The 57,671-nt window shown below is 60.6% G+C and carries 51 protein-coding genes (2 of these 51 running past the window's edge); 24 read left to right on the forward strand and 27 right to left on the reverse strand.

Annotated features, from left to right (window positions below):
- On the forward strand, nt 1-659 hold the 3' end of the coding sequence (locus HV796_RS12755; protein WP_175226847.1) for a hypothetical protein. 1,249 nt of this gene lie to the left of the window's left edge; only the last 659 of its 1,908 coding nucleotides appear in the window; its start codon lies off the left edge, out of view; its stop codon occupies nt 657-659.
- Nucleotides 660-831: 172 nt separating this feature from the next.
- On the opposite strand, the gene HV796_RS12760 is transcribed toward HV796_RS12755, so the two are convergent.
- On the reverse strand, nt 832-1,728 hold the full coding sequence (locus HV796_RS12760) for a hypothetical protein (protein ID WP_175226848.1): 897 nt from the start codon (nt 1,726-1,728) through the stop codon (nt 832-834).
- 215 nt (nt 1,729-1,943) lie between these two features.
- Here HV796_RS12760 and HV796_RS12765 point away from each other — a divergent pair, with 215 nt between their 5' ends.
- Together HV796_RS12765 and HV796_RS12770 are read left to right on the forward strand one after the other, a co-directional pair.
- Entirely contained in the window at nt 1,944-2,732 is a 789-nt protein-coding gene (locus tag HV796_RS12765; protein WP_175226849.1) for a hypothetical protein, read from the forward strand.
- Between the two features lie 368 nt (nt 2,733-3,100).
- Complete coding sequence (locus tag HV796_RS12770; protein WP_175226850.1) at nt 3,101-3,640, forward strand: H-NS histone family protein; 540 nt, start codon at nt 3,101-3,103, stop codon at nt 3,638-3,640.
- A gap of 710 nt (nt 3,641-4,350) precedes the next feature.
- Here HV796_RS12770 and HV796_RS45815 read toward each other — a convergent pair.
- From HV796_RS45815 to HV796_RS12795, 5 genes are all read right to left on the reverse strand, one after another.
- Nucleotides 4,351-4,587, reverse strand: coding sequence for a BPSL0761 family protein (locus HV796_RS45815; protein WP_377756560.1), 237 nt, complete (start codon nt 4,585-4,587; stop codon nt 4,351-4,353).
- Nucleotides 4,588-5,674: 1,087 nt separating this feature from the next.
- Nucleotides 5,675-6,277, reverse strand: a complete 603-nt coding sequence (locus tag HV796_RS12775) for a hypothetical protein (RefSeq protein ID WP_175226851.1) — start codon at nt 6,275-6,277, stop codon at nt 5,675-5,677.
- A gap of 21 nt (nt 6,278-6,298) precedes the next feature.
- Nucleotides 6,299-6,583, reverse strand: coding sequence for a hypothetical protein (locus tag HV796_RS12780; protein WP_175226852.1), 285 nt, complete (start codon nt 6,581-6,583; stop codon nt 6,299-6,301).
- A gap of 353 nt (nt 6,584-6,936) precedes the next feature.
- A complete protein-coding gene (locus HV796_RS12790; protein ID WP_246355839.1) occupies nt 6,937-7,428 on the reverse strand; it encodes an HAD domain-containing protein in 492 nt (163 codons plus the stop codon).
- A gap of 106 nt (nt 7,429-7,534) precedes the next feature.
- Nucleotides 7,535-8,143, reverse strand: coding sequence for a hypothetical protein (locus tag HV796_RS12795; RefSeq protein ID WP_175226855.1), 609 nt, complete (start codon nt 8,141-8,143; stop codon nt 7,535-7,537).
- Between the two features lie 32 nt (nt 8,144-8,175).
- Here HV796_RS12795 and HV796_RS45390 point away from each other — a divergent pair, with 32 nt between their 5' ends.
- Both HV796_RS45390 and HV796_RS12800 read left to right on the forward strand, forming a co-directional pair.
- Entirely contained in the window at nt 8,176-8,304 is a 129-nt protein-coding gene (locus tag HV796_RS45390) for a hypothetical protein (RefSeq protein WP_281369772.1), read from the forward strand.
- Nucleotides 8,305-8,418: 114 nt separating this feature from the next.
- Nucleotides 8,419-8,901 carry a helix-turn-helix domain-containing protein gene (locus HV796_RS12800; RefSeq protein WP_175226856.1) on the forward strand — a complete coding sequence of 161 codons (483 nt, stop codon included), beginning with the start codon at nt 8,419-8,421 and terminating at the stop codon, nt 8,899-8,901.
- 256 nt (nt 8,902-9,157) lie between these two features.
- Here the strand turns inward: HV796_RS12800 and HV796_RS12805 are convergent, their stop codons facing one another.
- The 10 genes from HV796_RS12805 to HV796_RS12850 form a co-directional block, all read right to left on the reverse strand.
- Nucleotides 9,158-10,759, reverse strand: a complete 1,602-nt coding sequence (locus HV796_RS12805; protein WP_175226857.1) for a peptide chain release factor 3 — start codon at nt 10,757-10,759, stop codon at nt 9,158-9,160.
- 191 nt (nt 10,760-10,950) lie between these two features.
- The gene (locus HV796_RS12810) at nt 10,951-11,682 is read right to left on the reverse strand and encodes a fimbrial protein (RefSeq protein WP_175226858.1); all 732 of its coding nucleotides are present in this window, start codon (nt 11,680-11,682) and stop codon (nt 10,951-10,953) included.
- 253 nt (nt 11,683-11,935) lie between these two features.
- Complete coding sequence (locus tag HV796_RS12815) at nt 11,936-14,485, reverse strand: fimbria/pilus outer membrane usher protein (RefSeq protein WP_246355840.1); 2,550 nt, start codon at nt 14,483-14,485, stop codon at nt 11,936-11,938.
- Between the two features lie 322 nt (nt 14,486-14,807).
- Nucleotides 14,808-15,539: a fimbria/pilus periplasmic chaperone gene (locus tag HV796_RS12820; RefSeq protein ID WP_246355841.1), complete on the reverse strand. Its 732-nt coding sequence runs from the start codon at nt 15,537-15,539 to the stop codon at nt 14,808-14,810.
- A gap of 102 nt (nt 15,540-15,641) precedes the next feature.
- Nucleotides 15,642-16,208: a fimbrial protein gene (locus tag HV796_RS12825; protein WP_175226947.1), complete on the reverse strand. Its 567-nt coding sequence runs from the start codon at nt 16,206-16,208 to the stop codon at nt 15,642-15,644.
- Between the two features lie 110 nt (nt 16,209-16,318).
- The gene (locus tag HV796_RS12830; RefSeq protein WP_175226860.1) at nt 16,319-16,885 is read right to left on the reverse strand and encodes a fimbrial protein; all 567 of its coding nucleotides are present in this window, start codon (nt 16,883-16,885) and stop codon (nt 16,319-16,321) included.
- A 465-nt stretch (nt 16,886-17,350) separates the two neighbouring features.
- The gene (locus HV796_RS12835) at nt 17,351-17,644 is read right to left on the reverse strand and encodes an H-NS histone family protein (protein ID WP_175226861.1); all 294 of its coding nucleotides are present in this window, start codon (nt 17,642-17,644) and stop codon (nt 17,351-17,353) included.
- Nucleotides 17,645-17,741: 97 nt separating this feature from the next.
- Nucleotides 17,742-17,948, reverse strand: a complete 207-nt coding sequence (locus HV796_RS12840; protein WP_175226862.1) for a hypothetical protein — start codon at nt 17,946-17,948, stop codon at nt 17,742-17,744.
- 472 nt (nt 17,949-18,420) lie between these two features.
- The gene (locus tag HV796_RS12845) at nt 18,421-18,714 is read right to left on the reverse strand and encodes a hypothetical protein (RefSeq protein ID WP_377693878.1); all 294 of its coding nucleotides are present in this window, start codon (nt 18,712-18,714) and stop codon (nt 18,421-18,423) included.
- Between the two features lie 66 nt (nt 18,715-18,780).
- Complete coding sequence (locus HV796_RS12850; protein WP_175226863.1) at nt 18,781-19,368, reverse strand: BON domain-containing protein; 588 nt, start codon at nt 19,366-19,368, stop codon at nt 18,781-18,783.
- A 399-nt stretch (nt 19,369-19,767) separates the two neighbouring features.
- On the opposite strand from HV796_RS12850, the gene HV796_RS12855 reads away from it, so the two are divergent.
- On the forward strand, nt 19,768-21,168 hold the full coding sequence (locus tag HV796_RS12855) for a GntP family permease (RefSeq protein ID WP_175226864.1): 1,401 nt from the start codon (nt 19,768-19,770) through the stop codon (nt 21,166-21,168).
- Nucleotides 21,169-22,192: 1,024 nt separating this feature from the next.
- On the opposite strand, the gene HV796_RS12860 is transcribed toward HV796_RS12855, so the two are convergent.
- The 4 genes from HV796_RS12860 to HV796_RS12875 all read right to left on the reverse strand — a co-directional run bounded on the left by HV796_RS12860 (nt 22,193) and on the right by HV796_RS12875 (nt 27,061).
- On the reverse strand, nt 22,193-22,540 hold the full coding sequence (locus HV796_RS12860) for a BON domain-containing protein (protein ID WP_175226865.1): 348 nt from the start codon (nt 22,538-22,540) through the stop codon (nt 22,193-22,195).
- Nucleotides 22,541-22,692: 152 nt separating this feature from the next.
- Nucleotides 22,693-24,318, reverse strand: a complete 1,626-nt coding sequence (locus tag HV796_RS12865; RefSeq protein WP_175226866.1) for a methyl-accepting chemotaxis protein — start codon at nt 24,316-24,318, stop codon at nt 22,693-22,695.
- A 26-nt stretch (nt 24,319-24,344) separates the two neighbouring features.
- The gene (locus HV796_RS12870) at nt 24,345-25,748 is read right to left on the reverse strand and encodes an MFS transporter (RefSeq protein ID WP_175226867.1); all 1,404 of its coding nucleotides are present in this window, start codon (nt 25,746-25,748) and stop codon (nt 24,345-24,347) included.
- A 221-nt stretch (nt 25,749-25,969) separates the two neighbouring features.
- Entirely contained in the window at nt 25,970-27,061 is a 1,092-nt protein-coding gene (locus tag HV796_RS12875; protein WP_175226868.1) for a porin, read from the reverse strand.
- Nucleotides 27,062-27,414: 353 nt separating this feature from the next.
- On the opposite strand from HV796_RS12875, the gene HV796_RS12880 reads away from it, so the two are divergent.
- From HV796_RS12880 to HV796_RS12935, 12 genes are all read left to right on the forward strand, one after another.
- Nucleotides 27,415-27,993 (forward strand): UbiX family flavin prenyltransferase, encoded by a 579-nt coding sequence (locus tag HV796_RS12880; protein WP_175226869.1) that lies wholly within the window; start codon nt 27,415-27,417, stop codon nt 27,991-27,993.
- Nucleotides 27,994-28,201: 208 nt separating this feature from the next.
- Entirely contained in the window at nt 28,202-29,389 is a 1,188-nt protein-coding gene (locus tag HV796_RS12885; protein WP_175226870.1) for an FAD-dependent monooxygenase, read from the forward strand.
- Nucleotides 29,390-29,455: 66 nt separating this feature from the next.
- Nucleotides 29,456-29,986 (forward strand): VOC family protein, encoded by a 531-nt coding sequence (locus HV796_RS12890; protein ID WP_175226871.1) that lies wholly within the window; start codon nt 29,456-29,458, stop codon nt 29,984-29,986.
- Entirely contained in the window at nt 29,983-31,350 is a 1,368-nt protein-coding gene (gene fahA / locus HV796_RS12895) for a fumarylacetoacetase (RefSeq protein ID WP_175226872.1), read from the forward strand. The genes HV796_RS12890 and fahA overlap by 4 nt, the downstream gene beginning before the upstream one ends.
- Nucleotides 31,347-32,123, forward strand: coding sequence for an alpha/beta fold hydrolase (locus HV796_RS12900; protein ID WP_175226873.1), 777 nt, complete (start codon nt 31,347-31,349; stop codon nt 32,121-32,123). The genes fahA and HV796_RS12900 overlap by 4 nt, the downstream gene beginning before the upstream one ends.
- A 48-nt stretch (nt 32,124-32,171) precedes the next feature.
- Complete coding sequence (locus tag HV796_RS12905; RefSeq protein ID WP_175226874.1) at nt 32,172-32,993, forward strand: FAD binding domain-containing protein; 822 nt, start codon at nt 32,172-32,174, stop codon at nt 32,991-32,993.
- Between the two features lie 10 nt (nt 32,994-33,003).
- Entirely contained in the window at nt 33,004-33,474 is a 471-nt protein-coding gene (locus HV796_RS12910) for an SRPBCC family protein (RefSeq protein ID WP_175226875.1), read from the forward strand.
- 42 nt (nt 33,475-33,516) lie between these two features.
- Complete coding sequence (locus tag HV796_RS12915) at nt 33,517-34,029, forward strand: (2Fe-2S)-binding protein (protein WP_175226876.1); 513 nt, start codon at nt 33,517-33,519, stop codon at nt 34,027-34,029.
- A complete protein-coding gene (locus HV796_RS12920; RefSeq protein WP_175226877.1) occupies nt 34,026-36,362 on the forward strand; it encodes a xanthine dehydrogenase family protein molybdopterin-binding subunit in 2,337 nt (778 codons plus the stop codon). Before HV796_RS12915 ends, HV796_RS12920 begins: the two co-directional genes overlap by 4 nt.
- A gap of 61 nt (nt 36,363-36,423) precedes the next feature.
- On the forward strand, nt 36,424-37,149 hold the full coding sequence (locus HV796_RS12925) for an enoyl-CoA hydratase/isomerase family protein (protein ID WP_175226878.1): 726 nt from the start codon (nt 36,424-36,426) through the stop codon (nt 37,147-37,149).
- Nucleotides 37,150-37,234: 85 nt separating this feature from the next.
- Nucleotides 37,235-38,812, forward strand: a complete 1,578-nt coding sequence (locus HV796_RS12930) for a UbiD family decarboxylase (RefSeq protein WP_175226879.1) — start codon at nt 37,235-37,237, stop codon at nt 38,810-38,812.
- Between the two features lie 110 nt (nt 38,813-38,922).
- The gene (locus HV796_RS12935) at nt 38,923-39,894 is read left to right on the forward strand and encodes a LysR family transcriptional regulator (protein ID WP_175226880.1); all 972 of its coding nucleotides are present in this window, start codon (nt 38,923-38,925) and stop codon (nt 39,892-39,894) included.
- Between the two features lie 61 nt (nt 39,895-39,955).
- Here HV796_RS12935 and HV796_RS12940 read toward each other — a convergent pair whose 3' ends face one another.
- Together HV796_RS12940 and HV796_RS12945 are read right to left on the reverse strand one after the other, a co-directional pair.
- The gene (locus tag HV796_RS12940; RefSeq protein ID WP_175226881.1) at nt 39,956-40,537 is read right to left on the reverse strand and encodes a cytochrome b; all 582 of its coding nucleotides are present in this window, start codon (nt 40,535-40,537) and stop codon (nt 39,956-39,958) included.
- The gene (locus tag HV796_RS12945; RefSeq protein WP_217477906.1) at nt 40,534-41,604 is read right to left on the reverse strand and encodes a catalase family peroxidase; all 1,071 of its coding nucleotides are present in this window, start codon (nt 41,602-41,604) and stop codon (nt 40,534-40,536) included. The genes HV796_RS12940 and HV796_RS12945 overlap by 4 nt, the downstream gene beginning before the upstream one ends.
- Before the next feature lie 217 nt (nt 41,605-41,821).
- Between HV796_RS12945 and maiA the strand changes: the two genes are divergently transcribed.
- Entirely contained in the window at nt 41,822-42,499 is a 678-nt protein-coding gene (maiA, locus tag HV796_RS12950) for a maleylacetoacetate isomerase (RefSeq protein WP_175226883.1), read from the forward strand.
- A 144-nt stretch (nt 42,500-42,643) separates the two neighbouring features.
- Here the strand turns inward: maiA and HV796_RS12955 are convergent, their stop codons facing one another.
- Nucleotides 42,644-46,165, reverse strand: a complete 3,522-nt coding sequence (locus HV796_RS12955; protein WP_175226884.1) for an ATP-binding protein — start codon at nt 46,163-46,165, stop codon at nt 42,644-42,646.
- Nucleotides 46,166-46,971: 806 nt separating this feature from the next.
- Between HV796_RS12955 and HV796_RS12960 the strand changes: the two genes are divergently transcribed.
- The 3 genes from HV796_RS12960 to HV796_RS12970 all read left to right on the forward strand — a co-directional run bounded on the left by HV796_RS12960 (nt 46,972) and on the right by HV796_RS12970 (nt 50,460).
- Nucleotides 46,972-47,232, forward strand: a complete 261-nt coding sequence (locus HV796_RS12960; protein WP_175226885.1) for a hypothetical protein — start codon at nt 46,972-46,974, stop codon at nt 47,230-47,232.
- A gap of 407 nt (nt 47,233-47,639) precedes the next feature.
- Entirely contained in the window at nt 47,640-48,632 is a 993-nt protein-coding gene (locus HV796_RS12965) for a DedA family protein/thiosulfate sulfurtransferase GlpE (protein ID WP_175226886.1), read from the forward strand.
- A gap of 103 nt (nt 48,633-48,735) precedes the next feature.
- The gene (locus tag HV796_RS12970) at nt 48,736-50,460 is read left to right on the forward strand and encodes an FAD-dependent oxidoreductase (protein WP_175226887.1); all 1,725 of its coding nucleotides are present in this window, start codon (nt 48,736-48,738) and stop codon (nt 50,458-50,460) included.
- A gap of 58 nt (nt 50,461-50,518) precedes the next feature.
- Here the strand turns inward: HV796_RS12970 and HV796_RS12975 are convergent, their stop codons facing one another.
- The 3 genes from HV796_RS12975 to HV796_RS12985 all read right to left on the reverse strand — a co-directional run bounded on the left by HV796_RS12975 (nt 50,519) and on the right by HV796_RS12985 (nt 54,340).
- Nucleotides 50,519-50,776 carry a hypothetical protein gene (locus HV796_RS12975; protein ID WP_175226888.1) on the reverse strand — a complete coding sequence of 86 codons (258 nt, stop codon included), beginning with the start codon at nt 50,774-50,776 and terminating at the stop codon, nt 50,519-50,521.
- Nucleotides 50,777-50,964: 188 nt separating this feature from the next.
- Nucleotides 50,965-53,157 carry an NHL repeat-containing protein gene (locus tag HV796_RS12980; RefSeq protein ID WP_425497093.1) on the reverse strand — a complete coding sequence of 731 codons (2,193 nt, stop codon included), beginning with the start codon at nt 53,155-53,157 and terminating at the stop codon, nt 50,965-50,967.
- Nucleotides 53,158-53,440: 283 nt separating this feature from the next.
- Nucleotides 53,441-54,340 (reverse strand): DMT family transporter, encoded by a 900-nt coding sequence (locus tag HV796_RS12985; RefSeq protein ID WP_175226890.1) that lies wholly within the window; start codon nt 54,338-54,340, stop codon nt 53,441-53,443.
- Between the two features lie 293 nt (nt 54,341-54,633).
- Between HV796_RS12985 and HV796_RS12990 the strand changes: the two genes are divergently transcribed.
- Both HV796_RS12990 and HV796_RS12995 read left to right on the forward strand, forming a co-directional pair.
- Nucleotides 54,634-55,554 carry an AraC family transcriptional regulator gene (locus HV796_RS12990; protein ID WP_246355843.1) on the forward strand — a complete coding sequence of 307 codons (921 nt, stop codon included), beginning with the start codon at nt 54,634-54,636 and terminating at the stop codon, nt 55,552-55,554.
- Nucleotides 55,555-55,622: 68 nt separating this feature from the next.
- Nucleotides 55,623-56,750, forward strand: a complete 1,128-nt coding sequence (locus HV796_RS12995) for an aminotransferase (RefSeq protein ID WP_175226891.1) — start codon at nt 55,623-55,625, stop codon at nt 56,748-56,750.
- Nucleotides 56,751-56,853: 103 nt separating this feature from the next.
- Here the strand turns inward: HV796_RS12995 and HV796_RS13000 are convergent, their stop codons facing one another.
- Nucleotides 56,854-57,671, reverse strand: the 3' portion of a protein-coding gene (locus HV796_RS13000; RefSeq protein ID WP_175226892.1) for an MFS transporter. Its footprint extends 517 nt past the window's final position; the window shows 818 of its 1,335 coding nt (coding positions 518-1,335); the start codon falls outside the window, past its right edge; the stop codon is at nt 56,854-56,856.

The raw sequence follows: 57,671 nt of genomic DNA on the forward strand, positions 1-57,671 counted from the left end.
TCATGGTAAGTCTGCGTGACGAGCCTTCCGTCCATTACCTTGCAGCAGAGAACGCCAATTTGCTCACGCGTCTAACAGGATGGCCGCTCTTTATCGACCCAAACCGCCGGGAGCAACTGCAAGAGATTTGGCAACAGCTAGCCCTCACCAGAGTTGAGGCGAGATTCCGACGCGACTACAACAGCGCTTCCGCGACAGAAGTCTGTGCCTCCGTGGCCAATATTGCAGTTGAGGCTATGTCATGGGGGGCAACGATGCTTCCCGTTGAGAGCGCGGTCGATAGCTACGCCGTAACCGTAGCAGGGGTGATTGACGAGCTTAGATACTTTGTTCCCAGCGTGGGGCGCAAATCATGGTCTATAAGCACGAGTCGCCTGGTGAGCGTCATGGCGGCCACAGGAAGGCTCAGTTCACAAGATGCTTTGCAGGGAATTTTGAGTCGCTACGTTGGGGACATTGACGCTCTGGCGCTGGCATCAGCCAGCGCCATCGCGAACGGTGTTGCGCCAGAGTTCGTTGCTGCCGCGATGTCGTTCGCCGGCGTGTCTCCGCAAAGTATGACTAGCGACTATTGTGCTTGGCAAATCCGCGCACAACACAACAGGAATCGAACCAGAGTAACTGAGATTCTTCAGGACGCGTACGACAGGGACGAATAAATGTCCAGGCAAAAAACGCAGCGGTACGAAGTCACACGGTGGCAGCATCCAACGGATTTTCGTGCGCAAGCGTCGCGCAATTAAACGGAGAAAAGAAGCGATTGTCGCGTGACGACGAGCACTTCTTCAACATTGTCGTCAATTCGATTCAGGCCGAGACGGCTACCTCGGGTCACAGCGTGGTAAGCAAATCCGTCGCGCTTGCGTGCAAGAGGATAATGTCGACCTCGCGATACGCATTGCCGTTACTGATAGTAAGCGGCTCAATCGATTTCGCCAGCGTCCGCGCCGCGTGAACGACTGTCGCGGGCCCATAGGGCTGCGCAAGATAGTTGCGCGTTTTTTTGCACGCCGTCTCACTCTTCGGCAGTTCGCTAAAGAACGCGAGCGTGCGCGTCACATGGATATCCGGCTTGACCACATCAAATCCCACGTCAACAAGTGCATGGAACACCGTCGTTTGTCCCCACCCAATACCAAGCGCACAGCAGAAGGGGGCGACCGCGCCGTACAATGCTTCAGCACTGGTGCAGTTCTCGAGATTGAGGTCGAATAGGTTGCCCGTGACACCGACTTCGTCGACCCGCTGGCGCAGCCAGAGCGCCGAACTCCTGATGGCGTGTAGCCGCGAAATCGATACGCTGGGCGCCCCCTCCCGTTTCAATCTGCTATGCAGCTCACCTACACGCTTTGCGTTGTACATGTAGCATGAGTTCGACCGCCATCCCTTCTTCGCGACCGGCACATATCGGATTTCCCACTCTGACGACAGAAACTCCTCCATCGAAGGAAATAGGCCATCGTCCCAAGCCTTCGTATATCGGGCGGCCAACGTGAGCTTGGTGTTCGAGAATAACGGCTTTGAGCCAAGCGCATTCCAAACGGCGTTCACGTCTCCGGGAGCCTTTGGCAGGGAGGATACTGCTCGTGCGAGTTCGTGCTGAACCTCCGGACACTCATTCAGAAGCCGGTCACGCAGCATTTTGTACGACTCCATTGTGAGCCTCTGCCCGCTCGGGGTTATCGCTGCAAGCTGCTTCCGACGCACATTCGAATTGCGGTTGGACATCAACGCTTCCTCATCTGCCAACAAAGATATCGAGTTCTCACGACTCCCGCAATTTGCCGAGAATTTTGCTTACGGACCTCGCGGGACAACCGTCAATATGAGTGACGGTGAGTGATTGAGGCAAGCGGAAAATAGCACCGACTTTAAAGTTTATGCTGGTTGTACCGTAAACATGTTGTGCAGTTATGTGGACCTACGGCGTGGAATGATTTATCGTGACTGACATTGAACATCCTGTAGCAGTCTATTTCGACGGACAAGGAAATCGAGTCCATGTGTGGGCATCGAGCCTACGAGACACCGAGCAACTGGCATTGGCGAAAGGCCGAGAACTCTACGACGCAAGCGAGCAAGTTCGGGTAGCCCCACGAGTGTCAAAGAATGGCGTGCCGCACTTCTATGAAATGACGTCGCGTGCTCGGAGCGTCTTTAGCGGCGAGGACGACCCAACACATAACAACCGCGTCAAGGACCTGCATGACAAGCTGCAAGCACTGGATAGCTGGGCGTTAGTATTAACAACAAAGGACAAAGCGACGGGAAACGTCGACCATGACGAAATCCTGAAATTCCCTCAGTATAGCTGGGGTACAGAGACGCACCGAATTCTGGATGAGAAGGCCATCGTCCGTCACGATATCTTTGGACAATCGCCCGACTTAGCCATGTCGATACGGCGGCCTTGGATAGCGATTGAGGTTGTTCACACGCACTTTCCGGAGGAAGAAGCATTTGCCGCATTTCTCGACATAAGTAAAAGGCTTCCGCTAATCGTTCTGTTTGAACACACCGCTCGCAGGAATGTATTCGTGAAAATCGATGACAAGAATGGTTTACTGCAAATTTCTCGATGGACGTACTACATCAAAGACGGATACGTGTGGCAGGGCCACGAAAAAACGAACGTCTCCACATCTGCGCGACTTCAAATTGAGCTCGTGGGGATGCTAAAGCGCTGGGACGACTATGGTAAGTCGAAACACGGCTCCACGAGCGCGAACTGAAGCCAATTTCGTCACAGTCACACTTTCCGTGCTGGATACTGCCGATACCGGTCGGCTTCCGGATGGCAGAATGCGTGCTGCCCACCTGCTTTGCCCACGACGCGCCGGAAGCATTTGCCGCTCAAGAGGAGGGGTCTTGTTCAATGGAACCATACATCGCTTCGGAGAGGGCGTTTCGACGCAACGCCTGAAAGAGATAGCCGTCTCTGACGACGACTATCGTGCAATCGATGCGAGCATGACGAAGAGCTCGAAGTTCGAACATGACGCAGCGATGCGTGTGGGAAGACTACTCCCCCGAGCAGTTGTAGCGCTGGCGGCACCTTTTATGGCAAAGTTCGGCAATCACATCAAGGGAGATAATAACAATGGCAACTTTAGAAGCAATCCAAAGCAAGATTGCAGCACTGCAAGCAAAAGCCGGCGAAATAGCATCGAAAGAATCGGTCAAGGTCATTGCTCGCATTCACGACATAATGCAGCAGCATGGACTCACAATCTCTGACATCGACGTACACCTTGCTGGCAAACGCCGAGGCCGACCACCGGCAAGCGATAAAGCAGCGACCTTTGCCGCCAAGAGCAAAGACAAGCTTCCACCCAAATACATTAATCGGAAAACCGGCGAGACATGGAGCGGTCACGCTCGTCCGCCTAGCTGGATTGCTGGCGTCAAGGACCGGACCAAGTTTCTGATTGATGGCAACGTCGCAAGCAAGAACGGAACAGGCGAGGCGACGGCAAAGACTGCACACAAAGGTGTACGTGGAGCTGCGGCCAAGACGAAGGGGAAAATGCCACCGAAGTACCGTGACCCCAAGACGGGCGCGACCTGGAGCGGTCATGCGCGGCCGCCGGCGTGGATTAAGGATGTTAAGGACCGTTCGCGATTCCTGATTGCAGGCTAGCGCCGAGTTTCGCAAGCCCGGCCAGAGCGAGACGAAAAAGACCCCGCACGCATGCGACGCGCGGGGCATGGACGAGAAGTGCTCTACCGCTCCATTCGGAGCACTTCACTCTATGTCATGATTGGCTGCTAGGAAAGGTTTGATATCAACGGCCCGGGGTGCTATTTGCCCCGGCACAAGCTTCGGTTGGCTGCTCATGAAGGCGAGAAACGATGCCGGCGACGCCTATGCGCGGCAGCGGTTCGCGGTTGATACCATTGGGAACCACCGGAGGACGTTTTTCCAAATATCACGTGCGCGGCAAGCGCGGTTGTCGCTCCCAAAACGGACCTGAAGGCGCGAGCTAAGCATTTGATTTCAAAGAATTGGCCGCGTAAAACCGAGAATTCGATTCTGGACGGCCATTTTGGAAACACGTAGCTCTCATCCAGGCGCAGCATAGGGCGCTTTGCTATGGCGACGCCGGTCGCTATGGTCGGCCCACGGTTCGATTGTCGATGTGGGAATATCTGATTGCTGCGAGCGCTCAACCATACATTAAGTCGACTGTGACAGAATAGATGCTGTTTTTCTCCGGACAGCTATGTTTGAGTGCAGTTTTGGTCCGTCTACAAGTCACGGTGCCTATTTTAGGTGCAGTTTACCGCAGCTCAATGGCGAGCAATTTTATCTGCCCCCGCTCTTCGTGGACTATTCGTGTGTAGTGCGTGCTATAGGTGTCTTGTACCTAGATAACCCTCATCCGAGTCCCCCCAAATTTCTGGAAGACGACTTACCGAGAGTTTCATATGTTGCGCATCAGGATAGTGCTTCAGCAAAGACCTGGCGTATCTCCGCAGCGTCTCCTCATCGCGCCGGTTGTCAGCGTATGCCAGTTCAGTCAGCAGGTTGCGAGCACGCAAAACAGCCATACTTCTTTCATAGGGAATTGTCATCTCAGACCTCATCTTCCGACAAGACGTTCACCTTCCGAATTAAGTTCCGAGAGGAAGGTATCGACGTCTCGATAAGTACTTCAGAATTAGAACTCTTTGCGGGTTAGCGACGCAAACGCTTCCCTAGCGCAGCCAGTATCGCGACCATCAGCGCACGGACAGTTACGTCACAGTATCTGTCCGCACTTGAAGTCTGCTCTTGCTCGCGCGCAGGTAGTCCCCGAAAGACTCTGAACTTTCGGCGCAACCAGGCACGACGCGCTGCACGTGCGAAAGCCTTCTCAGCCTGTTGCGGTGCATCGGCTATGAACTCGAATTCGTGGCCATCGATATATCCCGAAAGCAAATGACCAGAAGGTCTTTGGGTTATTGACGCGACATACCCCCATGCAAAAACTTCGGTCATTTTTTCCTCCTTCCTCGAGCGCGCCCTTAATCGACGCGTCATTTGCTCTGGTCACGGTAGCGTTTCGCGACGGAGCCGGACCACGGCTGCCGGGAATGAGCTGCTCGGTTACCTCTCTCCATGGTCGTCCTCCGCCAAGAGCTTTGACTACTTGATTCCACAAGTTACTTGCATCCTTGTCGTACCCGGCCGGGCCAACAAGTACATATCGACGGCCCTCTTTGTACGGGCACGTCGTGCATCGGCGTCGAACTCGACAATTTCTGTACTGACGCGACCATCCCGGTTTGCCACGCACCACCCGACAAGATATCGTCCGCCTCCTTCAATTTCGCGAATCGACCAGCGCTTAAGAAACGCTATCTCGGGGCCTTCGCCCGGTGGTGGACAAAACGAGATTGACATGCCACAGCCTCCGTGAGTAGTCGCAAGCGCGTTGCATGTGACGGACTCGCGATACCGATAGACAGTTTGAAAACACGTCCCACACCCGGTCCGTGTTCGCGCGTGAAAACGCCTGCGCTCTCGCCTTCGTCCTCTTTACGCCAATCACAATTCACGAACGTGCGGCTTCACATTCGTACTGCGTTGTCAGCGACATAGCTCCGGTAACTTCTCCTGAAGTCGCCTTACCACTGCCTCGTTGCCAAGCACCTCTCTCTCATTGCCCAGCTACGACGCAGATTTTCCAATCTACGCCCCCTTGCCGAGCAGCGATTGCAGTGCAACTTGAAATTTCTCATCCTGAGCTGCGTAGAGTGCGGCGGCATATTGCCGGGCGCGTACAAGATGTCGACTGCTCGACATCGCGTCAAGCATTTCCGCTGACGTCACGCGGCGAAGAGCAAGGTAGCCAATCTCCTGAAGTCGCGAAACAAGCACGGATTGCGCAGCAGCGTCGAAGCCGGTCGAGCCTTCGACGTTGATGCGTTTCGAACCGGTGATTTCGCTAAATTCGAAATCTGACGATGCGACGACTAAATATGGCTCAGGACGCGTAGACATGAAATCGAGAACTGCCTGCTCCTTCGTGTCGCTCAGTACATTCAGTCCATTGACGATGCGACGCCCGAGCGTTGAACAAGTCGCACGCACGGTTTCGATGTCGTACAAAAGCGGCCAATCATTGCCCACTACTAGCACAGCGCCGGGAAAGCGCTCCAGTGCTGCCGCCAACGCCGACATGTCCGCGTCCAGCGAACGCGTGGAGTTGGGAGCACCGTCGCGCGCGGTTATCGATTGATTGTGCTGCAGGTCGCCTGGCACACTGCTCATGCAAAAAAAGACGTAGACCATAGTGCGTTCAGTAGACGGTCGTCAATGACGGCGCAGGTCGCGGCAGGTGGGCGCGTTCTGCCACTGTCTGAGTTGGTCGTTAAGGAAAACGAGGTGGTTGAACACATATTCAACATCACTGTTGTATCCCGTCGGGTTGACCGACTTGTAAATTCGGCCACTTTCCGCGCGTCCGCTACGCGCATTGACGCCGAGTTCAACTATCACTGAACCGATGCGAACATCGCGCGTTTTTCGAGCTATGTTCATGCGCGTGCACTGAGCGGGCGCTATCTTCATTGCGGCCATCTTGGTAATTTCTGACATAGGCATTCGCACACCACGCGATTGGCTGCCCGTCAACATTGCTCACGTCTCTGTTTTCGTCGCACGGGCAGCCCTATCCCGTATTTTGCGGCGCTGTCGTTCGTACAGTTCGTCTCGCAGGGCTTGCTTGAATCGTCGTCCGAGTTCGATTGACGACATTGTCATGAAGGCGACGTAACCGCGCGGCGTTATAGCACTGGGACCAGGTCGCAGGGCTTCGTCGATTGCAGCAATGAGCGCCCGCTCAAGATTGTCGAGTTTTCCGGCTGCCCGGTGCTTGTTGGTCCGCATCCCGACCCTCCAATTTTTACTGCGCCACGGCGAATCGATAGAGTGGCGCCGGTCCCTGTTGCTTAAGAAAAGTACTGATGCAGTCGGCGCCGCAGCAGTTCAACGACCGCGCGGTCTCCTAGCCCACATTCAGACTGACAATGGACGAGGCGCTCGCGGCAGGTCTCAAATCCATCTCGCCGGTCGTCGACCGCTAGCCAACGGTCCAGCGAATGACGCCGCACGTAGTCAAGTACCTGCGCTCCGCGCGATAACATCGGCCAAAGGAATTCGTCAAACTCACAACCTTGGTACGTCGCTGCGGTTGCTCTTTTGCGCAATAATGAGTCTGGCAGCATGGCCAATGTTGGCTCGACGCCGAACCGGTACGCCCAGTCAGACGAAAGGACCACATCGATATCTGGGTAAGAACTCAATAGCTCATCGAGCACAGGCAGATATTCAAACAGTTTGATGCTACTAGGTGCACCACTAACGATGCGTTTTCCCGCGACATAGGAGTTGCCTCTGTGTAATACGCCGTCAATGTCGACGAACAACACTTTACGCGTCACAGCGCCACCATTCCCCATGCGTTTGTGCGTCCCCTGGCTGAAAACAGGCGCCCACCCACGATTTCTCGTGCACGCCACAGCGTGGTCGCCAGCTCAAATAGTTCTGTCATTCGATTCGCGTCCTACTCAGCATTTCGGCAAGCCGATGCTGAAATTTGGAGTCGCTAGCCGCTCGTAGCGTCCCAGCGTATTGCTCAACGCGCCGCAGCAATTGAGGCCCGACAGATGCCCGTAGCAATTCGTCTCTTGATACCGGCCTTTTAGCGTCGTCACCGAGTGAATTCAAGAGACTAAGCAGCCTTGCGGCGGCCTGCTTGTCGAAACCATTCCTTGGACTCACGTCAACGCGTCTGGCCTCGGTCATTTTGCTGAATTCGAAATCCGTCGAGCTGACCACTATGCACGGGTCCGGCCGGGTGGCCATAAAAGCATGGACCGCCTCTTCTTTCGTATCACCGAGCAGTCGCGCGGCATTGACTATACGGCGCCCGAAAGGCGCACATTCTTGCCTCAAGACATCAAGGTCGTAGAAGAACGGCCAGTCGTTGGCAACAACGACGAGCACGCCGGGGAACGGCTCGATTGTCTGGGCGAACAAATGTGTATCGAGCTCCAGCGAGCGCGTAGCTTCCGGCTCATCCTCGCGGGTAGTTATCGACGGATGCCGACCTAGGCCGTCCAATACCCCGCTGACACAAAAAAAGACCAATACCATGTATGCCTCATACGGCAGGAAATGACCGACTCATGCTGAAGTTTTCAATTCCGTGGCTGGAAGGTCGCGCCGAGAACACGAACTTATCAATGGCGCACGCCCGCACCTCGGCGCATTACGCCGATGCAATTGAAATCAAACCGCAGGGAGGGTTGCGATGAAGGCACCCGGTCCTTCCGCCCATGGTCAATTGTAGCTTTTTATGCGTGCTTGTTTAAAGCGTACATATGATGACTGGTAGAATAATTTTCGCCTGCAAGTAATGCTGTGCGGCTATGCCGAAGCTCCACGAAGCGGTCGCCAGCGGGCTGTCCGAACGACTCAAGACAATTCGAAAACGTGCCGGCCTCTCACAAGACGAGCTCGCCGCGAGGGCATCATTGGCTCGTCCAAATCTGGCGAGCGTCGAACAAGGGAGGCGGGCAAACCTGCGACTAGTGACCCTTTCGCGGTTAGCGGAGGTACTAGGGGTCGACGTGCTCGATTTTTTTTGTGACCGGCCGGTTGACGAACAGCGGCCGACGGGCGAAGACGCCACAGTCCGTCTGATAACGAACATCAAGCGCTTGCGCGGCCAGCAGGGGCTCAGTCAGGAAGCCCTCTCGGTCAAGTCACAACGATTCCGCACGTACGTGGGTCGGTTGGAGAACGAGGCCGCGAGCCCGATGGCCGTTGATGTGCAGGACCTCGCTGATGCGCTCGGCGTTTCCATCCCGGCCCTCTTTGAGGCTAACACGACGGGAAACGAGTCGAGATAACGCCGCTTTCGGGCCCAAGGATGCCGTGGGCCGATAATTCAGTAGGTTTTCCGCCCGACAGAGTTTACCCCTTCGCCGCCGCAAAGAAGTCTTCAGCCTTACATGGCAGGCTAGAACTGAAGACTTTTTTGTAACGCCACAGCTGGGAAACACGGCAGCCTCAAGGTGCCGAGGCCGCCGCATGAAAACCCTATTCCAAGAATGAAGATTTTATTTAAAGAATGAGGACTTTATTCCAAGTCCACAATTCAGGCAATCAGATCGCCTTGGTGAAGGGCGCGCCCGAGCGCTCGCGCAACTCGTTGAATACAATCTTCGGCCACGCCTTCTGAGCAACCTCGATTTCAGAAATGTGCGATGCGAGATAGGTCGGCGCATTCGACGCATCCATCGCAATGCGGGCTGAATAAGCGTCCAGAAACCGGCGCAGTTCACCGGCATCGTCACATGTGATCCAGCGCGACATCTTGTAGCGCGCGGACATCATCCGCACGTCAACCTTGTATTCCGTCGAAAGCCGGTGTGCAACCACTTCAAACTGAAGCTGACCGACCGCGCCGAGAATCATCAACCCGCCGACGACAGGCTTGAACACCTGAATCGCACCCTCTTCGCCGAGTTGCTTCAATGCTTCGCCGAGTTGTTTGGCTCGCATCGGGTCGACGACTTCGACGGTCTGGAAGATTTCCGGCGCGAAGAACGGCAACCCGACGAACTGCAGGTCTTCGCCTTCGGTCAACGTATCGCCAAGACTGAGCGTACCGTGGTTCGGAATACCGATGATGTCGCCCGCGTAGGCCTCACTCACCGTCTCCCGTCGTTGCGACAGAAATGTCACCACGTTGTTGGCGCGAAACGTCTTGTTCGAACGCGTGACCTTCAACGCCATCCCACGTTCGAAGCGCCCCGAGCAGACACGGATAAATGCGACGCGGTCGCGGTGCGCGAGGTCCATGTTTGCTTGCACCTTGAACACGACACCGGTGAACTTCGGTTCGTCGGGTTGGACGGGGCGCTGTACGGTCATGCGCATCGATGGCGGCGGAGCAAGATCGACAAGCGCGTCGAGAATTTCTTTCACGCCGAAGTTGTTGATCGCCGAACCGAACAGCACGGGCGATTGTTGGCCCGCCAGAAATTCGTCGCGATCGAAGGTCGGCGTCGCGCCGGTGATCAACTCCACTTCGTCTTTGGCTTTCGTCCATGCGTAGCCGAAGCGGCGCTCGCCATCATCGTGGCCGATTGCCTGTAGCGTTTCGACAGCGCCGCCGAGCGTATCCTGGCCCGCACGGAATACCCGGACCTGATCGCGCTGAATATCGTATACGCCCTGGAAGTCCTTGCCCATGCCGATCGGCCAGGTGAACGGCACGGCCGCGACGCCTAGATGCCGCTCGATTTCGTCGAGCAGGTCGAGCGGTTCGCGGACTTCGCGGTCGAGCTTGTTGATGAACGTGACGATCGGCGTCTTGCGGCTGCGACAGACTTCAAGCAGCTTCAGCGTTTGCGCTTCGACGCCGTTCGCGCCGTCGATCACCATCACCGCGGCATCGACCGCCGTCAGCACGCGATAGGTGTCTTCCGAAAAGTCTTCGTGGCCCGGCGTGTCGAGCAGGTTGATGACCGCGTCGCCGTACTCGAACTGCATCACCGAGCTTGCGACCGAAATGCCGCGCTGCTTTTCGATCTCCATCCAGTCGGAGGTGGCGTAGCGGTTGCTTTTGCGGCCTTTCACCGTGCCGGCGATCTGAATGGCGCCGGAGAAAAGCAGCAGCTTTTCGGTGAGCGTGGTTTTGCCCGCGTCAGGGTGAGAAATGACCGCGAAGGTGCGGCGGCGGCGGAGTTCGGAGATTGACATGGGTGCAATTGTGACAAATACGATCTGAGCGCCAACAACCCGATAGCATCTCCTCCGGGAGGGGGCTGATGTCGACTCTGGAAAAACGCAGACACGAATCATACACGCCGCGCTCCCTCTCGGCGGACGCTTAACGCACTTGCAGGCAGATCGAGCCGTTCAGCACATCAAGCTTGCGCAACGTTTTCCGCTCAGTTGTAACTCAGAACGAATGTTGCGACCGCTCGTATCGTACCTGGCACCACGGTCGCATCTGTCTGCACATAACGCCCCTGAAGTGCGAGGGCCGTGGCTCCCGACCGCGATCCCAGCGAAATCCTGTTCGTGATCGGCGTATTGCTATTCGAATAGGAGTATGGGGCCGGACCGAGTGGCAAGGGTTGCGCATTGTACAAAACCTGCACGCCGATGCCTTTGGCTGTCGACGTTGAAACCGAAGTCAGCGTCACACTTTGATTCGTCGGCATGTTGGAATCGGTTAGCGTGATAGCGGGATTCGCGTTGTCTTCGCAATCCAGACCAATGCTGAAAGAGGTCACCCCAGTCGTCGTGCCAACACCTTTGAAATCCGATGCCGATACGGCAGGCAACGTTACATCGACATTGGGGTTCGATACTGAACAACTCGGCACCTTTGTCGGGGTCAGCGTGTAGCCAAAGTTCAGTCTGCTGGCCGAATCGGAGCCGTTTGCGTATTCCTGATTCTGTACATGAACCATGGCAGGGAATGAGAAGGAGCCCGAGGTGGCGTCGGCTGTCTTAACCGGTTCGAAACTGCCGGCCAATATGTTCGCGCCGGTCTTTGCTCGACCAAAATCGAATGTGTCATTCGATTTTATATTGCTGATGGCGGTAAGCGCTTGCCCAGAAGAATTGCGTAACCGAAAACCTATGCCGGCCCCCATTCCTGCGATTGTATACACATCGGAAAATCCCGGCACCAGCGAATAAGATGACGAAGACGCACTAACGAACCAGTCCCCGTTCGGGTCTATCGAACACGTTATCGGAATTGAGATGCGGCTCGCGCACCGGGGCCGCCAGCCAATACGGCAATCACACATAACCTAAGCAAGCACATGAAAATATTTTGCATTTCGATATCCGCCATGCAGGCGTCGCTACATTCCAGATAAATCACATCCAACCAAAAGGGAAGACGCGCATTGTTCAGGCTTAATTCGCCTCGGACATGCGTTCATTCGCCTGCGTTGAACTCACCCCCATACAATGCCCCTGCACCGACAGATAAGCCGCATCCGTCTTGCCACTCGGCTTCGGCAGCACATAGTCGACCCGGCATTGCTCCGCCGCCCCCTCACCCCACTTCACCGTCAGCGAACCCTGGTCCTCCAGTCCGCGCGCAAAAATCCGGCTATCCTGCGCGACCACGCCGACATTCCGCCCACTCTGATCGACCACTTCCGCACCGAACGGCAGCGCGTCGCCACCGAGCCGCGGCGCCTGAATCAGCGCCGCACGCCCCGTCACCGTCTTGTACTTCAACATCACCACGGATCCGGCACGCGGCACCGCATGTTCGGACGTCGATTCGAATTCAACGTCAGTTGACGTGCCCTTCGTGTCGATATCGACGGTGTTCATCCCATACGGCGTCAGATACGGCACGACGGCGTAACCGTTATGGTTCACCTTCACGCCTTGCGCGCTCGTCACCTGAGCACCTTCCGCGCCCTTCGCTTCCACGATGCCAAACGTATCTCCGACCGTCTGCGAGAACGTCACGCCACCCGGATGTGCAACGATCGAGCCGCTCACGCCCGCCGACACCTGCGACGAATTGGACCCGGCACTCGCCGACGCCGTCACCTGAGCATACGGCGCACGATAGACGCCACTCACGCCTGCATTGCCGTTACCCGATCCACCGTTCTGCCCATACGTGCCGTACGCGTTATATGAGTACTGATTGTTCTCGCCCAACGTACCGCTCACGTTCGCCTGCAGATTCGACGAATCGCCGGTCTTCGACAGGTTGGTCGTCAACAACGGTGCGTGCTGCTTGTGGCCGAGCGGAATCGTCGTGCTCAGCATGATCTCGTTCGACATCGTGCCGTCCGAATTGCGCGTGCGTCCGGCGGTGATGCTGTATGTGCCGTACTTGTAGCTGTTCGAGTATCCGAACTGGAAAAACGTGTCGCTGCCGCTGCGATTCCAGTAGTGCTGCGTCGATGCCGTGAAGAACACGCTGCCGTGCTGCTTCAGATTCTGGTTGACCGTCACCTGGACGCGGCCGCGCTCACGGTCCACCGAGTTCAGATCGCCACCATGCAGCGCTGCATCGCGCAGCGTCGCCGCATCCGAGAAGCCCAGATAGCCGGCCGTCGAATAACGATAGGCCGCGACCGTAATGCTCGTGTCGGTCGGATCGATGAACTTGCTATAGCCGATCCGCAGGCTCGCACCATGCATCGCATTCTGTCCGGGCACCTGCGTCTGAGCCGCGGTTACATCGGCGGAAAATGCGCCATATTTTGTATTGAATGCCGCGCCAGCGTTCACTGCAAGGTATCCGTTCGATACGATGCCGCCGCCGTATGCGGTCAACAAGTTCGTCAATCCGCGCTGCAACGTGAATTGCGCAAAGTTTGGCTTCGTTTGCAACGAGTCATCGCGCAACTGCCCCGCGGTGAATGCGAAGCGCGTCGTGCCCGGACGCAGCGATTGCGCCACCGATGCATACGGCACCGTAAAGCTCTTTGTGCGGCCGTCGGCCTCGGTCACCGTCACGTCGAGATTACCGCCGTAGCCGGTCGCATAAAGGTCGTTGATCTCGAACGGGCCTGGCGACACTGTGGTTTCGTAGATTACCTGACCGTTCTGGCGCACCGTCACGCGAGCGTTAGTCTCCGCCGTGCCTCGCACAACCGGCGCATAGCCGCGCAGCGATTCGGGCAACATGCGATCGTCCGTGGCGATCTGCGCACCGCGAAACGAGACGCTGTCGAACACATCGCCGGTCGTGTAGGCGTCACCGACGGTAACCTGCGAGCGTAGTTTGGTGACATCGTGCTGGACATACGTCGCGACGTTGTCGAACGTCGTCCGCTGACCTGTGGTCGCAGTTATCGATGATTGGTGACGAAAGTGCCATGCGCCGATATTCACGCCGGCATTCAGGCCCAGATACTCCTGCGACGAATGCACGCCTGCGTTGTCGCTACGGTACGCGTTCGCGTTGTAGCTCAGGAAGCCTGCATTGACGCCTTGCTCCCACATCTCGGGCGGGACGTAGCCGCGCGCTGAATTGCGCATGTACTTCTGCGGCACGGTCAATTTGATCTTTTGCTCCGAGAAGTCGAACTCGATGGTTGCATCTGGGACTACCGCAGCGAGGTCGACGCATTCCTCCGCGCTCACTGCCAATGCTCCATCTGCATCACTGCGCGCGCCCGTATCCGCCGCTGCCTTCGCGAAGTCGACGCCGAATCCTTGTAGCGTCTTGCGGCTAAAGCAGGGACGCGCGCTTTCACCCTTTGCGGACGCAACGAAACGGACGTCATCGTGTGCAACACGCGTGTCGTTTATCCAGACGTCCACCGAGTAGACGCCCGGCGAAACCGGGTTGCTACGCGCAAAGCGCGTTACATCGACCGTTTGCGTCGAATCCGTACGCAGGAATGTTGAATCAAAAGTGACCGCGCCATTAGTACCGGCCGTATCGGAATTTTGCGTGTCCGCCGCATGGGCACTACCTATTACCATGAAGGCAGACCATACCAGTGCCGTAATTGGCTTTAAACCGAATGATTTGATTTCGACACTAAAGTGATCGTGAAACTTTATTGGGTGAAGATTCTTCATCATTTAATGGACTTCGACTAGGCAGGCGTTATCTCGAAAAGTTCAAAACGATGTTATTAATTCGAGACCACGAAGTACCTAAGACGAGTCCTATTTTTGAGATGAAGATTTAGGGCAAACGCTGCCTCACGCGTGCCACCGCGGCAGCACACGCGTTACGCGAGGCGGAAAGACTGAGATTGGGCAAAAGCGGTCGACCGACCGCGGAGGGAAATGGCAGAGCTTATTGATGAACCGGCGCGTCGCCCGTTAACGCGCCGCCGTAATCGCTTATGGCGGTATAACGGACCGTCGCCGAACCCGGCACTGCATCCATGTTTGGCACGGTAATAACAGCCGTACCGCGCGGCGGCACCATACCGCCGGCTTCGTTCCGATAGGTTTGCGAACCACTCACCACATCAATTTCACTGAACGACACAAAGTACGGAGTCGGATTCGAGACTGCTAATGCCTGCCCCTTCCCCTGAGGCGCATGCACAAGTTTCCATTCCAACTGATGCGGCGCCTCTTCGGGATTTCCAGGCAGCTTCGGCGGCCGGACGAAGACCTTTATACGCGTGCGGTACGCAAACTGTAACGTGTTCGTGTCGGCCTTCTGCTCGGCTTTCGGCGGAATATCGAGCACATTCAGCCAATAGACTGACTCACGGTCTTGCGGCAAGGTCGCGTCGCCGCTGAAGATCACACGCAACATTTGCGTTTTGCGCGGATCCATCCGGAAGATCGGCGGCGTAATCACAAACGGAACCTTAGCCTCGCCCGGCTTCGAATCCGCGTTGCCATCGTCCATCCAGACCTGGACGAGCGAAGGGTTCTTGCTATCGTTTTCAAGTCTGACCGTCACTTCGCGCTGATCGAGCGGATACACAACACGCGTTCCACCGATCGTCACACTTGCCTGCAAACTGTCCGCCGTTAGCGCGGCAGCAAAAGTCGCGGCAACCACCAGCACCGTTCGAACAAGGGCATTCATCTCTTTCCCCTTTTCTGATTAGCAATTCCAAACCACGCTGATTAAAAGGCGATTGCGTTAGCAAACGCCTTGTCCTGCGCGTCACCTATATTGCATTGTGTATTGCACTGATGTTGCCACTGGCCCTGCCTGTGCCTGGCCTATCGCAATGTATTGCGCGAAATAATTCAGGATAGCCGAACCGCCGGAAATCGGAATGCCATTCTCGGCAATCTGATTGTTGATGCCGTTCCGGATATCGATCGGTTGAAGCCGATTATTTAGCAAGCGGATTTCCACGTTCTTCGCACCGTTATCGACGAATGCATTCTTCAGATAGCCGTTCGCCTGATCGACCGTGGGGCCGTTCTCGAACCTGGCGACGGCCTTGGTCCCCAGTCCCGAGCAGCCGCTCACCACCATTTGAATGTCGCCCATGTTCGACGTGCCAGCAACATCGCCGGTATTCGCAAGTGAGTCCGTCGGAACAGCGGGCAAAACCACGCCGATATCTGCCGGCGTGCCAGACGCAATGCCGTTGATCGAGCATGTCGTATCGGAGACGACTCCGTGAATAACGATGTCGCCGTCAGCCGCCTGGGCATTGATTGATGCCATGCTGACCAGACCGGCGCAAACAAGCGCGAGCCTGTAGAGAGAAGAGTTCATGTCTGTTTTCGAATGAAATCGCGGGAGGATCGCAAACACCACAGCGCGAAAGTTTCGAAGGACGCGGATAAAAATAGGGCGCCGCGCAAGCAACGCCCTCTTCATGCGTCTTACTGGTATTGCATGGTGTATTGCACCGACGTCGACACATTGCCCGCTACTGCCTTGTCGGTCGCGTAATACTGTGCGAAGTACTTCAGGACCGCCGAGCCGCCGGAGATAGCCGTGCCGTTGGTGTTAACGTCGTTGTTTTGCCCATTAAGAATATTGATCGGCTGCAAATTCGCATTGAGCAGACGCACTTCGACATTCTTTGCACCCGCCCCGCCGGCCATGTTGTTCAAATAGCCCGACGACTGGTCGACGGTCGGGCCGTTCTCGAAACGGGCGACCGCTTTGGTTGCTGTGCCAGAACAGCCGCTCAGCGTCATCTGGATATCGCCCGCGTTCGACGTGCCGGCTATCGCACCTGCCGACGCCAGCGACCCTGCCTGAACCGTCGGCAGCGTGACCGAAATATCAGCCGGCGTTCCAGCTGCTGCACCGTTGATCGAGCACGTCGTTTCCGACACCGTACCTTGAATGGTGATGGTGCCGTCCGCGGCATGAGCATTAAGCGACGCGAGGCCGATAAGACCGCCGACAACCGGGGCGAGCGCAGAAAAGCGCAGTTTCATGGTTGACACTCCAATAAGTTAAATACAGCAGATTGAGATCGGCACCACCCATTGGATTTGTCTGGTGCACGTTGCCTGACTCTCGCATCGCGCCTAGCGCGTTGCCGGAGGCTTTCGTTAAAGCGCGCGGGCAGTCATCAGGTTGAAGAGAATCTTAAAAAGGTGTGGCTTAAGAATCCGTAAGACGATTCTTAAATTGAGATGTTTGTCTCGACAAAGGTCCTCCATTGCTGCCGAAGCAGACAGTCAAGGTGAGGATTTTCGGGAGCCCGCGCGCGGAGCCTTCGACCCCGGCCGGGAAGCGATGCTACGCAATAGAAAACGCCGTATCGGTTGCCCGATACGGCGTCATTGCGCGGGAAAGGTGAGGATCTCCGGGATTGGGCTGGCGAAGCCGCCCCTCCGCCGGGCGACGCCGCACCCTGGCCGCGCCACTGGCCAACGCGAGGATTCGCCTGTCGCCGCTTACTGCTCGATCAGAAAGCGGTCACGATTCTTCCCCGCCAGCCAGCCCGGAGCGCGGCCGCGGCCACTCCACGTCTCGCCGGTCTTCGGGTTCTGATACTTGGGCGGAAGAGCCGGTTTGCGCGCCGCCGACCGTTTCTTGCTCGAAAAACCGAGCTCCTCGGCGGTGATGCCATATTCGGCGATCTTCTCCTTGATATCGGCAATGGCCTGCATGACTTCCTTGTCGCGAGCCATTGACATTTCCTTGTGAAGCTTTTCGAGTTGCGCAGTCAGCTGCTTATACGTGGCCATCGAGCATCGTCTCCTTTCAGTGTCGAGTACGGCAGTGTGACCGTACCAGACCCAAAAAGTGCCGGGTAGCCTGTATTGCCCCGAGAAGGAATTGAATTCAGCGCTTGCGCGCCCGCGCCTCGAGTGCTTTCAATGCTTCACTGAGCTTCTTGACGCGGTCTGCTTGCGCCGGAACCAGCACCGCGCCCGACACCGAATTGATGCGATTTCGCCAATAAGACAACGGAATTCCATCATTGGGCGAAATGCGTGAAATTATCCGTTCCAGGTGCTCTATGTCCTTTTCGATCTGATCGTGATTCATCGCCTTCCCCGTATTGTCTGTATTTCGGGTCGCCCGTCAATTCCGCGAGCGGTATCGCCGGAAATCGACTTTAGCGTTTCACGCGCTTTTCTTTTAAAGACTTCCTGTTGGTATCGCGTGAAACCGCACACCGGCGCGACCTTATACGGATCGTCGCCGCAAACGACTGCAAACCACTATAGCGCGTCGCGCAGGTATGCGTCCGTTGCCCGCCGCACGGAAATGTACGGGAAGTTCTACCCTGCAACCTGTAAAAATGCCGGTGTCGAAAGAAATCAGAGCGGGGCGCGCCTGCCTCATTCACCGGCTAATAGAAAAGCACCACGGCGAAATAAGATCGGTTGCCTGCCGACCTATGCGCATCGAATGAGTCTGGCAACGTCATTTTCAGATTCGTCGGCTATCACGCACGCGATAAAAAGCGGGACGACACCCGATTTACCGCTTCCGGGAACCCGGAACCGCTTCGCCATTACTTGCGCTTACACGCATACAGCAGATTGCGGACGCCGCTTTCGACCGTCTGACGGACCACCTCGTACCCGCCGCCACCGCAGTTGGCGGCTGCCTGTTGCTCGCAGGAATCCGAGCCGCTTTGACACTGGACAAGCGTTGTCGGACTCCCGTCGGATGCAAACAACGGCGCGCTGCTGCCGCAGCCAGCCAGGCCGGCGACCGCCGCCAGCGCCACCATCGCGCGCGCCGCGCGGAGCGGACCGAACGCCTGAGCCGCGCGCGCCACTGCAAAGACCTGACTACGTTTCATGGGCAACCCCGATCGGACCTTTTGTTTTTCGACTATGCGATTGTGCCATGTGGCCGCTACATTGCGTCATTGCGCATCGCTCGCGCCAGCCGGCTGGTCCGGCGCGGCAAGCGTCTTGTAGGGAAGCGGCGCACGGGCACTCGAGCCGACCCGGATAAACACCTGCTCGACGTCCGGAATCGCTTCGAGTTGCTGACGCAGTGCCTGCCGATCGAACGACGCCGGCGCGCAACCTTCCGCGTAAACGAAACGGCGCTGGACCGTAATCCACAGGCTGGTGCCGTCGAACGCGCGAGGATTGCTGAAATGCGCGCGAATCGCATCGGCGATGGGTTGGTCGTACATATATGAATTGGGCTTTGTGCATTTGTGCGCAAGCCAGCAGGTCGTGCCTCGCTCGACACGATAGTGCGCGTCGTCTTCCATCTGCGCGCGCGTCATCAATGGGCCTAGCGGAACGGGGCAATCCGTCATTGCGTGCGACAGTTCGAAGAACGGATCGTTGAACCAGTTCTTGCGCTCGGTTGCCACAGAGGCGGTTGAAGCGGGCTGTTGTGCAAACGACGGTTGCACATGCCCGAGCGCAAGTGCCGCAACCAGCAACGCGCCCGCTGTGCTTGCCTTGCCGACCTTTCGGATATCTGACGGTGCCATGACTCCCCCTCCTTCCGGGCGTGCGAGATCAAACTTCGATGGCGTACGCCGCAATCTTCCTGTAAAGGGTCGCCGCCCCCGGGCGGTTCGAACTCGCCCCTCTCTATCGTGTTCATTCGCGTCAGGTCTCGCCAGCAAGCGCGATTGTCTCATTTTTGAGAATCGCGACCCGGCTGCAAATCGGGTATTCTCTTGAGCCCTGCGAACCCATGCAAGCGGTCTGCCTCCGTTCCGAGACGAACATCGGTACGCGTTCGCTCGTGACCTATCGGCAACGGCCACGGGTCATCCGGCATCCGTTGCTGGACGTGTATGGCACAAAACCTGCGGGCGCCGGCCGCGGCTCACTACGCGACTCGCGCGACCGCCGCTTAGAACAACCCCGTTTGGGAGACACCTTTGTCCTTTGTCATCGTCCTTGCCGCTCTGGCGTTTCTGATGTTCGCCGCCTATCGCGGCTACAGCGTGATTCTCGTCGCACCGATCGCCGCACTCGGCGCGGTCCTGTTAACCGACCCCGCCGCTGTCGCGCCGGTCTTTTCCGGCATCTTCATGGAAAAGCTGGTCAGCTTCGTCAAGCTGTACTTCCCGGTCTTTCTGCTAGGCGCGGTATTCGGCAAGGTGATCGAACTATCCGGGTTCTCGGAATCGATCGTCGCGGCGGCGATCCGTTATATCGGCCGTTCGCGCGCGAATGCCGTTATCGTCGCGGTGTGCGCGCTGCTGACTTACGGCGGCGTATCGCTGTTCGTCGTCGTGTTCGCGGTGTATCCGTTCGCGGCGGAGTTGTACCGTCAGAGCAATATTCCGAAGCGGCTGATGCCGGGTGCCATTGCGCTGGGTGCGTTCTCGTTCACGATGGACTCGCTGCCGGGCACGCCGCAGATCCAGAACATCATCCCGACCACGTTCTTCAAAACCACCGCATGGGCCGCGCCGGGGCTTGGCGTGGCAGGGTCGATCTTCATCGTCGTGGTTGGGCTGACGTTCCTCGAATGGCGCCGTCGCTCCGCCATGGCCAAGGGCGAAGGCTACGGCACGTCGCTTGTCAACGAACCCGAGCGCATCGAAACGTCGAAGTTGCCGCATCCGTTGCTCGCAATCGCGCCGCTCGTGCTGGTCGGTATCGCGAACTTCGCGCTGACGCAGCTGCTGCCGCAATGGTATGGCGCGTCATACACGGTCGCGCCTGAGGTGTTGCCTGGCGTCCATGCGCCGGTCAGCGTGGCAGTCAAGTCGATGGTCGCGATCTGGGCTGTCCAGGGTGCGCTGCTGCTTGGCATTCTGCTCGTCGTGCTGACCGCGTTCGGCCGCGTCAGCGAACGCTTTGCGAGTGGGACCAAAGCCGCGGTGGCGGGCGCGCTGCTCGCATCGCTGAATACCGCTTCCGAGTATGGTTTCGGCGGTGTGATTGCCGCGCTGCCCGGGTTTATCGTCGTCAGCGACGCGTTGAAGAGCATTCCGAATCCGCTCGTCAATGCCGCCGTGTCGGTCAGTGCGCTCGCCGGCATTACCGGTTCCGCGTCGGGCGGTATGAGTATCGCGCTGGCGGCGATGTCCGATCTGTTTATCAAGGGCGCGCAGGCTGCGCATATTCCGATGGAAGTGCTGCATCGGGTGGTCGCGATGGCAAGCGGCGGCATGGATACGCTGCCGCACAACGGTGCAGTCATTACGCTGCTTGCGGTAACCGGGCTGACGCACCGCGAGTCGTATCGCGACATCTTCGCGGTGACGGTGATCAAGACATTAGCCGTGTTCTTTGTGATTGCGCTGTATTACACAACCGGCCTGGTTTGATGCGCAGGGGCATCCGGCTGCTTGAAATAAAACCCAAAATTTGATCTCTCGACGACGAATCAAGCGACTGCGAACAAAATGCGGATTCGTTCATGCGTTCTTCTTCAACGTACGCTTTGTGTCGCATGACTAACCGACTTCATCTTCGTCCCGATTTCCATCAAGCGGTCTTTGGTCTCATCATCCGTACCAGGAGAGCACTCACGCGCATCGTGCCTAACAACGATGACGGGTTGATCACTCCGTCACTCCAACCGCCTCATGCCTTCCGCGTATCGAAGCTCCGGATGTATGGTCATGCCCTCACATTACAAAGCTCCGAGCCGCTTCGGGTTTGCGTTGTTTCGTAATAGTTCGCTTCCGCGTTCAGGCGAGCCTTTTAGCGTAAGTCCGATCCCAACATGAGGTGATCATCAGTTCGCCCATGGCCCGCTGACTTCGTGCACGACTCATCTGCCGCTATCGCGCGTCAGTATATTGGAATGGTAGGCAAGCCCGCGTTTGGTCAGTCCGGACGCCGCCCGACTGCCGGCAAGCAGTGCTCGGCCTCGTTTACCTTGACGAACTCGATCAAAGATCCGGCAGCAGCACCAGACTGAATCGCGTAGCCCATAGCGTCCGCTGGAGCATGACGGAACGCCGGTCCAACAACTCAGCAAGCCTAACGGGCACGGATTTCCTTGGGCCTTCGGCCTGGAGCCAGCGCGCGCCAGCGCCGCATACGCTACGACGATAAGCACCATACCGCCGAAAGCTCCCGAATGTTCGCGCAGAAGACGTCTGCGCCCCCTCGCACGCGGTATTCACGCCAGTTCGATCGAAGCGGCGACGGTGAGGAAAGGCGATACGAGCCAACCGAAACGTCCAGTGAGAATGCTCCACAGCACGTGTCAAAAAGCGGAAAAGGGAAATAGCAGGCGTGAGGCAAAGCGCACAACCGGTTAAGCCGCTCGCGCGTCAATCCCCTTGGCACCGCGAGCGCCATTGTGCATTGCCCGTCCTGCGGACACCGCCGCGAGCCGACCTAACCGTTACCGCCGTGGAACAGCGTCAGTTTGTTCGACACCGATGTCACGCCCTGCACCGAGCGTGCGACCTCTTCAGCCTGACCAATCTGCGAGCCGTCCTTAACGCTGCCGCTCAGCGTCACCGCGCCGCCGCGCGCTTTAACGAACACCCCGGACACGTCAAAGCCTGGGGTTTTGCCCAGTGCGCGCCGGACTGCCTTGGCAAGCGCCCGGTCGGCCTGCTTCGTCGACTGCGGACTCGTCGCCTGCGTGGTGGCCGCCGCGTCGTTCTGTGCGAACGCAGATGAAGTTGCGACAGCCATACCGGCCGCCAGCAACAGTGCTTGAATCGTCTTTCGCTTCATGATCGCCTCCTCGCTGCACGTTGTTTCCATACTCCGGCCGTGATTTTTGCAATGTAGGCGATCTGGAAGAAATGCGCAAAGAGACCCCCGGCAGCCTTGCCGTATAAGGAAGCAACGCGGCACGCGGCTGTCTCGCAACGCGCCTGCGAGACTCAGCGAACGCTAAACACCGACACCTGTCGAGCGAGATCATGCGACTGCTGATCAAGCGCCTGTGCAGCCGCACTCGCCTGTTCGACAAGCGCGGCGTTTTGCTGCGTGATCGAATCCATCAGACTGATCGCCGTATCGACCTGTTCGATGCCGGTACGTTGCTCGAGCGCGGCCGCGACGATCTCGTTCATCACAAGCGCGAACCGCTGCACCGTCTCAAGGACGTGCCGCATGGCCAGCTCGGCTTCTTTGACCAGCACCGTGCCGTCCGCTGCGGCGCTCACCGAATCAGCGATCAGTTCTGCGATCTGCCCCGCCGCCGACGACGAGTGCTGGGCAAGCGCGCGCACTTCCGCCGCGACGACCGCAAACCCGCGACCGTGCTCGCCGGCGCGCGCCGCCTCGACGGCCGCGTTCAGCGCGAGAATATTCGTCTGAAATGCGATGCCGTCGATAATGCCGGTGATATCCGCGATCTTGCGCGAGCTCACGTCGATCCGGTTCATCGTACCGGTCATGCGGCCGATCACCGCGCTGCTGCCTTGCGCAGCGGTCGAAGCGTCGTCGGCAAGGCCGCGCGCCTGCTGTGCATGTTCGGCATTCTGTTTGACGGTCGCGGTCAACTCGCTCATGCTAGCCGCCGTCTCTTCGAGTGACGCCGCCTGTTCTTCCGTGCGCGTCGACAGATCCAGCGTGCCCGCCGCGATTTCGCGCGTCGCGGTACCGATCGTTTCGCAGCTGTCGCGCACCGCCGTAACCGTCTTCGATAGCTGCGCTTGCATCGTTTGCAGACCAGCAAGCAATTGACCCATCTCGTCCGCACGGTGACGTTCGATGTGGCGGCTCAGATCGCCCGCGGCAATCGCGCTGAAATGGCCGAGCGCGTCGTCGAGCGGGCGCATGATCGCGCGACGCAGCGTCATCCAGCTAAACACGGCGGCGAGCAAACCGATCGCAATGAGCGCGGCCGATGCAATCAGAAACGTTCTGAAGTAATGCTCTGCCTCTTCGTAGCGGCGTTGCGCATTCGTGTACAGCGTGCGCTTCAGCGCTTCATCGGCCGTGGTCAAGTCGTTGAAGAGCGGGCTCAGTTGCACGGTGCCGATCCGATCCGCCGCCGCGCGCTCGCCTTTCGTCAGCGCATCCATGAACGCCAGCATTGCGTTGCGCAGCGCCTCACGGCGCTGGTTCGCCGCTTCGATCAGCGGCGCTTCGCCAGGCTCGTGCGGCTGTCCGACGAAGCGGCGCCATGCGTCGTCCGATTGTGCGAGATATTCAGTCGCGCGCGCAATCTGGCGCTGCACGACCGACTCGTCGACATTGGCCGTCGCCGCGCCGAGCACGAGGCGCATGCGTGCGATCAACAGTTCCGCCGCGCCGATGTGCATCGTGGCCGCCAGCTTGTTCTGGTACGTATCGCGGTTTGCATGGTTCGCCTGGTAGCCGCCTTGCAGACCGAGTCCGCCGATTGCGAGCATCAATGCCGCAAGCAGCGCGACGGTCAACGCAATGCGCGCCTGCAGCGAAAACGATTGGCTGCGTTTCGCGACGTATCGCGCGTGCGCGTTGTCCGCGCCGTCGAAACGCGGTGCATGGGCCGCGTCAGCGGCCAGAGCTTGCGTCATCGAATCAGATCCCCGTATTGATGTTTTTATGAATCGCCAAGCACCGAGCTTCTCTGCATCGGTTCCACGGCTTTGGCGGCAGCCGCGTTGTGTTCAGCATGCTGCGCGCCGAACCGAACGCGATACAACAACGACAGCACCGCGGAGAACACGGCCGTCACCACGAAAAGCAGTGCAGCCGCATAGAAAAGTTCCGCGATTGGCAGATGCATCGACAGAAGCAAGCCGCCGATCACCGGTCCGGATACCGAACCGATCTTGCCGACCGAGATTGCGCTGCCCACACCCGCCGAGCGGAACGACGTGGGATAAATCATGCCGGCCACCGCATAAAGACCATACTGCGCGCCGACGACACAGAAGCCGGTCGCGAACACGGCGAGCATCAGCCACGCTTGCGATGTCATCAAACCGAGTGCCGCGGCGACCGGTGCGCCTAGTGCGGGCAGCGAGATAATGGCCAGCACGCCGTGGCGGTCGACGAAACGGCACAGAACCAGTCCGCCCAATACGCCGCCGACCGAGAACATCGTCGTGATCAGACCCGCGCCCTGCGGATTGATGCCGATGCCTTCCATCAGGATCGGGAGCCAGTTCTGCAGGAAGTAGAGCGTCATCGAGTTCACGATGAACACGATCCACAGAAGCGGCGTGATGCCGGCGAGCCCATCGGAGAAGATCAGCTTGAGCACGAAACGCCGCTTCTCGTGTACTTCGCCCGCAATGAAACGGGCGTCCGCGGGAATCTGCAATTCCGGACGTAGACGCGCAACGAGCCGGCGCACGGCATCGACGCTGCGCTGTCGGACGACGAGCAGCTTCGCCGATTCGGGTAGCGTGAAAATCAGCAGCACCGCGACGAGCAGCGACCCGCCACCGCCGACGATAAACATCACCGGCCAGCCATAGTGATGAATCAGCGACGATGAAACCAGTCCACCCGAGCCGGCGCCGATCGAAAAGCCGGAGAACATCAGCGTGACCCATGTCGCACGCAAGCGCTTCGGCGCGTATTCGGCAACCAGCGCCACCGAGTTCGGGATCACGCCGCCCATGCCGATGCCCGCGATAAAGCGCAGCAGCATCAATTCGTTTAACGATGTAACCCACACCGACGCGAGCGTCAACGCACCGAAGAACAGGCTGCCCGAAACAATCGCCTTCTTGCGGCCGAAACGGTCGCCGATATAGCCGAAGATAAACGAGCCGATCAATGTACCGAACAGACCCGCGCCGAACACCGGTCCGAACCCGCCGCGCGCGACGTGCCACTCCTTGATAATGGCGGGCGCCGCGAACGACACGGCCGTCTGATCATAGCCATCCATCAGCATGATCATGAAACACCAGAACAACAGCCCGACGGCGAAGCGCCCCGTCTTTTGTTCTTCTACCAGTGTCGCGATATTAAATGTGCGGTCTGCTTGCATGTGCGTTCCATTTGCGTCGTCAGCGCACCACGCCGTCGCGCGGGTGCGTTGCCGTGTTCTCCTCATGCTCTCGTGGCTGCCCGTTGCAGCGCCGCTGCCCGGGGCCCACAATATAAGGCCCACTGCGCAGCGGCAGAATCAAAAAATAGCGATGAAGAAATAGAAAAAAGTGAATAAACCCGCCGCTGCATCACTTCTTGTCACGCCATACCGCCTCCGCTTCAGAACATGTGGTTGATGCCGACCCGCCCAACCGTCTGCGCGTTCGAACTCGACGCGATGTAGCCGAACTGCTCGGCATGCGCGTTGGGCCCGGACGCGCGCTGCAGACCGACACCTGCGTAAACCTGCGTCACCTTCGACAGGTAGTGCGTCAGAAACAGGTTGTACTGATTGAATGTCAGATCTTCAAACGTCGAGCGGTTGTACGACAGGCCGAGCACGTATAACCGCGCCCCTCCGCTCAAATCGATATTCACGCCGGCCTGATAGTTGTGCTCGTGGACGGCACCTTCCGCGTTTTCGAGCTTCACATCGGTATACGTGAGGTGTGGCGTGAACGCGCTAATTGCCACCGAACCGCCCACGGCGATCGTGCTGTAGCGGCTCGCGTTGAACTGAACGCCCGAGCGCAGTTGCTGCCCGAGCAGGGACGTGAGGCTAAACACGCCGAATATGTCAGCCGTGCGGTCGTGCGACATCGTGTACGCCGCCCCGAATTTCACGATGCCGTTCTGATAACGTGCGCCGATGCTGTACTGCCGTCCCGCGCTGAAATCGCCCGCCTGGCCGCCGAAACTGTTCATCACGCCAGCCTGGAAGCCGCGATAGTTGATCGTTTCGTACCTCACCGAGTTGTTCAACGCATGCGTGTTCGCCAGACCATCGAGGTTGCCGACCGTGTAGAACGACGAAATACCCGGCACCGCGTTGTTCAATGCGCCGACGTATTCGTAGATATAGTCGGGGATGTTGCCGAAGCTAAGCGCGCCCCACCGGTCATTGGCAAGACCCACGTACGCATCGCGGTTGAAGAAGCTCGTCGGGTTGATCTGCGCACCGGTGTTGGACAGAAAGCCGGACTCGAGCCGTGCAAACACCGCGTTGCCCCCACCCAGGTCTTCCCTCATCAGAAAGCCCCAGCGGTCCGGCGTCCGTTTGCCTGCCGATTGCTGCACCAGATGGCCTCCATTCGAGTTCGTCACGAAATCGATCCCTGAGTCGATGCTCCCGTATATCGTGGCGTACGACTGCGCGAACGCAGGACAGCTGAGCAGCGCGGCGCATCCGCCCGCGAACAATCTAGTCTTCAACTTGCCTCCAAATATTGTTATCCGATCTTGTTATCGTGGCCGGTCTGGGTCTCGCAGACGGCACGGATGTCTGTTGTACATGAGGAGCCTCGCAACGTCCGATCCTCCTGATCGGCCTGCGTGTCCACAGTCTCCTCACGCTGCGCAAAGTGTAGCGAGGTCATTTACGCTTTTGAATCGTGAAATATTTATCAATCAATAGAACAATGCGAATACTGACCTGGGGTATTTACCAGGAACCCCTGTAAATTACGATTACGCGTCTTTAATCGCCGGTATTTCGCGTGCTACCATCCGCGCGTTCTGAAACGAGTTTAGAAACGATAAAGAGCCGCCCAGCGGAGGAAAATAGAATGCAAGTCAGAGCCGTAGCGCCGCGGCGCATGGTCGTCGGCATCAGCGGTGCGTCGGGCGTCGTATACGGCGTGCGGCTGCTGCAACTGCTAAGGCAGATGGAGATCGAAACGCATCTGGTGATGAGCCGTTCCGCGCAAGTCACGCTCGCGCACGAGTCAGACTACAGTGTCGCGGACGTGCGCGCGCTCGCCACCGTCTGCTATTCGAATACCGACATCGGCGCCGCCATTTCGAGCGGCTCGTTTCCCGTCATGGGCATGATCGTCGCGCCCTGCTCGATCAGGACGCTATCGGAAGTCGCGACAGGTGTGACGAGCGGGCTGCTGTCGCGCGCCGCGGACGTGACGCTCAAGGAACGCCGCCGACTTGTGCTGATGGTGCGCGAAACGCCGTTGCATCTGGGACACCTGCGCAGCATGACGAGCGTCACCGAAGCGGGCGCGATCGTCTATCCACCGGTGCCGGCGTTCTACGCGAGTCCCGAATCGATCGACGACATGGTCGATCACACGCTCGGCCGGGTGCTCGATCTGTTCGGCATCGAGACCTCGGTCGTGCACCGCTGGGGCATGTAGCGCCAGCCGCTGTGATGCACCGTCATTCATAAAATTGCTCGATGATCCGTTCGGATTCTTTTGCTTCTTAAGTGTTCGGCGTTGTTTTAAAGTTCATTCCAGTTTCAGCGGGTGATGCATTTAAAACAGCATTAAAAAGATTTATCGATAGACTGATAAATCAACTCGATAAAACGCGCCCCAACACGAAAAGAGGTTGATTCGACGAATGAAGATAGTCATTGCGGGAGCCGGCATCGGCGGACTGACGGCAGGCGTTGCGTTACTGAAGAAAGGCTTCGATGTCACCATTCTCGAACAGGCGCAGGCGCTCAAGGAGATCGGTGCGGGCGTGCAGCTGAGCCCGAACGCGACGCGCGTGCTATACCAGATCGGCGTCGGCAGCAAGCTCGAAGAACTTGCCTGCGAGCCGCCCGGCAAGCGCGTGCGCCTGTGGAATACCGGCCAGGCGTGGCGCCTGTTCGATCTCGGCGCGGCATCGCGGGACATCTATGGCTATCCGTACTTCACGCTGCACCGTGCGGACCTGCATCAGGGGCTCGCCGACGCCGTGTATGCGCTGGCGCCCAATGCGATCCGTCTCGGCGAGAAAGTCGAGGGCGTGAAGCAACGCGGCGGGAAGGTTGAAGTCACAACGGTTCAGGGCACCGTCTACGAAGCCGACCTGCTGATCGGTGCCGACGGTGTGCATTCGCGCGTGCGGCGTGCGCTATTCGGCCCTGACGAACCGGTGTACTCCGGCGTGATGGCGTGGCGCGGGGTGATCGACGCGGAAAAACTGCCGGACCACCTGCGCACGGCTTACGGCACGAACTGGGTCGGCCCAGGCGCACACGTGATTCACTACCCGTTGCGTGGCCACAAGCTTATCAACTTCGTCGGCGCAGTCGAGCGCGACGGCTGGCAAGTCGAATCGTGGTCGGAACGCGGCACGCTCGAAGAATGTCTGAACGATTTCGCGGGCTGGCACGACGATGTTCAAGCGCTGATCTCGGCGATCGACATCCCGTACAAGTGGGCGCTGATGGTGCGCGAACCGATGACGCGCTGGAGCGCCGACCATGTGACGCTACTCGGCGATGCCTGCCATCCGACGCTGCCCTTTCTCGCGCAAGGCGCCGGCATGGCGATCGAAGACGGTTACCTGATCGCGCGCTGCCTCGCGCGCTATACGGACGACTTGCCGCGCGCGCTGGCCCGCTACGAAGCATTGCGCGTCGATCGCACCGCGCGTGTCGTGCGCGGCTCGGCGGCCAACGCCGCGCGCTTTCATAACCCGCAGCTCGCGCATGCGGAAGGCGCCGCCGACTATGTCGACCGCGAATGGAGCGAAGAGCGCGTGAAAGAGCGCTACAACTGGCTGTTCGAATACAACGTCGACACCGTCGAAGTTTGAGGTCCGAACCGCCCTGCGTTCCGGAAGTACAGACCGTTCAAGCCGGTCATGCAAAGGAGACGATAGATGACCACGATTCCCGCTGTCCTCGGTCTGCACCATTTCGCATGGCGCTGCCGCAATGCCGAGGAAACCCGTCATTTCTACGAGGACATCCTCGGTCTGCCGCTGACGCACGTGATCCGTCTCGATCGCGTACCGAGCACAGGTGAGCATTGCCCTTACGTGCACCTGTTTTTCGAACTGGCGGACGGTTCGAACATCGCATTCTTCGATCTCGGCGACAACACGGCCGCGCTGCCGTCGCCGAACACGCCCCCATGGGTCAATCACATCGCGTTCCGTCTCGCGACGCTCGGCGAGCTCGATTCGATGAAGCAACGGCTCGTCCAGCATGACATTCAGGTGCTCGGCATCACCAATCACGAATTCGTGCGGTCGATCTATTTCTTCGATCCGAACGGCCTGCGCCTCGAGTTCACGGTAGTGGTCGCGAATGCCGAAACGCTCGAAGGCTATAAAATGCGGGCTCGCGGCACACTCGATGCATGGACCGCGGACCAGAAAAAAGCTGCGCCGGAGACACGCCCCGTATGACCGCCCTGAATTCCACTCACGATCCCGCACTGCGCAGTTGGGTCGAAACAGCCAATCTGCCCGGTGCGGACTTTCCGATCCAGAATCTGCCGTTTGGCGCATTCGAACGCGACGGCGAGGTACGTACCGGCGTTGCGATCGGCGATCGTATCGTCGATCTGCAGGCGCTCCACGAAGCAGCGCTTGTCGACGGCGATGCGGCCATTGCCTGTGCCGCCGCTTGCGGTGGCGCGCTTAACCGTTTGATGGCGCTCGAACCGCGCTATTCCGGCGCACTGCGCCGCGCGCTGTCCGCGCTATTGCGCAGCGATTCACCGCTGTTGCCGCAGGTCCAGCCGCGGGCGGCCGCGCTGCTGCCGCGCATCGCCGACGTCACGATGCGCCTGCCCTGCGAAATTGGCGACTACACCGATTTCCTGACATCGCTGCATCACACCGAGCGGCATGGCCGCTATAAGGGTCTGGCCGACCCCCTGCCGGCGGCCTTCAAGTCGCTGCCGATCGCCTATCACGGCCGTGCGTCGTCGCTGCGCGTAAGCGGCGGCGACGTGCGCCGTCCGCATGGACAGTATCGCGACGCGCAAGGCCATGTTCGCTTCGGCCCTGCACCCGCGCTCGATTTCGAACTCGAACTCGCCGCCTTTATCGGCCGTGGGAACACGTTCACGCATCCGATCGCGATCGACGATGCGCACCAGCACATCTTCGGTTACTGCCTGCTGAACGATTGGTCCGCGAAAAGCATCCAGTGGTTCGAACAGGTGCTCGGTCCGTTCCTCGGCAAGAGTTTTCATTCGAGCCTGTCGCCGTGGATCGTTACGGCGGAGGCGTTGGCGCCGTTCCGCAAGCCGGCTCCTGCGCGTGGCGCAGGCGACGCTGCGCCGCTGCCGCATCTGCATGGCGCATTCGATCAGCAGCACGGCGGATTGAATGTCGAACTCGAAGCGTATCTGTCGACTGCGCAAATGCGCGCCGCCAGCACCGCGGCGGTTCGGATCACGCGCACGCATCTGGACAATCTGTATTGGACCTTCGCGCAGATGGTCACGCATCACGCGAGCAACGGCTGCAATCTGCGCACCGGCGATCTGCTCGGCAGCGGCACGATTTCCGGCGCTGACGATCTGTCACGCGCCTGTCTGACCGAATTGACGAATGCAGGCAAAGACCCGTTGTCATTGCCGAACGGCGAAACACGCACCGCGCTCGAAGACGGCGACGAAGTGATTTTCCGCGCCCGCGCGGTGCAGCCGGGCGCTGTGACAATCGGCTTCGGCGAATGCCGTGGCACGATCGCGCCGGCATTCGACGCATCTGTTTCATCAGCGACATCCACGACGGTACGCAGCGAGGCACACGCATGACGGCCGTCAACGGATTCGTGCAAGTCGGTCACGGACCGTGCAAAGTACTCGTATTGTCCGGCTGGTTCGGCAGTTCGGCGGACTGGAAGGCCCTCGAGCCGGCGCTCGATGTCGACAGCTTCACCTACGTATTCTTCGACTATCGCGGCTATGGTCAGTCGCTCGAACGCGACGGCGCGTTCACGTTCGCCGAAGTGGCGAGCGACGTGCTCGCGCTCGCCGATAATCTCGACTGGCAGCGCTTCAGTCTGATCGGCCACTCGATGGGCGGCATGGCGATGCAGCGCGTGCTGCTCGCCGCACCGCATCGTATCGAACGGATGGCTGGCATTTCCGCGGTGCCCGCGTGCGGCTCGCGCATGGACGCGGCGCGCCTCGCCGGGTTCGGTGCGACCGTCAACGACGTGACGAAACGCGCAGGCATCATCGCTTTTTCGACGGGCAATCGCCTTACGCCGCGCTGGAGCGCGCATCTTGCGAACCAATCGGTTCGGCTGTCGACGCGCGAAGCATTCGCCGGCTATCTGCCGGAATGGGCAACGCGCGACTTCTCGGCCGAACTGATCGGCAGCGCGGCCGCGCAGGTGCCGGTCAAACTCTTTATCGGCGAACACGATCCGACGCTCACCGCCGATCTGATGAACCGCACGTGGCTTGCGTGGTATCCGCACGCGACGCTCGAAACACTGGCGAACGCGGGCCACTACCCGATGTTCGAAGTGCCCGTTGCGCTTGCAACAAAGCTGGAAGACTGGCTGAAACAAACGACGTAGCAATACCGTCCGCGTGCCGTGGTCCGGTATGCGGACGCAGGAGACTCCATGTACGAGACCACCTACCGGCGAGCGTCGACGCTCGAGGAAGCCGTCGCGTGGCTGCGCGAGCACGACGAAGCGCGGCCGCTGTCCGGCGGCATGACGCTGATCCCGACGCTCAAGCAGCGGCTCGCGGCGCCATCCCATCTGATCGACCTCACACGGATCGACGCGCTGCGAGGCATTGCCGTCGTCGACGGCGCGATGCGCATCGGCGCCCTGACGCGGCACGCGGAAGTCGCCGCTTCGCCAATGGTCGCCGCTGCAATCCCTGCGCTCGCGCAGCTCGCGAGCGTGATCGCCGATCCGCAGGTGCGCAATCGCGGCACGATGGGCGGATCGGTCGCGAACAACGATCCCGCCGCCGACTATCCGTCCGCCGTGCTCGCGCTAAACGCGCAGGTGATCACCTCCGAGCGGCGCATCGCCGCCGACGACTACTTCGTCGACACGTTCGAAACCGCGCTCGCGTCCGCCGAGCTTGTCACTGCCATTGAATACACGATTCCGCTGCGCGCCGCGTATGCGAAGTTCCGGCAACCGGCTTCGGGCTATGCGGTGGTCGGCGTGTTCATCGCGCAGTATGCGGACGCGGTGCGCGTCGGCGTCACCGGTGCGGGCGCGTCGGTGTTCCGCTGGCGCGATGCGGAAGAGGCGCTAACTCGTGAGCTTTCCGAAGCATCGCTTGCCGCCGTGAAAGCGGACCCATCGACGTTGCCGGATGACGACAATGCGTCGGCCGCCTATCGTGCCCATCTGATCGAAACTTACGCGCGCCGCGCATTGCAGACGCTGCTCGCTCAACCGCTGCGCCCAGCCGCCCAATAGGAGACGAATCATGGAATTCACCGGATCGCAAACCATCGCCGCCTCTCGCGAGCAGGTGTGGCGCGGCTTGAACGATGCGGCCGTGCTGCAGGCCTGCGTGCCGGGCTGCGAGGCATTCACCGCGGAAAGCGACGACGAGTTCAAGGCAGTCGTAGTTGCGGCGGTCGGCCCCGTGAAGGCGCGCTTCAAAGGCACATTGCAGTTGTCCGACCGGGATGCACCGAATGGCTACAAGATTGCGGGCCACGGCGAAGGCGGCATCGCCGGCTTCGGCAAGATGACCGCGACGGTCACGCTCGCCGATGCGGAAGAAGGCGGCACGCTGCTGACCTACGTCGCCGAAGCGCAGGTGGGCGGCAAACTCGCGCAGATCGGTTCGCGGCTCGTCACGTCGGTCGCGAACAAGCTGGCGGCGGAGTTCTTCAAGCGCTTTAACGCGACGATGAGCGCGCCCGCGGAAGAAACGAGCGCAGCAAAGTAAGCGCGATTCGATGCGACCGAAATGGCAAGGAACAGGTGAATCATGGTTGAAGTTCAGTTGCAGGTGAACGGCGTCGATGTCCGGCACGAAGTCCCGGACCAGACGCTGCTCGTCGAATTCCTGCGCGAGACGCTGCGCCTGACCGGCACGCACGTCGGCTGCGATACCAGTCAGTGCGGCGCATGCACCGTCAATCTCGACGGCGTCTCCGTCAAGTCTTGTACGGTACTCGCCGCCCAGGCGAGCGGCGGACGCGTCGTGACCGTCGAAGGATTGAAGCCGAACGAAGAAACCGGCCTGCATCCGGTGCAAAACGCGTTTGTGCAATGCCACGGACTGCAGTGCGGGTTCTGCACCCCTGGCATGATCATGGCGTGCGACTTCTACCTGCGCCAACCGCCGGCACTTGACGACGCAAGCATTTGCCACGGACTCGAAGGCAACATCTGCCGCTGTACCGGTTACGTGAACATCATCGAGGCGGTGCGGCACGCGGCACGCGAGATGTATCCGGGACAGGCAGGCGCAGCGCTCCAGGAGGATCCGCACTCATGATCGGCAAACCGATACCGCGTGTCGAAGATTTGCGCTTCGTCACCGGCCAGGGACAATACACCGACGATCTGCGCGTCGAAGGTCAGCTGTATGGGGCGTTTCTGCGTTCGCCTCATGCGCATGCGGCGCTCACTTCGATCGACACCCGCGCGGCACGCGAAGCGCCAGGTGTCGTCGCGGTGCTTGTGGGGCAGAACTATGTCGACGACGGCTTGCTCGGCTGCGATCACGTGCCGAACCCGGTCGATGCGGTCGATGCGACGAGAAAGGCGTTCCTCACGTCGTTGACCGGTTCGATCTTCAATCAGCTGCATATTCCGCTGCCGGTCGACCGGGTCCGCTATGTCGGCGAAGCGATCGCGATGGTGGTCGCGCAAACCCCGCTGCAAGCGCGCAATGCGGCCGAAATGATCGAGGTCGATTACGACGTGCTCGACGCCGTGGTCAACGGCGCGGATGCGATGCGCGACGACGCGCCGCAATTGTGGGAAGGCGCGCCCGGCAATCTGTGTTTCCAGACCCAGATCGGCGATCGCGATGAGGCGCGCCGCATTCTCGCTCACGCGCATCATGTCGTGCAACGCGAGTTTCACCATAGCCGGCTCGTCAACTGCCAGATGGAGCCGCGCAGCGCGATCGGCGATTACGATGCGCGGACCGGCACCTATACGTTGATCTCCGGCAGCCAGGGCGCCGTACGTCAGAAACTCGTGCTCGCCGGCGCGCTGAAAGTGCCACCCGCGCAAGTACGCGTGGTCTGCCCGGATACCGGCGGCGGCTTCGGGCCGCGCTCGTTCGTCTACGTCGAGCAGCTGGCGGTTGTCTGGGCCGCGCGCCGCATCGGCCGCCCGGTCAAGTGGACGAGCGATCGCAGCGAAGCGTTCCTGTCCGACTATCAGGGCCGCGACCAGATCATCCGCTCCTCGATCGGCTTCTCGAAAGAAGGCCGCATTCTCGCGATCGACAACGAATGGATCGGCAACGTCGGCGCGCATACGGTGTCGTATGTGCCGATGTCGAACGGCACGCGCATCATGACCACCGTCTACGATGTGCCGGTCGCGGCCGTTCATGTCAGCGCGGTGCTGACCAACACGGTGCCGACCGCGCCCTATCGCGGCGCGGGGCGGCCCGAAGCGCACCACGTGATCGAGCGGATGCTCGATCTCGCCGCCGCGGAGCTCGGCGTCGACCGTGTCGAGATTCGCCGCCGCAATCTGATTGCACACGACAAGCTGCCCTATCGCAGTCCGATGGGCCTGACCTACGACAGCGGCGAGTTCTCACGCAACATGGAACGCGCGCTGACGCTCGCCGAATGGGATAGCTTCGAAGCACGCCGCGCCGCATCGCGCGCACACGGCAAGCTGCGCGGCATTGGCCTCGCGAACTACATCGAGTCGCCGGTCGGCGCGCCGCGCGAGCGCATCGAGCTGACCGTGCTGCCGGATGGACGGGTCGACATCGTGTCGGGCACCCAATCGACCGGGCAAGGGCACGAAACCACGTTCGCGCAAGTGATTGCTCAACATCTCGGCGTGCCGATGTCCGTCGTGAAGCTGCGCACCGGCGATACCGCGTTCGTCAGCGTCGGCGGTGGCAGTCACTCGGATCGCTCGATGCGCCTAGGCGGCATGTTGCTCGTCGATACCGCCGCACAGATCATTGCGACCGGTAAGCGTGTCGCCGCGACACTGTTCGATATCGCCGACGAAAAAGTCGAATTTGCCGACGGCGAATTTATCGACGCCGCGTCGGGCCGCCGCACGAACCTGTTCGACATCGCGCGCGTCGTCGCGAGCGACGGCCTGCCTGGCGAGCCCTTGAAGAAGAAGCTCTATGCGGAAGCGGAAGTCAACACGCGCGTACCCGCCCACCCGACCGGTTCCGCCATCTGCGAGCTCGAGGTCGATCCGGATACCGGCATCGTCACGCTCGTCAATTACACATCGGTCGACGACGTCGGGCAGCCGATCAATCCGCTGATCGTCGAAGGCCAGGTGCACGGCGGCCTCGCGCAGGGGATCGGCCAGGCGCTATCGGAAACCTGCTATGTCGACCGTGAAACGGGCCAGGTGCTGACTGGCTCGTATATGGACTACGGCATGCCGCGCGCGGGCGTGGTGCCGCCGCTGCGCGTCGAACTGACCGAAGACCCGACGCACGGCAACCCGTTGCGTGTGAAAGGCGGCGGCGAAAGCGGCATTACGCCGGCCACCGCGACGATCTTCAACGCGCTTGCCGATGCATTGAAGGAGATCGGCAATGAAGAGCTCGCGATGCCTGCGACACCGAAGGTTGTTTGGGAGTACATCCATCGCGACGCCGCGTAAATGACACCCACCCGAACTATCCACGCGCGGCTCCGACTCGAACTGAAACCAAGGAACTTGCATGTCCACTGAATTCGTTGCAATCAAGCGAAACGGCCCGCTGCTCGACATCGTGCTCGACCGGCCCGAGAACGGCAATCTGATTAACGCGGAAATGAGCGACGCGATCATCGCCGCCGTGACGAACATCGACGACGACGTCAAACTCGTTCGCATCGGCAGCAGTAGCGCCGATTTCTGCAAGGGCCGCCAGTCGCCGATGCCAGCCGCCGATGCCAAACCGTCGGCGGAGACCTTGCGTCGTGTTGTCGCGGCGCCGCCGCTCGCGCTCTACGACGCGTTGAAAGCGGTGCGCGTGCCGGTCGTATCCATCGTGCGCGGCGAAGCGATCGGCGTCGGCTGCGCGTTGGCGGGCGTCTGCGACGTCGCGCTCGCCGCCGACACCGCGGTGTTTCAGATCCCCGAAATGGAACGCGACATCCCGCCGACCCTCGTGATGTCAGCGCTCATCGGCCGCGTACCGGTCAAGACCGTCGCGCACATGGTGCTGAGCCGCGAACGCGTCAATGCGACCGAGGCGCTGCACGCGGGCCTCGTGAGCCGCGTGGTCGCAGCGCACGAACTCGATTCGGCAGCGGAAAAACTGACGCAAACGCTGCTCGGCTGCAGCGCGGTCACGTTGCGTGCCGTCAAGCAGTTCCTGCACCTCGCACCGGAAATGCCTGCGTCGGGCGCAAGCGGTTTCGCGGCCCATCTCGCGGCCACGGCGCTGTCGGCGCGCTTCTGATTGCCGATTGCGCAAGCGCGACCAGACAACTCCCCGAACGACACTCGACTATCCATACGCATCCGCATTGCGCAAGGACCCCCACGTGAGACCGAAGACCGTCATCCCCTCCACCGTGCAAGGCGCGGCGGCCCCTGACCTCGAACAGTTCCGCCTGCGCCGTTTTCTCGACGCACTCGACGAGAGCGAACTGGAACGCCGCGAAGCACCCGTCGATCTCGCGGACGTCGCCGCGATCATGGAAGGCAACCCGCGTGCGGTGTGGTTCAAGCGTCCGGCAGGCGGCGAGATCTCGCTCGCGGGCAGCGTAGCCGCAAGCCGCACACGCCTCGCGAAAGCGTTCGATACGACACCGCAACAGCTGCTCTCAACCGTCCGCGAACGGCTCGCCGTCAAAGGCAAGCTGATCGAAGTCACGCGTGAAGAAGCGCCCGTGCAACAGGTTGTGCTGACCGGCGATGCCTGTGACTTCACCGCGTTGCCCGTGCATCTGCAGCACGACCTGGACGGCGCGCCCTATATTTCGGCGTCCATCGATTTCGCCGTCGATCCGGAAACCGGCTGGACCAATGTCGGTATTCGCCGGCTGATGCTGCGCGGCCGACGCACCGCGGGCATCGATCTCGTCGCGCCATCCGATCTGCGCGTCATCAGCATCGCCCATTCGAAGCGCGGCGAACGTTTGCCTATTGCGTTTGCGGTCGGCACCCACCCGGTCGACCACGTCGGCGCGACGATGCGTATTCCCGCCGACGAACTCGAACTCGTCGCCGCCCTGCGCGGCACGCCGATGGGTGTCGTCAAATGCGTGACGAACGATCTGCTGGTGCCCGCCGACGCGGAATTCATTCTCGAGGGCTATCTCGACGAGCGCGGCCATGTGGAACCTGAAGGGCCTTATGGCGAATTCCTCGGCTATTACGGCGGCGTGAAGACGAACCCGGTGTTTCATCTGACCGCGATCACGCATCGGCGCGACGCGGTGTTCCAGACGTGCACGATCGGCGGCCGTTCGATGGCGCGCACCGACACGGCGCAACTCGCCGCGCTGCGCACCGAGGTCACTGTGTGGCGCGCACTCGAGACGGCCGTTCGCGAGGTCAAAGCGGTTTATTGCAGCGCTGCGACGGGCGGCATGTTCAACGTGCGCGTCGCGCTGCAACAGCGCGTGCCCGGTGAAGCGCGCAATGCAATCGCCGCGGTGTTCGCATCGCTCGCGAACGTCAAGCATGTGTTCATCGTCGACCCGGACATCGACATCTTCTCTGAAGAGCAAATGGACTGGGCTCTCGCGACGCGTTTCCAGGCGGACCGCGACCTCGTCGTGCAGAACGGCTTGCGCGCGATGCCGCTCGACCCGTCGCTGCATGGCCTCGCGCACGGCGCGGCGAGTACTGCGAAGGCCGGCTTCGATCTGACGCTGCCGCTGCTCGCGCCGGGTGCACAGCGGCCGCTCGAGCATCGCGTGCCGACGCCGCCACGCTACGAAGGCGCGCGTTTCGCGTCGCTCGAAGCGGCGCTCGCGGATGGCCCGAAGCGCTTTGCCGAGCTGATGGCCGCCACCGGCACGCGCGATGGCCGCGACGTCGTGCGCTGGCTCGAGGACATCGCCGCCACCCGCGCGATCGCGCGAGACGACGAAGGACGCTACGCATTTTGCTAGCGCGATAGGGTGCGGCCGCCGCCGGCGGCCGCACATTTGAACTTCTTCACTCGAAACGGAAGGGATAGAATCTGCGGCATTCTTAAGCCGGACACGAAGGATCGCCGTCAATGAATCTCTCCCTCAAGCAGCTCAAAGTCTTTCTCGGCGTCGCGAACGCATCGAGCTTCACGAAAACCGCGCAAAGCATGCATCTAAGCCAGGCTGCGCTGAGCGCGATCATCCGCGAGCTCGAAACCCAGCTGCAATGCCGGCTGCTCGAACGCACGACGCGCACCGTCGCGCTGACGGATGCGGGCCGCGCGTTCTATCCGACTGCCATGAAGATCGTCGAGACGCTTGAGAAATCGGTGATCGAATTGAATGAGCTCGGCCGCCAGAAGCAGGAATCGCTGCTGCTCGGCTGCACGCCGATGATCGCCGCAAGCCTGATGCCGCAGGTGCTCGCCCGTTTTGCGCACACGCATCCGACGTCGACCATCGAACTCGTCGACCGACCACCCAGCGAATTGCTGCGAATGGTCGAAGAGGGCGACCTCGATGCGGCGTTCGGTATCTTCTTCTCGCAGCTTTCCGGCATCGACCGCATGCCGATCTTTCCGACGAGACTCGTCGCGGTGTCCGCGCAAGGCGACACGTCACTCGGCGGCGCAGCCGCGCGTGAGCGGCACGGCGTGCGCTGGAGCGCGCTCGAAGGGCTGCCGCTCATTACGCTGCCCAAGGACAATCCGCTGCAAAGACTGATCGAAGCGACCCTGTCAAAAGAAGAAGTGACAGTTAGCCGGCGCATGGTGGTCGGACACTTGCAAACCGCGATCGCAATGGCCCACGAAGGATTGGGCGTCGCGGTCATGCCGTCGTTCTGTGAACATATCTGCCAGCACTATCGCGTGCAGATCGATGTGATACGGCCCGAGGCCGAGTTCTCGTTTTACCGGATCACGCGTAGCGGCCGCGACACGCTCGCGGTGCTCGATACGTTCACGGAAATGTTCGCGCAGGCGGCGCAACAGCGTCCGGCCGCGGCGGACCCGGAACCGACGCCGGCTCCCGTCGTCGCCGCCACACCGCGCGCCAAATAGCAACGGATCACGATTCGTGCGTCGAACGATCCGGTGAAGCGAAGGAGGTCGATCCGATGGCTCAACCCCGACGGTCGACCACGGGTTCAACCGCGCTATTCGTGCGGCGCTGGCCGCGCGCCATACTGGAAAATACGCCATCGCGGCGAATCAACCCATGGAACATGGCCGCGGCCAGATGCCCGAGGAAGGTGACAAATAGCAGCATCGCGAGCCAGGTATGCGCGCCGCGCAGGAACGCATACAGGCGCGGACTCTGTGGCACGATCGGCGGCAGATCCAACCCCGCGAACATATGCACCGGAAAGCCACCCGCCGACAGCATCGACCAGCCGATGAGCGGCATCGCAAACAGCAGCAGATAGAACAACCCATGCGAGCCATGCGCGAGGCAGCGCTGCCAGCCCGGCATGTCGCTCGGCAAGGGTGGCGGCCGGTGCGTGATACGCACGATCACGCGCACCACCACCAGCACGAGAATCGCAATGCCGAGCGGCCGATGGATCGCAATGAGTGTCAGATGCAACCGCGATACGGTTGCGACCATCCCGACGCCGATAAACAACATGGCGACGACGAGCGGCGCCATCAGCCAATGGAAAAAGCGAGCGGGCAGACTGAAGTGTGCTTGACCTGCTTTCATTGATGACCTTCTATCGACGAAATCTGCCCCGCGGGCATGTGAGCTTCCTCATGAAGCCGACGATTGTAGGACACAGCATAAGCGGCCGAACGCGCCGCGAGCAGCGGATCATCGGACGGCTTGAGTCCATCGGGCAGCACCGTCGGATCGTAGTTGATGTCGCGGCAGTCGCCATCCGCCTGGGCGCTTTCGCGCTCGATGGTCAGCGTACCCGCATCGATCTGCCTGCGATCGTCGGGCCATGCCTGCGTGGCGTCGTTCGTCACGTCGCCGTCGGCGGCCACGGTCAAAATCAGATGCCAACGCAACGGCCCCTGCGCGAGCCGGCTTGAAAGTTCTTCGGAAAGATAGTCCGGCGCATTGCCGCTCGGCTTCGCCGGTGCATAGGGCGCTTCGGGTATCACTGCCCAGCGGATAAACGACGTATTGCCGTCCGCGTCGATCGCGCGGAACGCGTTGATACTGTAATACGCGGCATTCGCGAAGCTGCTCGAAGGTGGATGGGTCTTGACCCATTTCTGGAACGGCTGCGTCTCCGGGTGCGCGCTAAAGAACGCCTTCAGTTTCGCCGGATCGGGCTTGCCCGTGGCCGGGTCGGGTTTGCCCGCCGCGAGCTGCTGATAAAACGCCTCCGGTGTGCTCACCACGAACAACGGCGTGTTGTTCATTCCGGTACGCCATTGCGCATGATTCGGCAATTCGAATTCGAGCGCAAAACTGCGCACCGGCGTGCCGCCGTCCGGCGCGACCGGATTCGGACCGGGAATGGCGAAGCGCCCGATTACCGGCGTGCGAACGGGTTCGAACACCTCCGCACGCGAAATACCGGATGCCTTGCCGTTACCTTCAAAGTAACCGGCAACACATACGCCCTTCGCATGGTTACGGCGAAAGCCCGGATGCACCCCACTATATGTTTCAAATTTATTTACGATATGTTGCGGCGTGAGCCGGTCTGGTGCAGCGAAACCCGCGACATAGACGAAAGCGCCGCCCACCGCGAGCACCACCACGCCGATTGCGCCGAGCTTGCCGATTTCCCCCGCATACCTGCCGGGATGACGCATGAGCTCGGCCAATGAAAATGGTCGTTCGTTCATGAAACCTACCTTTGCTTGAGATTCGCAAAGGGGCGAACACGGGTTCTTTGCATTTATTCCATCGATTTTCGAAGTCGTAAGAATGAAAGGTTAAACGTTGAACAAGACGCCTAACAAACCACTGCAAACAAATACTGTCGCGTTTATCCTATCGACGCTCACACCTTGTTGCGGGGAATTCATCATGTCTGTTTGCAGCCAATTTGAACTGTTCGGATTCTGGCGGTCGTCGGCCACCTATCGCGTGCGCGTCGCATTGAACCTGAAGAATATGAACGCGCAGGAAATGACGATCGATCTCGATGCCGGTCAGCAGCAAAGTCCGGAGTTTCTCAAGGTGAATCCGCTCGGCGCATTGCCGACGCTGATCGAACCTGGGCAGCAGCCGCTTACGCAATCGCTGGCGATTCTCGAATATCTCGAGGAATTGCAGCCGACGCCGCCGCTGTTGCCGTCCGACCTGCGAGGACGTGCGCGAGTCAGGTCGATCTCGTCGATGCTGACCGCCGATACGCATCCGCTCGTGGTGCCACGCGTCAAGAACTACCTGATGGAGCGCGGCGGTTTCGATCTCGCCGCATGGCGCGAATGGCAAATTCAGTGGTTCGGCGCGGGCATTCGCGCACTGGAAAGACGTCTCGTCACCGAACCTGGCACCGGCACCTGGTGCCACGGCGACTCGCCAACGTTTGCGGATATTGCGCTCGCGAGCATCATCGCGGTGATGCGCGTGTTCCAGGTTTCAATTCCCAACACGCCGACAGTGGACCGCATCATCGCGCAATGCGATATGCACGAAGCGTTCCTGAAGGCTGCGCCGTACCGGCAGATCGGCGCGCCGCCGGTACCGGTGCGCGGCTAGAAGTGGCAGCACAGTCCGGTGCCGATCTGCAACCGATTGCGGCTCGACGATGGGTCAGTTGAGTCATGATTCCAGATGCCCCGGACGATGCGCGTTGATAGACCGCTTCGAGGTGCACATCCGTGCGCGTCGAGATGACGCCTCTCACCTCGTACTTGCTGAAGCCTGCGACGGTTCATCGAGTCCGAAATGGCTGCGCAAGCCATCATGAAGTGCGAACGCATAGTGCGCAATCGCAGGCGTCCACGTATCCGTCGCATCGCACATTTTCTGCAGTTCGCGGCATTGTTCGGCGAATTGCAGTTCGCGAACGATCAGGAACGCACCACCGGCGCTGTGAGCCCAGTCGCGCAGCGCCGCGCGGTCGCAGGCGTCGATTATGCCGGCCAGCTTCGGCAAGTCGGTACTCAGATGGTCCTTGAGCATCGCGAGATAGCGAGACTTGTCGACTGCATCGAGTGTGTGCTGCCCAGTCGTTTCGGACGGGTTATGCGCATCCGGGACAAGGTGTGGCGGTAAATCGCGCGCACCTTGGTACAGCGCGAGCAGGCCCGTACGCAATTGCTGTAGCGATGCGGGCTTCGAAATGTAGCCGATAAAGCCGCGCTGTCGCCATTCGAGTGCCTGCTCAGCGCCAGTCACGGCACTGAAGGCGATCACGGGGAGCGCGGGATAGGTGTCGCGCAGTGCCATCATCAGCGCGTAACCGTCCATCTCCGGCATATGGATGTCGGTCAGCAAGAGATCGACTTCGGTCTGCGAAAGAATCGCCAACGCCTGTTTGCCGTCGCTGACGACGGTCGGCAAGCAGCCGAGGGTCGTCAACTGATCGGCGATCAGCGTCCGGTTCAGCGGATTGTCTTCGGCGACCAGCACGCGCAAGCCGCTCAATTCCGATGACACCGATGTCTGCATGCGATCGGCTGTCGCGCGCGGCGTCGCGTCGCGCGATGTCACATCGCCTCGCTCCGCACCGGTGTGCTCCACTCCGTGCACCGCCAGTTCGATCGCCGCGCTCAGCGCACGCTGGCTGAACGCGGTGACTTCAAACACGCGCTCACCCCGCATGCTCGGGCTTAGCGGGCCGCTGGGCGTCATCCATACAATGCCGGTCGGCCCCATTGCGCGCAAATGCGCTATGACGTCGTCGCGATACTCGCCGGTGACGATCATGAACGCAGGGCGATTCACGCGCAGCCATGTGCGGGCCGAATCAAGCAAGGTCACGCAGGTCGGCTGCCAGCCTTGCACGGTCAGCACCTCGTCGAACCACTCGACACCTGCCACGTCCTGGCAGAGCACGAACGCACTGCCGCGCGCGGCACACGTCTCAGACGGAGCATGGCTCTGCACAAGGCCGCCGTTTTCAGCCGGCACCGCAAGGGGCAAGGTCACCGTGAATGCGCTGCCCACACCCTGCACGCTCTCGACCGCAATCTGCCCGCCCATCAATTCACATAGCCGCACGCAGATCGACAGGCCAAGGCCGGTTCCGCCGAAACGGCTCGCCGTACCCGGCTCCGCCTGCACGAATGGCTTGAAGATTCGTGCGACCTGCTGCGCGTCCATGCCGATTCCGGAGTCGCTGACCCGGCACACGAGCCTATCGTGTCCGGCTTCGTCAGGTGGTACGTGCGCACTCAGCGTCACCCTGCCGCTCGACGTGAACTTGAACGCATTGCTCAACAGGTTGTTGACGATCTGCACGATGCGTGTGCTGTCGCCGCACCACACGCGATGCAGAGCCGGCGACAGATACGCATGGAAATTCAGCGGCCGTCCTTCTGCGAGCGGTGCATACGTTAGCGCGAGATTCTCGAGATCGTCGAGCGGGTCGAACGGCTCGTTGACCAGCTTCATCATGCCGGCGTCGATCTTCGAAAAGTCCAGAATATCGTTGACGATGCGCCGCAAGCTGTCCGCCGCCATGCCGACCGCGCGCACCCGCGGCTCATGCTGTTCGAGGTCCGGGCTGCGCGACAGCAGTTCGAGATTGCCGAGCAACGCGTTCATCGGTGTGCGAATCTCGTGGCTCATCGCCGCGAAGAAATTGCGCTGCGTGCGCATCATGGCTTCGGTTTCGCGCTGCGCGGCACGCAACTGCTCACTGAGCCGGTGACGGGCAGAGATGTCGACAATCGAACAGAACAGCACATCTTCGTTGTCGTGCCGCGCGGCCTGGTAGTTGATCTGCAGCATTTGCAGATCCGGCGCGTCAGTCTGGCCCGGCAGTGCGGGCACGATGAACTCCGCCTGTTTGCGCGCCGCGTGCTTATCGGCATCGGCATCGGCATCGGCATCGGCAGACGGCGACGCGCTCAGGCTGCATTCAATATAGGCGGCCGCGATATGCGGCGGCAAACCCGCCGCATCGCCGAGATGCAACAGGCTGCGCGCGAGCTGATTGGCCGCCATCACCGAGAAATCGCGCTGCCTGACGATGCACAGTCCGACCGGCGTCGCGCTGACGACGATATGGTTGATTGCCTCGCGCTGCAGCGCGTGCAACGCCTCCTCATGCCAGTTGCGCAAGAGCCGCATGCCCCAGAACTTCGCGACGAGCACCATCGCGACGATCAACAGCAGCCCGAAACCGACGATCGCGCCAAGTTGCAGTGCCGTGGCCGCGATTACCACGCGCCACGGGAGATAGCTGACGAGCAGCCCGTACCGGTGCGTCGCCGCATCGACGAACACCACGCCACGCCACGTATGGCGGACGCCGCCCAGCGGGGTTCGTTGGGCGAGCTCGCGCAGCCATTGCATCGTCGATGTCGCGAGCGGCGGCGTCGATGCAACCGGTCGGTAGCGCGCAACACTCAGCAACAGTGTGGACGAACCGGAAGGCTGACGAACTTCCGCGAGCAATGCGCTGACTGGCAGCGTCATCGCGATCAGCATGACTGGCGTCCCACTGGCGGATTGCATGCTCAGCGTACTGACGACCGGCGCGCCGCTTAGCGGGTCGGTGTACGGGCCGACCAGCACGCGCTCGCCCGTCGCTAGTGTGCGCTTGCCCGTTTGTGACGCGAGTGCGGCGAGCAGCGTGTCGCGCAGTGTCGTCGCAAGTCGGGCGTCAAGCGGCGGCGCGTGCGGATCCGTGCGCGGATCGACGGCTGGAAGAATGGCCGCATAGTCGCCGTCGAGCCCGATCAGAAACGTACGGTACGGCAATTCGAATGCGTCACGCGTGGCCAGTGTCGAGTCGGCGGCTTCCGAAAGCCGCCACAACTGCGTGCCCAGATCCGCGCGCCATGCGGCTCGCGTCGCTTCGGACACGACAATGGCAAACGGAATACCCAGCGTCGACGAATGACTGAGCGCAACGCCGGATTCACTGACTCGACGAACCAGCTCGTCCGGCGCGTGATGCACGTCTTGCGTCTGACGATAGAACTTCGTCGTCCATTCGGTTCGGACAAGGAACGATGCGGCGCGATGCAGAAACAGCGACACGTCGGCCGCGTTCTGTGCGCTGGTCCGGCGTTGCAGATCGAGTTGCTTGTCGATGGCCAGCGCCGCGAGCAGCAACACCGAAAAGGCGACGATCGATATCAGGACGGTCAGCGTCGCAAAGTACAGACGCTGCTGGCGCCGCGCATTCGCCGCCAGCGACGCAAATGCGCCGGCGAGCGATTCCTGCGTGCGGTCGAGAATGTTTGGCATCGCATCGCTTGATGATGTGCGCCGCGGCAAGGTCCGCGTCTCGCTTCGCTTGCAAACCACTGCGCGAGCGCCACCGCTGGCGGGCAACGCAGTCAATCCAGCGCAGTCAATCCAGTTTAGGCCGTTTCGCTTTGGCGAGCGATGTCATGTCTGATGGATCGGCGTAAGCCCCACCTCGACAAATATTTATTGACCCGTCAGCATGAAACCGTCAGCGCCCCGAAGTGTGTGCGGGCCGGCTGACCCGAGTAACAACGGCGTTTTAGCGGCCCGTCCCTGGTGGACGGGCTATTTTTTGTGTGCGGGAACGTAGGACAACCGATTGCCGCACACCCGAGTGAACTCGCGTACGCGGGGTCCATAAAACAAGCAATAAATACCTATTTTCCAGTCTCCCGGCAGAATTTTCCGGCTCGCATTTCGCGCAGGCTACCCGAGATGCAATACCGCGATGCGTCGATGACACGCACCGACCAGGAACAGTCATCGAACAATGCTAGGCTCGTCTGACCGACGAACGGCGCACGAAACTGCATTGCATGCGCTTCGTGCGCAAGTTCACTGACCGACGGTTACGACTGCGACAAACTCACCAATGTGCGCAACTCATGAAACCGGGCGGTGCCCGCGCGACGCAACGCGCACCGCACCAGGGCACAAAAAATGCAATGGCCGGCGCGCGAAGTCGCGTTAAACTGGCTTAAGCATTCGCGTCGCCCGCACCGCGCAGAGTCTGCCGGGTAGCGCGACAGAACGGTGAAGGTCCCCGTACAATGCTTGTTCTATAACGGATGAGGAAATTTTCGATGCGCACCACCGGGTCTTCCGGGTCTATGGCCCTGCTCACCGAGTACGACGACGCGACCGGGCGCGAACTGCGCACGCTGCGGCTCGAAGCGACAGAAGACGGTAAAGGCATTCTTCTCGTCGAGGTCGACGAACGCAAACCGGGCATTCACCGCGAAGTGCGTTATGAAATCACGCCGGCTGAACTGATCGCGGCAATCCGTGCGCATGGTGCCGAACTCCCGGGAGAACAGCACAACCACCATCGGCAGGGAACCTGATCCACTCGCGGCGCCGCGTTCGCGAGCCGCCTCATCTGCCGTCCGTTTTGCGCTTTGCCATTGCGTTTCAGCCAGCCGTCCCCAAGTCGTGTCTTGCCGTACGGCCCGCAGCCGTACGGCGAGTGCAACGTTGTCGTCGATCGCTTTCCCATCGCATTTCTGTCGTTTTTCCGGTTGCTTTTTCGCTGCGTTGCTGTTGCGTCCGTGCTGCTCGAACCGGGTTTGCGCGGCGAGGCGTGCGGCGTACGGTCGCCGCGCCGCTGCAATCTGAAAGACTGGCTCCAAAAGCTGCTTCCAATGCGGGCGGGCCGTTGGGCCGCTCGCTTGCACGTGGCGGAAATGCGTCCATAATTCTTACCTCACCTGACGCAATTGCTGCGGTTTGAAACGCCGCGGAAAGTAAACCGATGCTACATGATCTCGTCGAGCAATACGGGCCGGCGCTAGTGTTCGTCAATGTGCTCGCCGCGTCCATCGGGCTACCCGTGCCCGCGATGCCATCCCTCGTGCTATTCGGCGCGATGGCCGCCATGAATCCCGCGACCGTCGGAACGCAGCTGGTTTCGGTGCTGGTGCTGGCGATCTTCGCCACGCTGATCGGCGACAGCGCGTGGTATCTCGCCGGCCGCATCTACGGCGGCAACACGCTGAAGACGCTATGCAAGCTGTCGTTGTCACGTGATTCCTGCGTGAAGAAGACCGAGCGGTTCTTCGGCCGCTGGGGCGTGCGCGTGCTTGCCGTCGCGAAGTTCGTGCCTGGCCTGTCGATCGTCTCGATTCCGATGGCCGGCGCGATGGGCACGCCGTACCGCACGTTCCTCACCTACGACAGCGTCGGCGCCGCGCTGTGGTCCGGCCTCGGCCTGTCGCTCGGCGCGCTGTTCGCGAAGCAGCTCGACCTGCTGTTCGCTGAAGCCAGCCAGCTCGGCAAGCTGACTGCGCTGATCGTGGTCGGTCTGCTGCTGCTTTACGCCGGATACCGCTGGACGCGTCGGCGTGCATTGATCAAGAAGCTCGCCACCGCACGCATGAGTGTCGACGAGCTATACGATCTGATGCTGAAAAAAGAAACACCCGTGCTGTTCGACATCCGTTCGGAAGAGAAGCGCAAGCTCGATCCTTTCGTGATCCCCGGCTCGAAGTTCGCCGACGAACGCCAGCTCAACGACATCCTCGCGGCCTACCCACGCACGCAGAAGCTCGTCATCTACTGCTCGTGTCCGAACGAGGTGTCCGCCGCATGGATGGCAAAACAGCTGACCGACGCCGGCTTCAGCGACGTGCTGCCCTTGCGCGGCGGCCTCGACGCGTGGCGCGATGCAGGCCGGCAGCTCGAGCCGCTGGCGGACGCCCCCGCGCCGCATGTCGATGACATCGGTATCTCGCCGAAAGCTGTGTAGTATCGCCGCGGCCTCCGCGCATCGCTATGCGGGGTGCCGGGGCTCATGTGCCTGATCACAACGCTCATCCCTGATGAATGCAAACGACGTAAGGAGCGGTTCGATGCTTGCAGCAACCCGCGATGGTGAAGGACAAAGCGGCGACGTCGTCGCGGACGCACCGTTTTCGAATCTGTCGACGCGGCGTCATCAGATGTTCCCCCGGCTCACGTCCGCCGAGATTGACCGCGTGCGGCGCTTTGGCGACCTGCATCACTGGCACGCGGGCGAATATCTGTTCCGCACCGGCCATATGGGCCCCGGCATGTTCGTGATGCTGTCGGGTTCGGTGCGCATTACGCAGCGCGACGGGCTCGGCCGCGAGAACCTCGTCGTCGAACATGAAGGCGCCGGGCAGTTCCTCGCGGAAGTCGGGCAGCTGTCAGGCAAGCCCGCGCTCGTCGACGGGCTGGCGATGGAGCCGGTCAGCGCGGTGCTGATCACGCCGGAACGTCTGCGTGCGCTGATCGTCGCGGAAGCCGAACTCGGCGAGCGCATCATGCGCGCGCTGATTCTGCGGCGCGTGTCGCTCATCGAGAAAGGCGCAGGCGGCCCGATTCTGCTCGGCAAAAGCTATGACGCGCGGCTGGTCGCGCTGCAAAGCTTCCTGTCGCGCAACGGCCACCCGCACTCGGTTATCAACGAACGCGACGAAACAGCGCTCGGTCTCATCGAACAGTTCGGCGCACAGCCGGAAGATCTGCCGCTCGTGATCTGCCCGGACGGCAGGGTGCTGCGCCGCCCGAGCGACCCGGAACTCGCATCCTGTCTCGGCCTTCTGCCCGATCTCGACGAACGCCATGTGTACGACGTCGCGATCGTCGGCGCAGGCCCGGCAGGACTCGCCACCGCGGTCTATGCGGCATCCGAAGGCCTGTCGGTGATCGTGCTTGACAGCCGCGCGCCGGGCGGTCAGGCAGGCGCGAGCTCACGCATCGAGAACTACCTCGGTTTTCCGACCGGCATCTCCGGCCAGGCGCTCGCCGGGCGCGCGTTCGTGCAGGCGCAGAAGTTCGGCGCGCACGTCGCGATTCCGCTCAAGGTAAAAGCGCTGCATTGCTCAGAACGTCCGCACCGGCTCGAGTTGACCTGCAACGCCGGCATCCGGACCGGCAATGTGCGCGCGCAGTCGGTGGTGATCGCCAGCGGCGCGGTCTACCGGCGGCCCGCGATCGAAGGACTCGACCGTTTCGACGGCCGCGGCATCTATTACTGGGCGTCGCCGGTCGAAGCGAAGCTATGCAAGCAGCAGGAAGTCGTGGTGGTCGGCGGCGGCAATTCGGCGGGACAGGGCATCGTCTATCTGGCGTCGCATTGCGCGCACATTCACGTGCTGATTCGCCGCAGCGGCTTCGAATCGACGATGTCGCGCTACCTGATCGACCGGATCCGCTCACTGCCGAACGTGACCGTGCATCCGCATACGGAAATCGGCTGGCTCGATGCGGACGAAAGCGGGTTGTCGACGATCGGGTTGAAGTCCCCGTTGCCGAGCGGCGAGGACCGTTTCGAGTCGCGGCATCTCTTCCTGTTCACCGGTGCCGAGCCGAATACCGGGTGGCTGCGCACCTGCGGCGTGCAACTCGACGCGAAGGGCTTTGTGCTGACCGGCGCCGACTCGGCCTGCGACCTGGTGACATCGGTCGAAGGCGTATACGCGATCGGTGACGCGCGTGCTGGATCGACCAAGCGTGTCGCGGCGGCAGTCGGCGAAGGGGCAGCGGTGGTCGCGCAGATCCATCAGATGCTCGCGACGCAAAAAGGCGAAGCGGTCGCGCTCGGCGCGTAATGTGCCGCGCGGTCCGTGGTGGACCGCGGCGGCACGCGCCGGCTCAACCTTGCGCCGATCAGTGTTCGATCTTGGCCCGCAATTCGCGCGCCGTCTCGAGCAAACCTTCATAGCCCGAGCGCGCGTGCTCCGGCAGGTCGGGGTCGCCGACCAGGGTGCCGAGTGTCTCGATCAGGCTGTACAGAATGCCGCGTGCAGCGGCCACCGCGATGTTGCCGGACGATACCATCTCGCCCACATGCGTGACCGCGGCGTCAAGATGTTCGATGTCGGGCACGTCGCCCTCGGGCCGTTTTTCAGGAGCATCGCCGCTCATGGTGGTGTGCCGTCTCCGTTAATCCAACGTTGATAGAAAAGGCTCATTTCGTTTCGTTATATACCGATCGCGCGCGGTCGTCCACGCGCGCGACCGCACCTTGACGATCGATTTGCCCAACAGCGGGCCGCGCTCGCCCGCATCGGTCCGCCGTCGCCGTTAGCGCCGCACGCGGCGTGTCTGCATCTTCACGGGTGCCATTGATACACGAGAATCTTCGCACGCGCGTCGTCTTCGACCAGCACGTCGTATTCGCCGTTCGAACGCAGCGTTGCGCTGATACCGAGTTTGACGTCGACCTGGCCGCTCGTATTACCTACCGTCGCACCCGGCGTCATGTATCCGACCTCCTGCCCGGTGGTCGCATCGTAGACGTGGATCTTCTGCGTATAGAGTTCCGCGACGAACACATAGTTGCCCGCCGTGGCAATCGAGACCGTCGTGATCGGTGGATTGGTCGTCGTGTCCCACGACAGCGGAACCACATACCGCTGTGTCGGATTACCCGTGCTCCAGTTGTCATAGCGCGCCATGACCGGCCCGGCCTCCTTCCAAAGCGATGAATTCCATGGAATCGCCGGCGTGAAGCCCGTCACGTACATCGTGTCGGTTTCGGGCACGTAGAGCGCGCGGCCCAGCCGATTGAACACCGCGGGCATCGGCCAGGTTTTCGCGGCCGTGTACTGGTAGATCGGATTGCCAACCGGGTCGAAACCTTGCAGCGGCAGTTCGCGAATCCCGCTCACCGGCGTGGCGAACCACACGTTGCCCTGCGAATCGACCCATATGAAGCTGTTGCCGATCGTGCTGAGCGTCGACGGATTACTGGTGATCTCATTCGCATCGAGACTGCCGTTGCCGTTCGTGTCACGCCACATCCATTCGCCGAATGCCGGCTGACCCGGCGGATACCCGCCCACGATCGGCAACTCCGCGATCATGCCCGACGGAATCGCGATATTGCCGTGCGCCGAGTCGAATCGGTAGAAGAACACCTGACCCGAGTACGGGTCGAGCGTAAACAGATACGGCTTGCCGCCATTCAGCCGCCGCAGCATCGGTTCGCCGCGCACGTCGCGGCCGATGTGCAACTCCGGATCGTCCGGGTACGAGAATCGATCGACGGTGAACGCGGAATACGTCCACTGATGCCCGGTCGGTTTGCTCCAGTCCATCGTGAAGATTTTCGATCCGGTATAGATCGTGTTCTCCGACGCCGGATCGAAAGTTGCGCTATCAACAAACGTCAGCCCGTCGAGTTCCCACGCAAGCGCGCGCGACACACCGGTGAACGCTTGCAGCACCGCACCCGAACCGACCGATGCGGAGCCGAGCTGACGCGGCCCTTCGCTGTTCTGTCCGACGTAGATGTTGCCGGCCTGATCGAAGCCAATACCGGTGATGCCGTTAAAGCTGCCGACCTGCGTCGCGCCTCCGTTGTGGAACACGCCACGGGACGTGCCAAGGCCGCTTGCCAGTTGCGTCTGCCCGCTCGCGGTCTTGTTGTAGATCAGAATGCTCTGGTTCGGCCCATTGTCGGAGATAAACAACTGGCCGGATGGCGCGATCGCGACGTCGGTCGGCACCACACCGGCGCTCAGCACCGGTGCGCCGGGGAGCGGCGCACCGGTCGACGAATAGTGCGCGACCGCGGGATGACCGGTCAGCGCGCCGGTGATGATCCACAGCGTCGAGTCGGTGTCGATCGCGATGCGGCCCGGCGAGGTCACGTTGAACGAGCGCAGACGCTGCATCGTGTTCGCGTCATAGACGACGACCTGGTTCGCGTACTGGTCGGACACATAGAGTTCCGTGTCGGTGGCCGCGAGGCCGCGAATCGCGGCATCGACGCCGGTCGTCACGGTATCGACAACAAGGAAGCTATTTTTGGTCGCATTGGCACTATTCGCGATGCCGCCAGCAAACGGCGCGCCCTGCGCGATATTGCTGACCAGACGGCGCGTGACGCCATACCACTGCTGACTGTTGGGTGGATAGTCAGCGCCGACCAGCGTGTTGGTCTGGTTGCCGATCGTCATCGCGGCATACACGTACGTGTGATTCGACGCGATCGCTTCGCCGCCGCCGGCTCCCCAGCCGTGTGTCGCGCCCGCTACGGCAAGCTTGTCCCCATTTTTATAGGCGGCAATTTCACTGCCGCTTTCGTCCCATTCACAATTGACATAAACGGTGCCATCCGGCGCGACATTAATGGCCTGAATGTCCTGTTGCATCCATTTTCTATCCCCGAAACCAAACGAATTGCCAAGCCAGGAAGTGGTGTAATTCAACTGGGATTGAGCACTGCAATTAATAGGGCCGAAGCTACTCAATACCAGCAGCGCTGCGGCCATGCGAGAGAATACTTTCACGATCTGCATCCTTGCGGGAGTAATGAAGCGAATTGCAGGTGAACGCTTGTAACCCATTGCGCATCGCTAGGGTTTCAGCCACACCCGAATTCGTCAGAAGAATAGCCGCAAATGGCAGATCACAATTCAGTTCAAAATGATGGAAATACCGCTCTATTGGGCGATTTGAATTTGCTTTTCCAAGATTAGTCTATGTTTTCGAAAAAACTATTCGACCCTTTGACAATCTGTTTTTTTACATTTTTTATTTGTATTTCAATTATATTTCACGATTAATTTCACCGTTGAAGCGCTATAAGATTTCCCTTCTTCGAAACACAGGACGCGGCACGGCGCCGAATGCGACGAGGTTGCCGAACACGACCAGCGCGAGCCCGATCACCGTCAGCACCGACCACCGGTAGCCCTCGAAAACGGTCGACACGGCAAGCGCGACGAAGGGGAACAGCACCGTGCAATACGCCGCGCGTTCCGGGCCGATCCTGCCGACCAGCGTCAGATACGCGGTAAATCCGATCACCGAGCCCGGCACCGCCAGATAGACGAGCGCGCCGACATATCGCACATCGGTCTGCGGCACGAACGACAGGCCCGCGACCGCGCTGCCGAGGGTCAGCACCGTAGCGCCGATCAACATCGCCCAACTGTTGGTGACAAGCGGATGCAGCCCGATCGCCTGCATCCGGCTCGACAGCAGATTGCCGATCGAAAAGCACATCGTGCCGGCAAATGCGACAGCGAGGCCAATCCAGACCGCGTGATCGCCGAAATGTCCCGTTATCTCCGGCAGCGACAGGCAGATGATGCCGGCCAGGCCAAACGCCGCACCGGCAATCGCGGTGGGCTGCAGCGGCCGCCCGAGAAAGAGCCGGCCGTTGATCGAGTTCAGCAATGGCGCGATCGAAAACACGACTGCGACGAGGCCGCTCGGAACCGTTCGCTCAGCATAGTAAAAGCACAGGAAGTTCACGCAGAAGAGCGCGAGCCCTTGAGCCACCAGGTATCGCCACGCCTCGCGCGGCGGCCGCATTGGACGACGCATCACGGCAAGCAGCACGAACAGCACGGCGGCGGCGAGCCAGAAACGGTACGCAATCGACACCGACGGCGGCACGTCGTCCAGTTGCCATTTGATGGCGATCCACGTGGTGCCCCAGATCACCACCGTGACGGCATAAAGCAGAAGATTCATCAAAAACGCCTACATGGGAAAATGACAGCCCGACTATGCGGCGGCGCTCGCCGTGCAGCTTGTCCGGAATTGCGCACTTTCGGGGCAGGCCGGGTGAATGTCGGGAATTGCGCAGCTTCGGCCCATGCCGCGCGACTCGATCGAAATCGCACGCTCTCCGTGCACGCCGGCCGCGACTTGTCTGGAATTGCGCACTTTCATCGCACGCCGCCGTGCGCATCGGCCGTGCCCTTTATACTGAGCGCTGCTCACCACTGTCGAAACCGCGTTTCGCTATTGTCGTGCCGTCAACCGTGAACTCCGTCCCGCTCCCTGCCGCCGCAGATCCGGCCGGCCCGCCGTTCGGCATCCAGTCGATCTGCAACACGCTGGCCACGTCCGACGCGACGCTCGACCGTTTTGCATGGTTAGGCGACCAGCTCGCCGTGGCGGAGTGGACCCGCATCACCGAGGTCGCGGAGACGGTCTACGAGCAGCCCGGCCACCATACGCTGTCGTGCTATCTGGACGGCGGCCATCGCACCGAGCGGCAAAGACTGCCGGGGCGGTACGGCGCGCCAAGCCGGCTGTGCGCGCTGCCTGGCGAACATGAATCGCGCTGGTGGGTGCGCGGCCATATGCATTTCGTGCACCTGTACTTCCTGCCCGAGCATTTCACGCAGCGCGCGATTCGCGAACTGGACCGCGAGCCGCGCGAACTGACGCTCGCCGACCGCACGTACTTCGAAGATCCGCACATCGCGCGCCTATGCCAGTCGCTGCTGAACGGCCGGTGGGACGATGCCGACGGCCAATTGCGCGCGAACGAAATCGCCCATGAGGTGTTGTCGCTGCTGCTGCGCTCGCAGAGTGTGAGCCGCACGGACGCGGTGCTCAAAGGCGGCCTTGCTGTTGCAACGCGCCGGCGGCTGCGCGACTACATCGACACGCACCTCACGCAAGCGCTGACGCTCGGCGAACTGGCCGGTGTCGCGAACCTCTCCGAATATCACCTTTCCCGAATGTTCAGGGTATCGTTCGGACTGCCACCGCACGCGTGGGTCGCGCAGCAGCGCGTCGAACGCGCGCGCGAGTTGCTGCGCAGCACCGGGCTACCGCTTGCCGATGTCGCCGCGCAATGCGGGTACGCGAATGCGAGCCACTTCAGCCATCGCTTTCGCGAAGCTGTCGGCGTCGCGCCGATCATCTACCGCACCGTGCTGGGCGCCGGCTAGCCCCCCGCGCGGCGCGGCCGCGCAAACCGGCTGACACGCGGTGAAAACCTTCAACACAAGGACAATCCATGAAGATCCGCGAATTCGGTGTCGAACGTTGGATGGATCTGTATGAGCACCGCTGCGAGCTGAATCTGGCGGAAACGTGCGTCGCGTCGCTGACGGTCGGCGAACTGCTGCGAATCGCGGGCAAAGAGGACGCACTGCTCGCGGAAATCCTGCCGATGAGGTTGACCTATGGCGCCATCGACGGTACTGAGCGGCTGCGCGCGAACATCGCGTCGCTATACGAAAAACAGCGAGTGCCGAATGTGCTGATCACGCACGGCGCCATCAGCGCGAATGCGCTGGTCTACGAAACGCTCGTCGAACCGGGCGATCACGTGATTTCGGTGCTGCCGACCTATCAGCAGCACTACTCGATTCCGGAGAGCTACGGTGCGCAGGTCGGCATTCTGCGACTGCGCGAGGAAAACGGCTTCCTGCCCGACCTCGACGAGCTTAGGCGCATGGTGACGGACAGAACGCGCGTGATCGCGATCAACAATCCGAACAATCCGACCGGCTCGCTGATGGATCAGCCGTTCCTCGAGCAACTCGTGGACATCGCGCGTTCATGCGGTGCGTATGTGCTCTGTGACGAGGTCTATCGCGGCACCGATCAGCACGGCAACGGCTTTACGGCTTCAATCACGGACCTGTACGAGAAAGGGATCAGCACCGGCAGTATGTCGAAGACGTGGTCGCTCGCCGGGCTGCGCGTCGGCTGGATCGCGGCGGACGTCGACCTGATCGCTCGTGTGCGCACGCATCGCGACTACAACACGATCAGCGTCGGCATGCTGAACGATCTGCTCGCGTCGATCGCGCTCGAGCATCGCGGCGCGCTGCTCGAACGCAATCACAGCATACTGCGCACTCACCTCGCGCTGCTCGACAAATGGGTGGCAGCGGAGCCTGCGCTGTCCTATGTGAAGCCGAAGTCGGGCACGACCGCACTGGTGCGTGTCGATGTCGATATGACGTCGCGCGATTTCTGCGTCGCTCTGGTCGAAAAGACCGGCGTGATGTTCACGCCGGGCAGCGCGCTCGATATGGAAGGCTATGTGCGCATCGGCTATACGAACAGCCGCGATGTGCTGGAAGCGGGGCTCGCGAGGGTATCCGGTTTCCTGAATGGCGTTGCACGCCGTTAGTCGACGCTGTTAATCGACGCTGTTGGTCGACGCTGTTGGTCGAGTCACCCGGCCGCGTCGATATTCGGCCTGGCGGCATACCTGCCGACCAGGCCAGCCACCCTCACCGTGTCGTCTGATCTTTCTTGCGCAGCGCTTCGGGCAAACCGAACATCATGATCGCCGCGCACACGAGGCTCATACAGCCGATCACATACAGCGCCGGCGTCGTGCTACCCGTCACGTCGCGAATGCGGCCGACCATCACCGGGCTCACGATGCCACCGAGCTGCCCAAGCGTATTGATCAGCGCGAGACCGCCGGCGGCGCCCGCGCCGGACACGAGCTTCGGCGGCAATGCCCAGAACGCCGGAATCGACGCCACCACGCCCGCGCCCATCACCGCGAGCGCGATAACCAGAAATACCGTCTGCTTGTCGAAAATACCTGCGGCGAAGAAGCCGACGGTCGCCATCAACAGTAAGCCAGCGACGAACTTCCGGCGCTCGCCGGTCGCATCGGACAGGCGACCCACCACCACCATGCACACCGCACCGCAAATATAGGGAATCGCGGTCAAAAGCCCGATGATCGTCGGGTTTTCCGTGCCCGCGCTGCGAATCAGCTGCGGTGCCCAGAAGTTGAGTCCATACGACGCGACCTGAATCAGAAAGTAAACCAACCCGAGCGTCAGGAAACCTGGCGTGCGGATCGCTTCACCGAATGACTGGCCGTGATGCTTCTGCTGCGTTTGCCCGTCGATCTGGCTCGACAGATAGTGCTTTTCCTGCGGCGTCAGCCAGCCGGCGTCCTCGACGCGGTCCTTCAGCACCTTCAGCACGAGCAGGCCAAGCACGATGCAGGGCAGGCCGCCGAGCAGGAACAGCCAATGCCAGCCGCGCATGCCGAGCACGCCATCCATGTTGCCGAGCACGAGGCCCG

It is taken from the genome of Paraburkholderia humisilvae (assembly GCF_902859855.1).
GTDB classification, from domain to species: domain Bacteria; phylum Pseudomonadota; class Gammaproteobacteria; order Burkholderiales; family Burkholderiaceae; genus Paraburkholderia; species Paraburkholderia humisilvae.

Bases quoted from the DNA above. Each gene is read 5' to 3' on its own strand.
- HV796_RS12760 (WP_175226848.1), bottom strand. From the start codon at position 1,728: ATGTCCAACCGCAATTCGAATGTGCGTCGGAAGCAGCTTGCAGCGATA.
- HV796_RS12770 (WP_175226850.1), top strand. From the start codon at position 3,101: ATGGCAACTTTAGAAGCAATCCAAAGCAAGATTGCAGCACTGCAAGCA.
- HV796_RS45815 (WP_377756560.1), bottom strand. From the start codon at position 4,587: ATGAGGTCTGAGATGACAATTCCCTATGAAAGAAGTATGGCTGTTTTG.
- HV796_RS12775 (WP_175226851.1), bottom strand. From the start codon at position 6,277: ATGGTCTACGTCTTTTTTTGCATGAGCAGTGTGCCAGGCGACCTGCAG.
- HV796_RS12780 (WP_175226852.1), bottom strand. From the start codon at position 6,583: ATGTCAGAAATTACCAAGATGGCCGCAATGAAGATAGCGCCCGCTCAG.
- HV796_RS12795 (WP_175226855.1), bottom strand. From the start codon at position 8,143: ATGGTATTGGTCTTTTTTTGTGTCAGCGGGGTATTGGACGGCCTAGGT.
- HV796_RS45390 (WP_281369772.1), top strand. From the start codon at position 8,176: ATGCTGAAGTTTTCAATTCCGTGGCTGGAAGGTCGCGCCGAGAACACG.
- HV796_RS12800 (WP_175226856.1), top strand. From the start codon at position 8,419: ATGCCGAAGCTCCACGAAGCGGTCGCCAGCGGGCTGTCCGAACGACTC.
- HV796_RS12805 (WP_175226857.1), bottom strand. From the start codon at position 10,759: ATGTCAATCTCCGAACTCCGCCGCCGCCGCACCTTCGCGGTCATTTCT.
- HV796_RS12815 (WP_246355840.1), bottom strand. From the start codon at position 14,485: ATGGTAATAGGTAGTGCCCATGCGGCGGACACGCAAAATTCCGATACG.
- HV796_RS12825 (WP_175226947.1), bottom strand. From the start codon at position 16,208: ATGAACTCTTCTCTCTACAGGCTCGCGCTTGTTTGCGCCGGTCTGGTC.
- HV796_RS12830 (WP_175226860.1), bottom strand. From the start codon at position 16,885: ATGAAACTGCGCTTTTCTGCGCTCGCCCCGGTTGTCGGCGGTCTTATC.
- HV796_RS12835 (WP_175226861.1), bottom strand. From the start codon at position 17,644: ATGGCCACGTATAAGCAGCTGACTGCGCAACTCGAAAAGCTTCACAAG.
- HV796_RS12840 (WP_175226862.1), bottom strand. From the start codon at position 17,948: ATGAATCACGATCAGATCGAAAAGGACATAGAGCACCTGGAACGGATA.
- HV796_RS12845 (WP_377693878.1), bottom strand. From the start codon at position 18,714: ATGAAACGTAGTCAGGTCTTTGCAGTGGCGCGCGCGGCTCAGGCGTTC.
- HV796_RS12850 (WP_175226863.1), bottom strand. From the start codon at position 19,368: ATGGCACCGTCAGATATCCGAAAGGTCGGCAAGGCAAGCACAGCGGGC.
- HV796_RS12860 (WP_175226865.1), bottom strand. From the start codon at position 22,540: ATGAAGCGAAAGACGATTCAAGCACTGTTGCTGGCGGCCGGTATGGCT.
- HV796_RS12865 (WP_175226866.1), bottom strand. From the start codon at position 24,318: ATGACGCAAGCTCTGGCCGCTGACGCGGCCCATGCACCGCGTTTCGAC.
- HV796_RS12870 (WP_175226867.1), bottom strand. From the start codon at position 25,748: ATGCAAGCAGACCGCACATTTAATATCGCGACACTGGTAGAAGAACAA.
- HV796_RS12880 (WP_175226869.1), top strand. From the start codon at position 27,415: ATGCAAGTCAGAGCCGTAGCGCCGCGGCGCATGGTCGTCGGCATCAGC.
- HV796_RS12885 (WP_175226870.1), top strand. From the start codon at position 28,202: ATGAAGATAGTCATTGCGGGAGCCGGCATCGGCGGACTGACGGCAGGC.
- HV796_RS12890 (WP_175226871.1), top strand. From the start codon at position 29,456: ATGACCACGATTCCCGCTGTCCTCGGTCTGCACCATTTCGCATGGCGC.
- fahA (WP_175226872.1), top strand. From the start codon at position 29,983: ATGACCGCCCTGAATTCCACTCACGATCCCGCACTGCGCAGTTGGGTC.
- HV796_RS12900 (WP_175226873.1), top strand. From the start codon at position 31,347: ATGACGGCCGTCAACGGATTCGTGCAAGTCGGTCACGGACCGTGCAAA.
- HV796_RS12905 (WP_175226874.1), top strand. From the start codon at position 32,172: ATGTACGAGACCACCTACCGGCGAGCGTCGACGCTCGAGGAAGCCGTC.
- HV796_RS12910 (WP_175226875.1), top strand. From the start codon at position 33,004: ATGGAATTCACCGGATCGCAAACCATCGCCGCCTCTCGCGAGCAGGTG.
- HV796_RS12915 (WP_175226876.1), top strand. From the start codon at position 33,517: ATGGTTGAAGTTCAGTTGCAGGTGAACGGCGTCGATGTCCGGCACGAA.
- HV796_RS12920 (WP_175226877.1), top strand. From the start codon at position 34,026: ATGATCGGCAAACCGATACCGCGTGTCGAAGATTTGCGCTTCGTCACC.
- HV796_RS12925 (WP_175226878.1), top strand. From the start codon at position 36,424: ATGTCCACTGAATTCGTTGCAATCAAGCGAAACGGCCCGCTGCTCGAC.
- HV796_RS12935 (WP_175226880.1), top strand. From the start codon at position 38,923: ATGAATCTCTCCCTCAAGCAGCTCAAAGTCTTTCTCGGCGTCGCGAAC.
- HV796_RS12940 (WP_175226881.1), bottom strand. From the start codon at position 40,537: ATGAAAGCAGGTCAAGCACACTTCAGTCTGCCCGCTCGCTTTTTCCAT.
- HV796_RS12945 (WP_217477906.1), bottom strand. From the start codon at position 41,604: ATGCGTCATCCCGGCAGGTATGCGGGGGAAATCGGCAAGCTCGGCGCA.
- maiA (WP_175226883.1), top strand. From the start codon at position 41,822: ATGTCTGTTTGCAGCCAATTTGAACTGTTCGGATTCTGGCGGTCGTCG.
- HV796_RS12955 (WP_175226884.1), bottom strand. From the start codon at position 46,165: ATGCCAAACATTCTCGACCGCACGCAGGAATCGCTCGCCGGCGCATTT.
- HV796_RS12960 (WP_175226885.1), top strand. From the start codon at position 46,972: ATGCGCACCACCGGGTCTTCCGGGTCTATGGCCCTGCTCACCGAGTAC.
- HV796_RS12965 (WP_175226886.1), top strand. From the start codon at position 47,640: ATGCTACATGATCTCGTCGAGCAATACGGGCCGGCGCTAGTGTTCGTC.
- HV796_RS12970 (WP_175226887.1), top strand. From the start codon at position 48,736: ATGCTTGCAGCAACCCGCGATGGTGAAGGACAAAGCGGCGACGTCGTC.
- HV796_RS12975 (WP_175226888.1), bottom strand. From the start codon at position 50,776: ATGAGCGGCGATGCTCCTGAAAAACGGCCCGAGGGCGACGTGCCCGAC.
- HV796_RS12980 (WP_425497093.1), bottom strand. From the start codon at position 53,157: ATGCAGATCGTGAAAGTATTCTCTCGCATGGCCGCAGCGCTGCTGGTA.
- HV796_RS12985 (WP_175226890.1), bottom strand. From the start codon at position 54,340: ATGAATCTTCTGCTTTATGCCGTCACGGTGGTGATCTGGGGCACCACG.
- HV796_RS12995 (WP_175226891.1), top strand. From the start codon at position 55,623: ATGAAGATCCGCGAATTCGGTGTCGAACGTTGGATGGATCTGTATGAG.